The sequence below is a fragment of the Kriegella aquimaris genome (assembly GCF_900103215.1).
GTDB classification, from domain to species: Bacteria; Bacteroidota; Bacteroidia; order Flavobacteriales; family Flavobacteriaceae; genus Kriegella; species Kriegella aquimaris.
Genome location: NZ_FNGV01000002.1, coordinates 518797 through 576467, shown reverse-complemented (window position 1 = coordinate 576467; position 57671 = coordinate 518797). Strand labels below are relative to the sequence as shown.

The window sequence follows — 57671 nt, the reverse complement described above, 5'->3', positions numbered from 1 at the left end:
TCAAATCTCCCGTCAGCAAATTATCTAAAAACTCAATGGCATTGGCCTGAGCTTCCTGTTTTTCGCTCAAAAGGCCCTCGTACGCAATTTCAACATCTTTTTGCCGATATCGAAGTCCTAATAATTTAAAGATACGTTCTAACCCAGCATCTAAGCGTCGCTCTAAAAGCTCTAAAAGACTGGTACGCGCGTCACGCTCCGCTTCGGTAATCTCTTTCTGCGACTTTTTACGGTTTCGATACGAAATTATGATCTGGGTATGCATTGCCGACAATGTCTTATGATGCAGTTTACATTCCTCCAAAATAATGGCCACTACTTTATACCTATTAAATTTTAATTCGGGATGATTTCTTCTTATTTCACTTAATGCGCGTATACTCTCTAAACGTATTCCTAAATCGGGATCGTTCAAAAGCTCCAGCAAACAGCGAACCGCTTCTTGCGAATTAAAACCTTTTATAACCATTGGAACAAAGCGACATATTTCAAGGGTCGTCAAGCGATTCAATATAGTATTGGTCAGTACTGAAATCATTTTCATCCCATAATTTTGCAGTGCAGCTACGGAATTTCTACGGTACTTTTTATTCTCTAAAAAATTGAGTAAAACAGGAATAAAGTCTTCATACATACTCATCCCCGCTGCTTCTATGGCGGTTTCAACGACTTCAGTAGCGTCGTTTGAAAAATTGTCAAAGATGAACGAATAATATTCGGGCATATTGGCCATACCGATTACCAGTAAGACATTTTTTGTTTCGGCGACTTTCACATTTTTTGACCCAGAACCACATTCTTCAACCCTTTCTTGAATACGTTGCTTTAGATTATAGGCTAATTTCAGCGTCTGATTATCCCTAGCTTCCCTTGCCAGGCAAATGAGTGCGGCATCTGCGATCTTTTTATTGGAATCATCCAGATATCTATCGTAAATAAGACCACTATTTTTTCCAGCATGTAAAAAAAGGTATTCTAAGGTCGCAATGGTAAGGGCGTCATCGTGAGTGTTCAGCAATTCCGAGACATTGGTAATCATTGTTGAACTATTCAAAAAATATAGGTTACGCATAGCGGCCGCGCGTACTTTCGTAGAAGGATGCTGCAATAAATGCTGTACGTCTTCTTCAAATCGCTTGTCATTTATTTCCATCAATTTACCCAACATAAAGAGAATCTGCTCCTCGGTGCCACTTTGAAAAACCATGCGCATCCCCCGTACTGTAGATGTATTTTCAACCAATGTTTTTTGCACTTTTACCTTTTGCTCTGTCAACTCTTCCAAATTACTGCGGAAAGTTTTGTAGTACTCTTTACGAACACGAAGAATAAAAAACACCCACACCCCCACCAACAGTATTATTAAAGCGGCAATGTAGAACGAGGACAACTCTAGGCCTTGAACAATAAAAATCAACAAAAAACCTGCTACACCTGTAGCAAGGCTATCAACCACCACATCTATAAATGATTTGGTCTTATTTTTCAACTCAAAAGGAAGGGGCAGTACCATTAGTTCAGCAGCACTTTTGTGTACCGATTGTTTCAACACACCATCCATGGCCTTGATGACGACTACTGCAGAAAGTTCTGGTAGAATAAAAAAGAAAAGGCTTCCGGCAAAAATACCGATCGGCAATAGAAGCAGTGAAAAGCCAACACCCCAAATGCCCACGATCCGGTGTGTAAAGAACAACTGTATGGCCAAAGACAGTAAATTAAAAGTAGAAAACCAAAATGCAAAAAAAGAGGTCAGTTCTTCCGGATCGGGAATAGCTGCCGCTGCAAAATCGCTAAACAGATAATCGACCAACTTGGCCACCAAAACACTTACGGCAACAATACAGGCTACATAGGTAAGGTGTTTTGATTTCAAGATGAGTTGAAAAGGTCGTTCGGAAATATTCAACGTCCTTTTTTTTTCCTTGAACTTACCCAGTTTCTTGACCCGTAACTTCCATATTTTTCGAAGTAATGGAATACAGAAAAATAAAAGCAATGCACCAATAAAAATCATATGGTCATTACCAATAATGGGTGCTAGGAAAGAGGTAAGGTATCCTCCAAAAATTCCTCCCAAAATTGCTCCAGAACCAATAAAAGCGAACAAACGTTTTGCCTCTCGAATATTAAAGACCAGATTGGCCAACACCCAGAATTGTGAAGCGGTCAGCACTGCATAAATAGCCACCCAAACGTAAAAGAAATACAAAAGCCAGCCGGCTACAAAATTCAATTTCAAAAGTAGGCCCAAGACTACCAAAATAACTACGGAAGTCAATAGACTGACTTTAATTATTTTTTGAAGTGAAAACTTCATCAGGGCTTTTGAATAAAACCAAGAGCTAACAACCGCTGCAATCGCTACCAACACAAAAGCATTAGGCAGGTGTTCTACCCCCAGTTCAGAAAGAAAGAGGGCATTTACTGTCGGCTTTATAATCAGCAGCACAGCAATAATCAAAAAAATATAAGAGAGCATCAAAAGTGAAATCTTAAATTCACCTTCGCGTACATCAAATACTTTCTGTATGAGATTTTGCAACATATATCTTTTGGCGCCTAGCTATTTAAGCACCAAAGGTATATTCTTTCTTATCACCTTTTCAATCGGCCTTACTAAATTTCTAATGATTTGTTCACCATTGGGGTCGTCGACAAGCGCCACCAAGATATAACGTCGATTCTGGTCTTCGCCCCAAACGAGAACAGAGTCGGAATGATAGGTACGCCAAGAACCCGATTTTCGGAACAAACGTGCATTTGGTGCAATTTCATCTAAAGTATTGACGAATTTATGGTGCAGATCGGGATTTTCCATAATATCCAACATCTGTTTTGATCGTTTTTCATTCACCAATTTTCCATTGGCCAACAAATAATAATACCTGCATACTTGGGTAACCGAAGCCGCGTGACTTAAATTTTTCAATGGCTCCCTGTTTGTATTTCCCCCTCCACCATATCGTTTTCCGACCCAGAGTCCGCCGCCAGTCTCTTCGTCATAAAAAGCATATTTAGGGTGGGTCATCACCTCTTCAATTTTTTTATACCCTACGCGATCTATCATTCGGGTAGAAGCCTGATTATTCGATTTACTGATCATGAGGCGCATGTCTTTCTTGACTTCAATCGTTTCTTTTAATTCGCCTTTTTCAATAGCATCCATTGCAGCCAAAAGAATGGCAATTTTAGGCAAACTTGCGGCATACATCATGTAGTTCCCATTAATTCTAGCGAAACGTACACTTTCAGGGTTGCTCAAGTCTACTACCCCCACCGACATTTTCTTTTCCGTTATCAATTTTCTCCATTCTGCATTCGCCCTTAATTCACTTTCTAAATTGAGTTGTAGCGAACTATCTACAAGCTTTCGTAAAGGCCTGATTTTAGCATCATCAATTTGAATTGGCAAAGCCTGTTGAGCAGGTAAGTGTTCAAAAACAATAAATGCCAATAGAACAAATAAAACTTTAGTCTTCATACATAAACCAGGTTGATAAAATATAACCAAAGGTATTCAATTGATGAATCGCTAAATCGTTAAATTTTCGGAAGCACCGGTTGTCGAAAAAATGAACAAAATCAAGATTCCGCGAAAATTCACGCTCATGTCTATGTTAAAATATGAAAAAGATGAAGAATGCAATCGTGGGGCTAGACTACCAAATATCCTTAACTGTGCTAATCTTAAAGTCGCCGAGGGAAAGTTTGCCAACTCCAGTATTTTTAATCGACAAATCGGTGTAATTCTCGTTGGGAAAAAATTGTGCGGTCATTACATATTGCCCTTTATTAATGAAAATCTCTATGGAAGAACGGTCTAAAAACAGACGGACCTCAAATTGACCCGCTGGCAGATTGGTAATCGGCATCTGTTGTATGCCTCCAAAATTTTCTTCGAAATCGGTCTTTCCAGATAGGGAACGATCCACCAAAAATTGTTTTTTGTCTCCGTCCATAGTAAGCATCAAGCGCTCGTTCAATTTGTTCTTAAACGTAAGGTGAAAATCTCTTGCTTTCGTTGTAAATCGAATTTCAGTTTGGTTAAAATTCTCAAAGGAAATAGTTTCCTCAGCCCCCGATTCGACGATTATAGTTCTTTCTTCCGGGGTTTTTAATAGTTCATTTAAATTTTCTAAAGGATAATTGATAAGCTCATAATCTCCTTGAATTTTTCGTAGCGAAAGTTTTCGAGGTAACGTCATGGCACTCCTCCATTTTTGGGTTGGTGTTTTGTTGGCATAGTTCCAATTACTCATCCAACCTATAAAAATACGGTCGTTATCGGGCGTGTTGTTATAAGTCACGCCAGCATAGTTATCGGTGCCCCAATCGATCCATCGAGGATTTTTTTGATCTGAAGTAATAGTTTCTCCGTCAAAATCACCGACAAAATATTGTGTGCCACTACCCCCATTCGGGGCGCCAGGGTTGATGCTAATGAGCAACACCCATTTCTCTTCATTGGTTTCTTCGACGACTAATTTGAACATATCGGGACATTCCCATACACCACCGTGCGCACCTTGTTCTTTTCCAAATTCGCTGACTTTTTCCCATTGCAACAAATTATCGGAACTCCAAATTTGCAGATGGTCAACCGCGACCAAAAGCATACTCCATGCCTTGGTTTTTTCATTCCAGAAAACCTTGGGATCCCTAAAATCTTTTTCCCCCGGATTTCCTATTACGGGGTTGCCGTCATATTTCGACCATGTTTCACCATTGTCTAAACTATAAGCCACCCCCTGCGTCTCATAACGCTCTTTCCCCTCTTTTTTGGCAACAGCGTCGTGATACGTAAAAATAGCCACTAGGGGGGGCGCTTTGTCAGAACCGAGTTTCGAAGTATTATCGAAGTCGACAACGGCACTACCAGAGAAAATGTAACCGTTCGCATCAGGAAAAAGGGCAATTGATTTATGTTCCCAAACTACCAAATCTTTACTTGTGGCATGACCCCAATGCATGGGCCCCCAAACAATGTCTTCGGGGTAATATTGATAGAAAAGATGGTAAACACCTTTGTGATAAACTAGGCCATTGGGGTCGTTCATCCATTTTTCCTCAGGGGAAAAATGGAATTGAGGCCTGTATCGTTCGTTATAATACTCCATCGTATTCTTTTGAGATGTGACAGTAGGCGTTTTGTGCTGTGCTTGTTCTCTACAAGACATCAAAACTATCAAAATAAGAGCCGAATAAAGTATTTTTTTAATGTAGTTCATACCATGTTTCTAGAAATCCTATTGAGGCAACCTCCTCTAAAATAGTATCTTTGTCGATATTATCTTGAAATATGATGAGATTTATTTCGTGCTTATTTTTTTGTCTGTTTTTTTTTCTTGGTCTAAGCGCCCAAACTAAAATGGACAAAAAATTAAAGAAATTCAATAAAGAAAGTATACCCTATATATCAGCCGAGACACTACAAAGTTCAGATAATGTAATTCTGTTCGACACAAGAAGAAAAGACGAGTTCGCCGTTAGCCACCTTAATAATGCTGTTTGGGTAGGTTACAAAAATTTTGATATTGAAACAATCAAAACCAAATCCTTTGACAAAAACAGCGAAATCGTGGTCTATTGTTCTATTGGTGTGCGTTCGGAAGATATCGGGGAGCGACTGCAAAAGGCAGGCTATAAGAATGTCAAAAATTTGTATGGAGGCATTTTTGAATGGAAGAACAAAGGGTTTCCGGTGTACGACTCTAAAGGAAACGAAACCGAAAAAGTTCATGCCTTTAACAAACATTGGGGGAAATTGTTGACGAAGGGTGAAAAGATATATGACACTGAAAATCGGTAGCTAAATATTCGTGAATACATTATTTTTGAGTTTGCATCTTAACATTTTGATTTCCTTACACATCTAATTTTAAAAATGGGTCTTATACTTCAGAAACAAGATAAAAAAGACGAACAAACCGTTCATTTCAGTTTAGTAGATACCAAGAACTTGCTTCTTATTTTTACCCGGAATCCAGAATTAGGAAAATGCAAGACACGACTTGCTGCCACTGTAGGAAACCAAACGGCTCTTGACATTTACAAATTCTTATTAGACCATACGGTTGCGCTAACTACCAACCTGACTATAGAAAAACAAGTTTGGTATTCCGAAAATATTTGGAACGACGATATTTGGGACAACACCATTTTTGATAAAAAACTTCAAAAAGGAGAAAATCTTGGTGAGCGTATGGCCCATGCGTTTCAAGAAGGTTTCGAAAAGGGGTATGAAAAAATTGTCATTATTGGCAGTGACATGTACGATTTAAACCAAGAGGCCCTTGAAAATGCCTTTATAAGTATGAATAATTCTGATTTTGTATTAGGTCCAGCGACCGATGGCGGTTATTATTTGTTAGGAATGAAAAAATGGAATCCCAAACTTTTCAAAAATAAGGACTGGGGTCAAAACACCGTATTGCAAGACACCCTGAACGATTTGAAAAATGAAAAGGTTAAACTGTTAGATGTCAAAAACGATGTTGATGTATATGAAGATATCGAGCATATCGCTGCTTTCCAACCATTTCTAAAAAAAAGCGAAAAATGAGAAGAAAACAATTGAACGAGTCGGTAGCCTATCTTAAGGAAAAAGGGTTCGACAATCCCGAAATAGGTATTGTTTTGGGCACCGGACTCGGCAAATTGGCCGATGAGATTGAAAACCCTATCGAGGCACATTACAATCACATTCCGTTTTTCCCCTTGGCGACTGTCGAATTTCATGCCGGAAAGTTGATTTTCGGAAGTTTTGAAGGCAAAAAAGTAGTAGTGATGCAGGGCAGGTTCCATCTTTATGAGGGTTATGATTTTACAGACATAACGTACCCTATTTGGGTGATGCACCAACTTGGAATACAAAAACTATTTATCTCCAATGCTGCCGGTGCCATCAACCTTGACTATAAAAAAGGAGATATTATGCTCATAGAAGACCACATCAATCTTCAGGGAGGGTCACCATTAGCCTTTAAAAATGTTGCAGAATTCGGTCATCGATTTGCCGACATGAGTGAGCCTTATGATATTGAGATGCGAAAAAAAATAGAGAAAATCGCGAAAAATGAAAATATTTCATTGCAAAAGGGGGTATATGCCTCGGTCGTAGGGCCACAACTTGAAACGAAGGCAGAATATCGCATGTTAAAAATACTTGGGGCCGATGCAGTAGGCATGAGTACAGTTCCGGAAGTAATCGTTGCTAACCATCTCGACCTTCCTATTGTTGCCATATCAGTTTTGACCGACGAATGTAACCCAGATCAACTGAAGCCTGTCGATATTCAAGATATCATCAATGTAGCCAGCGCGACCGAACCAAAAATGGTGAAGTTGTTCAGAGAATTGATCCGTTCTTTATAAATGTAATTGGTCTTAAATCTGAATATACAACGTTCTGAATGCCTCCAAACACAATTAATTTTAATTGTTAATTTTTTATGACTAGTAAGGTTTTCTGATAAATACCCACTTAATTTCAGCACCTATAACTTAGTATCTCTATATTATTGATGAAAAATAGAAGTCTTAAAATCAGCATCATCATTCCCACTTTAAACGAGGCCATCTATATTTCTCGTTTATTGGTGTATCTACAAGAACATAGTTCTGCCGAAAATATTAAGGAAATTATTGTGGTTGATGGCGAAAGTTCTGATGACACCGCAGAGATTGCTTCCGATTTTGGGGCCACGGTGCTATACAGCTCAAAAGGCAGGTCAAAACAATTGAATTACGGGGCTAGACGTGCCAAAGGACAAATTCTTTATTTTTTGCACGCTGATACTTTCCCCCCAAAAAATTTTGACACCTACATTATGAATGCGGTTGCCCATCGCCAGGCGGCCGGATGTTTTCGTATGAAGTTCGACAGCACCAGTACTTTTCTCAGATTTTTCGCATCCCTGTCCGCCATCAATCATAAAATCTGTCGTGGTGGGGATCAATCTTTGTTCGTGACCAAATCTTTATTTGAAAAAATGAGGGGATTTAATGAAGCTTATCTAATTTTTGAGGATAGTGAATTTATAGGACGATTGTACTCGGAAACCAAGTTTAAAATATTACCGCAAAAAGTCATTACCTCGGCTCGTAAATACGAAAAATGCGGAACGTTACGATTGCAGTATCATTTTGGAGTTATACACTTGAAGAATATTTTGGGGGCCGGACCAGATCAGTTATATGATTATTACAGCAGTAAAATAACACTTTAAACCAGTGCATCTTCTTAGGAAGAAAACTAGGCTTTCAATTTTAAATCATAAAGACCCAAAAAATTAAAAGGCAACAGCATCCTAAAATAACGCTGTTGCCTTTTTTGTTCGATAGCCTATCTGAACAAAATATCTTATTAAAAAATTTAAATGGTGAAAAGTAATTTTATATAATCGCAATTGTCTGGCACTGTCCTATTTCCTAAAAACTATAAAATTGGGGCATAGTTTGAAGGCTTATGGATATGTTTTTAACAGGTGAAAAAATATTTCAATTATTTTATCCCTAATCAACTTTTTGACAAAAGGTAACTACCAAATTTAATCTAATTGAAACAGGTCGAACCTTAGAATGTGTAGATGGTTTGAAAAACAGTGTGGGCGGCGATCAATTTAGACATAGCATAGAACGTATAAATGAAAAGACTCCTTTAATCCTCATAATCCAGTAAAACACCTTCAGAAATCCATTTCGCAAGGGCTTGGCGGTTGTCGAGATCTAAAATACGCCGCTGCTCTTTTAACACTTCAATGGAAATCTTGAGAGGAAGGCCATGGTTGACCAAAAAAATCAAAATCACGTTCGCTACAATGTTCAAATTGGCAATTCGGACCAAATGGAATAACTATTTTTAGTTGATAGCAAAATCGAGCACGAAGGAATCCACGATGTCATTATTATCCCACGGGCGGCAATTATTAAGACCAAGCCTACCCGCAACTTTTTCTTTTACGGAAAATTCAAAGATACGGGAATTGGTGGCACCAGCCATTCTGCTTTTTGGCAATACCAAATCCTTTTTTACTAATTTGATATGATCGGGAAGCGCTGCAATTTCCCACAAATATCCCGTAGTTGAATTCTCGTCTAATTTGACGGCAAATTCAAATGGAACGGTTTCCAATACAATGGTTTTCCCGCTATCTTTTTCTGTGTATTCCACATTTAAAAAATAAAGGGTCCCCATAAAAATGAGAACCCGTGATATAATATTTGCTACCAACAGTAAATTTCATGAATCTTATTGTCAGCCTCTTTTCGATAATTGACATTATTGCTGCCCTGCCTAGCACTAGCAGCAATCATATATATGGCTAGTATACTATCCGCATCGGCATCATTAAGTTTTAGCCAACCAACACCATTCACGTGAACATAGGCGTTTTTGTTATCATTCGATACCCATACACCGGTGACTTTTTTTGAATTAAACCAAGCATTCGCCGTAAGGCCGGCCTGGGCAAAAATTCCCGCTTCTGGCGGCTCCAATGTTGGCATACCCGCCGCAAAAGTGGAATTATCACTGGTATCGGATGCCATTTCAGGGAGCATTTCCGGTTTGGGTTGACTAGTTTCTCCGACCTTGGTCGAAAAAGCTTGTTCTGGTTTTGCACTTTTCTTAGACATAATATTTATTTTTAAAGTTAAGCATATATTTGATCAATATGGCCGTTGGCGATGTGAACGCTAGGCGTAGACCCTATGTTCTTGGCAGCAATCAAAGCTGTCAACAGCATAAGGTGATTCTCTCTATTAGTATTAGCGATTTTCTTCCAACCTTCATCTTGAATAAAAGCCCAAGCGTTTAGAGGGGCACTATTAGACCATAGACCTAAAATCTTTTTACCATATATCCAAGTAGTGTCGACAATTCCTTCAACCCCCCACATGCCATAAAGCTCAAATGAACATTGGCCGTATTTAATACAGAAAAAGCCATTGTCGCCCCAACCGTTTCCCCAACTGTTCTTACAAATCCAATATCCACCGGCATCGTTATACCCAATTACCGATACGCAATGCCAACCTACCGAATTGCCTGTCACGTGTCGGTACATACCGCTTTGGTAGCTATAAAAATCTTGAAACACCTCAAAACAAGCACTTACTGGACCTTTGTTGGCAATCCACTCCTTAATATTATTCAATCCGGTCACATGCTTATAATTGGTAATCTGTACTTTTTGATTTTGCCAACCAGACCCTACATTGCAGCTCTGTTGGGAGCCAACATAGGGAAAAAAGTTCTCCTTGGCCACTCCATTGGCTTTAACATTATCATAAGCGCCTGTTGGCCACCAACCGTTACTACAACCATTGGGGTCACCTTTTAAACAATAAAACAAATGTGCCTCTGACAAATCGGTCGTATAATTGGCGTCATTTTTTGTGATTCGAACCATTGATTCGACTACGGAGAGTACCCCAAAGGCAACGCAAGAACCACAACCTCCTTGGTTTTTTATTGCAGTAACATAATTTCTGCCTCCCTTGTTTCGCCAATCGAAAGTACTGGGATTGGCTGTGGCCGTGGCGGACAATGCATTAAACTGGGCCATAACAGCCTTCTCTGAAGCTTCCTTTTCAGCTTTTGTCGGCGGACCCCCAGGAGGTACTGCCCCTAGAAGTATCGTCTGATCCTTTTCGGACAATTCCGAAATGGGATTTTCACCTGCTTCCCAACTTTCAGTAATGAGTTGGGCCTGCAACTCAGCTAATTTTACTTTTGCCATGATTATATAATTTAAAGATTAATAATGTTCAGAAAATAATCTAATCTTACAGGGGAAAGAGGGAATCAGGAAAAAAGGGAATATTGGGTATTAGCTTGGAGGAACAAAACCATAAATCTGTTCGCGTATATGGATCAGATCAAAAACGAAAGATACCAGTAGTAAATTAAAACAAAGGCGTTTGAACTTACACCTATATTGGTTATCGTTTTCTTTTTCTTTTACAAAAGAAATGGGCTACAAATATAATTCATTACAACATTGAATAGTCCTAAAAGTGTATGAATGACCACAATTTCCGTTTATATGGTAGCATACTGATTATCAACGGAATGTATTCCATTATATCACAGTGTAGTAAGTAGTAATATGCTCCTAGATGTGCACTTAGAATGTTTCCGGAAGAGAATGGTTACAAAATCACAAACGTGAATGCCTCTTTAATCAATCCTCATAATCCAGTAAAACACCTTCAGAAATCCATTTCGCAAGGGCTTGGCGGTTGTCGGGATCTAAAATACGCCGCTGGTCTTTTTTATTGCGTATGTTGCCCACCTCGATAAAGGTCATCGCAGGATGTGTCTTTTTGACCAAATAGAGCGAGGTTCTATCTTCAAAAGTACCGGAATAGGAACGATTAGGTTGGTACTTTCTATATTTTTCCTGAAAAGTCTTATGAATGCTTTCAGCTAATTTTTTACCGTTCTTGCTCTTTTCATGATGGTAAAAGAAAACATCGATATTCTGACCTTTACTTCGGCTGTCGACATGGGTAACAATCAATCGCTGGTATTTACCTCGATTCCTTCTATACAACTCATTAACAATCTGCACACGTTGTTTCAATCTAGCCACCTGATTCAAAGGGATGGTCTTGTCAGGGTAGGCTACCTCATCACGATCCATTTCTAAAATACGTTCATCACGAATACCGTCATTCTCATCACGGATAATGATATATACTGTTGCCCCATGGGACAGTAATTCTTTACCCAACCGCAGGGTAATATCATAGGCATACTCATCTTCAGAAATAGATTTACCCCCATAGATTGCCATTGCGCCGGGATCAGGACCACCATGACCGGAAACCAAATAATATACATTACCCTTAAGTCGCTCACTTTTTGAAAGCACGATTTCATGTTTCTTACCAAAAATAGGAAACGCCTTTCCCTCAATTTTCTTGATTTGGGTCGTTTGCTTTTTAATGGAAGGAACCACCTCAACGGTATCCAAATCAGCCGCTGGAATAACATACTTGCGCCCTGCATACAAATGAACACTGTCTCGCAGGTTAGTCATATTCAAAGCCACAAAGTCGTCAAACGACTCATAGGGGTCAACACCCTGTTTTCTTAAAAGTGATAGAATGCCATCACCCCGTTCGGCGGTGACCGTAATTAAAGAGTCTTGTGAAAAAGCAGAAGCGCCCGTGAGACAAGCTCCGAGAAAAAAGAATAGTATTTTATTTCGTATAAATAAATCGATCACAACAAGTTTTAATTAAAAACACCAAAAACGATGCCTAAAATTATAATCTACAGTTACAAATTTAAATAACATAACGGATTAAGGAAAGAGATATTGAAAGTTTAGTTAACCATTTGATTAACAATGAAAGAAAGCCAAAGAACTACGGGCTAAACCTAACATACTCATTCTATTGTCATCCATAGAACTAATCCTTTTACGCTATTTCATCTGTATTATTAGAAAACAGGTTTGTTTTAATTTTCAATATCCCTAGAAAATCTACCGGCTTCAAATTGGCCGAATTCTCTATCGCATCGACTTAAATCAAACTGCGACTACTATTAAATACGCCACAGCCATAAGATTCTAATAGAATATAATTACATTTATTGTCTATTCTCTGTCTACCTCAACGACATTTGAATCGATCTAACTATATTTTCTGTAAAATACTAAAATAACATTCCATTAAATTCTTCAATAGCATGAAATCAACATCAGTTTGGACCAGTTTGGTCGCAATCGCCTTTGCCATAAACATCAATGCACAAAATGCACATCCGAACACACCACCAGAAGTATCTCCAATGCCCATGAAACCTGAAATGACAGAAATATGGGAACCTGAAATTGAAGTTATTACGCCAGCAAAAAAGTTAGGGGATGCTCCATCGGATGCAATTATTTTATTCGATGGATCTAATCTTGATCAATGGACAAGTCAAAAGGATTCATCAAAAGCGGCTCCTTGGAAAATCGTGGACAACGACCATTTAGAGGTTGTGCCAGGAACGGGAGGAATCTCAACAAAAATGAAATTCGGCGATTGTCAACTACATATTGAATTTAGTGCGCCAGATGAAGTAAAAGGTCATAGTCAAGGAAGAGGCAATAGCGGCGTTTTTCTTCAGAACCGATATGAACTTCAAATACTGGATTCTTATAACAATCGCACCTATCGTAATGGGCAAGCGGCCAGTATTTACAAAGACCACGCTCCCTTGGTCAACGCCATGCGGGGACCATTAGATTGGAACAGTTACGATGTTATATATACAGCACCCCGTTTTAAAGCCGACGGTCGGTTAGACGCTCCCGCCCGAATCACAGTGCTTCACAATGGCGTTTTGGTACAGAATAACGTCTCAATAAACGGAAATACTTATTATGTCGGACTCCACACGTATCCATCAGCGCATGGTGAAGACGTTATTTCGCTTCAGGATCATGGCAACAAAACCCAGTTCAAAAATATTTGGATCCGCAATCTGTAACAAACGAGTAGCAAAAAAAGATTATAGCCTTAAAGGTTTAATTATTCAAACCCAGTTTGGTCTAAAAATACTGCCCGATGCCGAATACGATTCCTTGGGCCGCGTTGTTGGTGATACCATACCCGTAATCGATCCTAAAAATGGCGTTGAAAATGCGTTTATGAATAAATCGGAGACCGATTCCTGGATATATCCGTAAGTTCATTCGGTCACCAAAATCGCTGAAATCACCTCCCGGGTTTCGCCAAGAACCTCCATCGATAAATATGTTTCCCTGCATGGCGAACCAATTTTTATCGATCAAAGTATGTCTGTATTCCGTATTGAAAACAACAGCGCCCGTTCCCCTATCTATTGTATTTCCAACACCTCTTATATTCAAGTTGTTATCAACGGTGAAGGGAGCAAAGGGCGTTTTCATATTGCTTGCCAGACCCAAACGAAGGCGACTGGCCCAATTACCTTTAGACCCCATTCTGCGATAATAGATAAAGTCATTAAAACCAATTAAAAACTCAGGAAGATTCGTATCGGAGCTACCCACATACTGCAAATTCAACATACTTCGAAACCCGTCTAAATAGTGGTAATAATACTTTACATTATCATAATTGTAAATAAATTTGAACAAATGTTTGTCCACATTTAAAAACTGCGGTACCGAAGCACTTGTGGCCCCAGAGAGGTAAGTATAGTCTTCGGTGAACAGACTAAAACCAAGTTCTATTCTATTCTCAAAATTGAACTCATACAACCCCATTACCTCAAAACCCTTGTTGTTATATTTATAATTAGCTGTAGTATCATCAAAAAAAACAGGCTCCTCTGTGGTGAGGTTCTTATAATTCACCGCCAACCCTGTTTTGTTATTGATAAGATAGGGTGCCCTTAAGTTTATTCCTAAGGAATTATATGTATCATATTGGTAAAATCCGCCTAAAATCATATTCCTGCCCAAAAGATTAAACTCTTGGAGTCCAATTCTGAAAGCAAAATCATCATTGCTGGATGCATAAATATTGGCAAAGGGAATAATGGTAAAATTTTCTTCAATGGTAAAAACAACATTATACTCCCCATTTTCCCCTGTAAAAACTTGGAAATCGGCATGGGCAATGGAAGGTAAACGTTTTAAACGCTCTACATCTTTTAAAAGAATTACAGAATCGAGCGGTACACCTTTTTTAACTTGGACAATCTTTTTTACGAAGGTAGATTTGGTTTTTTTTGCACCAATAATCCGTACATCGGTCACGTTATTCTGTTGTGCGGACCCAACAAAAATTAATAAAAAAAAGATTACGAATAGATGTCTTCCAATCATAGTAAATGAAGAGTTAACATAGCCATTCACTATTAACAAAAATGAATGGGAAAACAAGGTCGTAAATTCTATTTACTTCCGTATTTCTCATAGAATTCAGCTATTACGCCCTGTGCTGGTTTATTTTGGGGAGTAAACCTATTATCCTCGCCACCCCCAGCTTCTTTGTGCCGTATGAACCATTTCCACACATAGCCGCCCGCGAACCAATCTTCCCCCCAAAACTCTTCAAAAATAGCTTTAGTGGCATTCACTTGCGCCTCTAAATTGACCGGGTTTTCATGCCTATCGACCAACCAAGGTTTCCATGCGGTCTTATCGGTGCTTCTGTACCCGTACTCGGTAAACAAAACAGGTTTGTTCTTGGCCTTTGAAAGCTCTTTTATTACTGTTTTGTGCCGTTGCCAACCTTCGCGGCATTGTGCTACAGTCGGAGTTATTTCCTCACAGAGCGGAAAATAAGCGTCAATGCCAATATAATCGAGGTCTTCCCAGAACGAGGTTCTAGTATATTCATCCCAATTGGCGGCATAGGTCAGTTTGCCTTTGTAGATTTCTTTAACTTTTTGAATGAGGCCCTTCCAGAATTCAGGCCTGTTTTTTACGAATTGTTCCAGTTCGGTACCGATACAAAATATATCGGTATCCGTTTCTTGGGCCAATTGGGCATAATTAAGTATGAATTTTTCATAGGAACTTTCCAGAGCCTTCCAGTCTTCTTCCGTGGTCATGGCTAGTGTTCCTGTGAAGGTGCCGCGCCAAATCCATATCTGAGGTTTTAGCATGACCTTGACCCCATTTTCGTGTAGTAAATTTATATATTGTTGTGCGCCGTGCTTGGTCTCCCCAAACCATTGGCGTTCCGTATCAAAAATAATTTCAGGTGAATTGATTTCGCGAATAAAGCCGAAGGGCATCACGGCAGCGTGATTGGCATAAATATTCAATACCTCTTGAACATGTTCTTGTGCTACTTCCTCGCGAGATGCTACAAAACTTACACCATTAATTTTCTCTTGGACTTGGCTCGAACAGGAAAACTGGAGAAAGCACAACAAAAGAAGTCCTAATTTTTTCATTCACATTTCATTACGAGTCCTAAAATACGGTATTTCTCGTAACCGGCTTAGAAAATGGCACGAAGTCCGAGATTAAAAGTCTGCCCAAGCCCCGTATTGTTGCCCCGTACAAAATCAGTATACAATACCTCTAAATTCAAGGCATTGGTCAGCTGATATTTTGCGCCACCGCCAACGGCTGTATAATCTTGACCAAAGTTATTACCTAAATCCAATCGTTGTGAATGTTGTGCTAGCGCTAAAACAGTAAACTTGGAACTGGGAAAGTAACTCAGAAAAACTCCTGGTGTCAAACTCAGGCTATTATTCGCAAAACTTCCTTCAATCGTGTCGTCATTGGTATCTCTTACCGATTTCTTGCCAAAATGAAATTCAGAATTAAGCTCTGAGAACAACTGCCATTTATTCCCTGGAAATGTATAGTCATAAAAAAACCGGTTCTGCCAGGTATATCCTTTTTGATCTAGAAAAACTCCATTTATGGTTTCTTGATCGACCAAAGGAATAAAAAATGAACTCTGAATACTGAAATTACTTGCCGAGGCAAACGGCACAAACTTTACCGATGGGGCAATAGATGTCAAGCCCGAACGAGCTGTACCATCTTCCCCATCAAATTTAAAAACATCCAAGGCGCTTCTATCGCCGATAACATTAGAACGCAATTCAAAAATAGCACCTACATTCCATCTTTTATTTTCCCCGACACCGGTATAAGCTTCCAATGTTGAAGTAAAAAATGTTTGCCGAGGTTGTTTGCCATCTGCAAAAGTACTTTTTGTCTCCGTGTAGAGATTGTTAAACCATTTAACATCCCATTGTCCTTTTCCCATCAATTTTGATGGGGTATATTGCTGGATATTGCTAGTCTGTTGTGGGTCATTTTGTGAGCCATCTTGTGCAAAATTGACCAATGACATTAATAACAACCCCGCAAGAAATAGGATTCTTTTACTTGAATTCATACTGTTTATTTAAAGTTTAGTTTAGGCTATTTTATGGCGTTCAAGGTCCAATCGTAAGGGTAATAAGATACTTTGGCATTTTCTGGAAGTTTTTCCGTTCGATAATGATTGATAAAATCTGCCACGCTTTTTCCGTTTTTAGTAAAATCATCTTTATACCATTCAAATATTTGAGAGATTTTCACTTTGTTCTTTTCCACTCGAATAAAATCAGGATTGTTGAGTGCCTTTTTGGTCTGGGATTCTAACTGCGAATCTAAAGTGGTAGGGTTATAGGCAGTATTGATTATTGGCGGACAACCCAACCCGGCACAAACCAAAACAAAATGGAATCGAGGCTCAGAAGGGAAATTGCCTCGTAACAATTTGTTCTCGATATCGTTGAGGGTAATATTAGTTCCTCCAATCTCGTGTTTTGACTTATCAAAAAAGCCACCCACATCCAATGGTGAATTTATCGGATAATTTTCCACAACTCCCTTTATAACAAGTAAATTATAGCCATTGACCCAAAAAGCCTGATAGGCTCTTGAATTTTCCTTGGAAACCGAAATGTTCTTAGCCATATCGAGCAATTCATCCAATCCTGACGCATCACTTTTAATAGCCTTATAGTCCACCCTACCTTCTTTTACAAACTTTTTAAGAAAAGTATCTGTCTTCTCAAAGAATTCTGTAGTGGTTTGGGAATAGCCAAGGGAAAGGACTAAAAAAAACATCACTGCTAAAATCATTTGTTTTTTTATCATCGTATTGGTTTGTTTGTGGTGCGCAATAAGTCGCATATCGTTTTATTAGCTTACAAATACACCATTTTCCCATTTGTTATACCAAAGAACAATCATAAGTATCACATAGTTATAACGAAAATATCTTTTTTCGCTTCTCCGTTCAGCAAAATAGCCCGACCATTTGCAGTCGGGCTCATATTGCACCATGGCATTAAATATTGTTTCGGGGATTTTATAACTTCTAATTTACGGAAGAAGATGCCGTATCAAACGAAAACGTCACACCTGTACTAAAATAACCGGAGTTCCCAATATTTCTACCATCTAACAATGTACCATACCCGGCACTCAAACCAATACCCTTGGTTATGGGAACATATCCGGAAATACCCAACCGAGTATAATCGACCCTGGTCTCAGGGAAGTTATTCGCAAAGCCTGTACCCATAATATCAACACCATCAGAGGAAGATGCCTGATAGTCCATCCACAATTCAACATAAAATTTGGAAGCGGCATACCCCAGCTTTCCAACAGCCAAAAAGGCGTTAGGAACATCAAAATCGGCACCACCATTCGTTCCCAGATTATCGCTTGCTTTGCCCCTAAAACTATAGCCAGCAATCAACGTAGAAAAGAATCCTCCATTGAGTTGCAAATGCCCTCCGATATGTAAATCAGTCGAAAAGGCACCATTACCTATTGAAAGAATACCATTGGGCTCATAACCGGAAGGGATGGCAAAACCCAAAGCTGTAATGCCATCAATTCTTCCGCTTGAGAAATCAGCACGAAACGGACGATACTTTGCAGTAAGACAGACATCTTGAAAATCGGATTGCTTCGTTTCACCATTGACTGGATCAGGATTACCATAGCCCTTTGTAGCAATATAAGGAACGTTTAACACCAGTGTTAAATCATCGAGCAGACCATATTTGGCATAAACACCAAAAATATCCTGTGAAATTTCATTGTGTACAGGTACTGGGCCTGTTTTTTCCTTACCTACGTAAAACTCATCGTATGCACCGACCCTAGTGTAAGATGTGGTTACCGCAAGGTGTCCCTTCTGGTTGTAATATCCATCGACCAAACCTTGGGCTTGTACAATCGACCCGGTCATTAATACCCCTAAAAAAATCAGTAAAGTTTTTTTTGTTTTCATTTTCTTATTTTAATTGTTCCGTATAATCGGTCGAAAAGAAAAGATTTAGATTACATTGTAGTAGTGCGGCGCAATTTTTTTAGAACCAGAAAGGTTTTTACTTTACAACATCCAAGAAAAAATCAAACCGCTCTAATCATCGCACCAAAAGGGCATCGGCCAAAACTTAACCCTATTATGACGCATAATTTTATACGATAAGATTCACTTCAATTTAAATTCTTTCTAAATTGAACATGAAAATTAAGTTTGCAGCAAAAGCTGCGACACAACGTTCAGCAATTGATAGATATGGAACATATAGTTATAATTGGAAACGGCATCGCAGGAATCACTGCAGCACGACATATTAGAAAACTTTCCGATAAAAAAATCACCATAGTTTCGAATGAAACCGATTTTTTCTTCTCCCGAACGGCGCTGATGTACGTCTACATGGGCCATATGAAGTTTGAACACATACAACCTTATGAAAATTGGTTCTGGAAAAAAAATAGAATCGACCTTGTCAAGGGCTACGTAACCAATGTAGATCACACCAATAAGAATCTCATTTTTACGGAAGGTGAAAAAATAGGTTACGATAAGTTGATTATCGCCACGGGCTCTAAACCCAATAAATTTGGTTGGCCTGGTCAAGACCTAAAAGGGGTACAGGGGTTGTACTCTAAACAAGATCTTGACTTACTGGAAAAGAACGCGCCGAATAACAAAGTATGTAAGAGGGCTGTCATTGTTGGAGGCGGATTAATAGGAATCGAAATGGCCGAGATGCTGCGTAGTCGCAATATTCCCGTCACTTTTTTGGTGCGTGAAACAAGTTTTTGGAACGGCGTATTACCCGACGGTGAATCGCAAATGCTCAATGAGCACATCTTGGAACATCATATCGACTTACGGCTTGAAACAAATTTAAAAGAAATTTTATCCGACGAGAATGGCCATGCCAAAGCGGTTATTACAGATACTGGCGATACTATTGAATGCAACGTGGTAGGCCTTACGCCAGGTGTTTCACCAAATATTGATTTTTTAAAGGAATCGGGCATCGAATTAGGCCGCGGGGTTAAGGTGAATCGCTACTTAGAAACGAACATCAAAGATATTTATGCTATCGGAGATTGCGCCGAACAGCACGAATCCATTGGTAACCGAAGGCCCATTGAAGCTGTTTGGTACACTGGGCGCATGATGGGCGAAGCCTTGGCGCAGACCATTTGCGGCAATCGAATGCAATACAATCCGGGGCATTGGTTCAACTCGGCAAAATTCTTGGATATCGAATACCAAACCTACGGATGGGTATTCAGTTCCCAAGGCAAAAAAAAATATGAAGCCCATTTTCATTGGCGACACCCCGAAGAAAAAATATGTGTGACAATCGCTTATCAAAAAGATGACCGAAAATTTTTGGGCATCAACACCTTTGGCATACGCCTAAGACACGAAATTTTTGACCGATGGCTGACCGAAGAACGTTCTATTGATTATGTAATGGAACATTTAAAAGATGCCAATTTCGACCCCGAATTCTTTGCCGATTACGAAAATGATATAATTTCAAAATACAATTCAGATTTCGCAACCGACATCACACCTAGGAAAAAGAGCTGGAAGCGAATCTTGAATTTATAAGACCGTAAATACCTTTCCAAATCAACAGAAATTTAAAATAAGATTGAACACCAAACAACGACTACCAAAATAAACAGAAACAATGAGTACATCGAGCAACAATATGGCCCTCACTGGTGAACCCCCAAAAGCATTGAACGTCCAACAAAAATTGGCTACGCTTTTAGGCATGTCGGGCCTTGGTATTTTGGTATTGGCCTTGTTTAATATAGATTTCCCCAATAAAGGACTGTGGTTGACAATTTCACTTGTCGCGATTTCTTTCGGGGTCATCTGGTTTTCTTGGGCCTCCTATGCACACAAACACAAGGGTATCAAAAACGATGGCGTTTGGTTTAAATCTATATCAAGTCACGGTCTATGGGGTTGGCTTTCAGGTATTGCCTTGACCGGTTTCTATATCGTACTTTATTTTTATCCACAGTATCTCGGACTGGTAAAAGACGGGGACAACCAGGGTGTTATCGCTTTGTTCGACCCCTTGAGCAAATTATTGAGCGGCAACCCTGCCAGTCAATGGTTTGTTTACGGTACACTATATACCGTCGCCATACTAGCTTTTGGCATCAAATTTATATGGAAATATCGCCATAACACCTATGAAAAAATTCGCACGATAAGTGTGATGTTCTTTCAGACTGCATTTGCTTTCTTGATTCCTGAAATCATGGCAAGGCTCAATGGAGACCTTCCTTATTACGATTTTAAAAATATCTGGCCCCTTAATTATTATAATTTTGAAAAATATCGCATAACCGCATTCATAGATGCAGGTGATATCGGGCTTGCCATGCTTATTTTCGGTATTCTATCCATTTTCGTCATCACACCTATTCTTACCTATAAATTTGGGAAACGATGGTACTGTTCATGGGTATGTGGTTGCGGTGGTTTGGCAGAGACTGCCGGCGATTCGTTCAGGCACCTCAGCGACAAACGTCTATTCGCTTGGAACGTTGAGCGATGGGTAATTCATAGTGTTGTAGTTTTTGTCACTTTGATGACCACGGCCGTGGTTTATTCTTATCTCGGAAATGACAGTAGTAAATACTGGTTGACCAAAAGCACCTTTCTCATTGGGGTAGCCTCTATTTTAACAGCCGTTTTTGCTTGGGTAATGATATACAAAAGGGAACAACTCCAAAAAGATGCCCAATATGGCGCCATTGGATACTTCGTCATAATTGCGGCCCTCCTTGGATTCCATTTTTTTAGTGGTGATGGCAACATCTTCCTTTTCAAGGCTGAAACACTTCGAAAAACGTATGCTTTTCTTATCGGGGCTGTTTTTTCAGGGGTTATTGGGGTTGGCCTGTATCCTATTTTCGGTAACCGGGTCTGGTGCCGATTCGGGTGTCCTATGGCTGCAATTTTAGGTTTCCAACAAAAATTGTTCTCCAAATTTAGAATCACTACGAATGGCGGACAGTGTATTTCATGTGGCAATTGCTCTACCTATTGTGAACAGGGCATCGATGTGCGTGCCTATGCACAAAAAGGCGAGAATATTGTGAGGTCCAGCTGTGTGGGTTGTGGTATTTGTTCAGCAGTTTGCCCCCGTGGAGTCTTAAAATTGGAAAACGGACCGTTAGAAGGGCGCATTAACCCAACGGAAGTTCTTTTGGGAAATGATGTGGACTTGATGGATTTGGTCAACAAGAAATAAATGTCGACCATGTGGTACAAAATAAGTGTCTTGTCTTTTATGATTATGCTTTTCTCAAACCCGCCTGAAAAGCAGAACATTTATCATAAAGATTTTTACACAAACGGAAAGCTTAAATCAGAAGGCTGGATACTTAATGGCATCAAAATCGACTATTGGAAATTCTACCATAGCAACGGAAACCTTTCCGAACAGGGGCACTACAAAAAAGGTCAGAGGGAAAAATATTGGTATTTTTACGACCAAAACAGCATACTGACAAAGGAAGGACATTATTTAAACGGTAAAATGACCGATTGGTGGCTCTTTTATGATATCAAAGGAAATATAAATCATAAATGCCAATTGAACATGGGGGTCAAAAACGGTTATTGTCTAAAATATACCGATGAGGTATTGACTTCTGCAGAAAAATATAAAAATGGCAAGAAAATTAAAGAGTGGTTTAATTTTGTCAGCTTTAAAAGTGAAAATAAACTCTCCGATTTACGCTAATGACCAATATTAAAGTTATCATCCCCGCATTTAATGAGGCCGATTCCATCGCCAAAGTCATTAAAGAAATTCCTGAGATTGTTTCTGAGATCATTGTTGTAAATAATAATTCATCTGACAATACCGCCAAAAATTCAACAAATGCAGGTGCTACCGTACTTTCAGAACCCCGAAAAGGTTATGGGTACGCCTGTCTTTGCGGAATGGATTATGTTGCCAAACAATCCGATCGACCCGATATTATCGTATTTATTGACGGAGACTATTCTGATTACCCTGAAGAACTCTCAAAAGTGGTCGCCCCGATTCTCGAAAAAGACATCGATTTTGTAATTGGTGCGCGAATAAAGAGACTAAGGGAAGACGGAAGCATGACGCCGCAACAGATATTTGGCAATAAATTGGCCACTTTTTTGATGAAAATGTTTTTTCGGGCAACATATAGCGACCTCGGTCCGTTTAGGGCTATAAAGTATGACAAATTATTACTGCTTCAAATGGAGGACAAAACCTACGGTTGGACAGTGGAAATGCAACTAAAGGCCCTAAAAAAGAAGTTGACATATACCGAAGTACCAGTACGTTACAAGAAAAGAATTGGTGTTTCAAAAGTATCAGGTACTGTAAAAGGTAGTATCTTTGCGGGCGTAAAAATATTGGCTTGGATATTTAAATACAGCATAAAATAATATGGGATTAACAATTGCTTATTTCATCATTGCCATCTATAGTCTAGCTTTGCTGTTGATTTTCTTTTACAGCTTGGCACAATTGAATTTGCTGGTCAACTATTTAGGATACAAAAAAAGAAATCAAGTAGCCCCAAAATTCAATCTTCTAGACGCAAAAGAAATTCCCTTTGTCACCATACAACTGCCCATCTATAATGAAGAATATGTTATGGAACGGCTGTTGGAGAACATTGCCAAAATCGAATACCCCAAAAGCAAGTTAGAAATTCAGGTTTTAGACGATTCTACCGATGATTCAGTAGAAGAAACAGCGGAACGTATTGTAGCTTTACAACAAACGGGACTGGATATACAGCACATTCGTCGTGAAAACCGGGAAGGTTTTAAGGCAGGAGCCCTCAAAGAAGGCCTCAAAATTGCCAAAGGAGATTTTATCGCGATATTCGATGCCGATTTTCTTCCATCAAGTGATTGGTTAAAAAAGACGGTTATTTATTTCAAGGATAAGGAAATTGGTGTGGTTCAGACCCGCTGGGGACACATCAACCGTGATTATTCGACCTTGACACGTATTCAGGCCTTTGCCCTAGATGCCCATTTCACCTTGGAACAAGTAGGAAGAAATGCCAAAGGACACTTTATCAATTTTAATGGTACGGCAGGTATTTGGCGCAAAGATTGCATATTGGATGCAGGGAATTGGGAAGGTGACACCCTTACCGAAGATTTGGATCTGAGTTATCGCGCACAGTTGAAAAACTGGAAATTCAAATATTTGGAAGACGTGGAAACGCCCGCAGAGCTCCCCGTAGTAATCAGTGCGGCGCGTTCGCAACAGTTTCGTTGGAACAAGGGTGGCGCTGAAAACTTTCGAAAAACAGTTTTGCACGTGATTACCGCTAAAAACATATCATTTAAGACCAAATTTCACGGAGTCATGCACTTGTTGAACAGCTCGATGTTCTTATGTGTATTCATTGTGGCCCTATTGAGTATTCCCGCCATGTATATAAAAGCTTTATATCCACAATTTGATTGGGTGTTCTCGGTCTTAAGCTTCTTTGTATTAAGCACGGTTATTCTCTTTGTTTGTTATTGGTTTACCTATAAAAGTATTCAGGGTAGTGGTTTCGATAATTTTGTCGACTATATAAAACTCTTTTTCACCTTTTTCTCGGTAGCCCTTGGTTTTTCGCTACATAATTCCATCGCCGTTTTAGAGGGCCATATGGGCAAGCGTAGTGAATTTGTCAGAACGCCAAAATTCAATCTCAAAAACTTGACCGACACTTGGAAAGACAATAAATATCTTGCCAAGAAATTGTCTCCCAATATGATTTTGGAATTCGCGTTAATGGTCTATTTTCTCTTTGGTATGTACAGCGCTATTCCACTAAATGATTTCGGACTCTTTCCGTTTCACTTTATGTTGTTCTTGGGCTTTGGCTTTGTTTTTACCAAATCGTTGACCGCACGGGCATAAGGTTTTTTTAGACATTAAATTACCCTGAAGTTAAACTAGGTTAAGACCTCACATTGTGGTGGCACAACTCTTTTCCCATACAACAAAGCCCTGAAAATAAGTAAGTAAGCATTATTAAAATGTTATAAACTTTCGTATTTGTGGCTCCTCCCTTTTGTAAAGGGAGGTGTCCTGATCACTATGTGTCAGGACGGAGGGTTAGCCCCATAACAACCAATTTCTGCTTACTCCAAAAAATTCCTTGAAATACCTTAAATTCGTCCAGAACAGATTTTATACGAATGCCCAACCAAATCGCCAGATATCTTAAACTACATAAAACGTCAATAATCTTGGCGTTGGTGTGCTTGGGCCTTTACTATACTTTTGCCTACCATCTTGAGCGAACCGATTTTATAAAACTTCTAACCCTTTTTGCCGCTTTATTTTTCCTTTTTTTTAAACTGATTCAATTTGAAAAATGGAACTTTAAGTTCTTGGTGATTTGCGGCGTGGCTTTTCGCGTGGTTTTTTTACTGACCGAGCCCAATCTTTCTCAAGACTACTATCGGTTTATCTGGGACGGGCAGCTAATTCTAAATGGCATCAACCCCTATCTTTTTACGCCTGACACACTAATGGGCCAACCTGATTTTGTTTTGGCTAATGCTCAAGAACTACACAATGGCATGGGTGCACTCAGTGCTCGACACTTTAGCAACTACCCTCCTTTCAATCAATATATTTTTGCTATAACCGCATTTTTTGGAGGAAAAAGCATCTTAGGTTCCGTCATCGCCATGAGAACCATTATCATTCTCGCCGATATCGGAATTTTCTATTTCGGAAGAAAACTGCTTAAAAAAATCAACCGTTCGCCCCATGTAATTTTTTGGTATTTCCTGAACCCGCTTATTATTGTTGAGCTAACCGGAAACCTCCATTTTGAAGGGGTAATGCTTTTCTTTTTTATCTGGGCACTTTATTTGTTATCGGTAAAAAAATGGGTTCTCGCAGCGGTTCCCTACGCGCTGTCAATATGTGTTAAATTGGTACCTCTGATTTTTTTACCCCTGTTCTTAACTTATTTTAAGAGAAAGCAGAGTTTATTGTTTTATACACTTATCGGAGTGATATCATTGATTTTGACGCTTCCATTCTTTGCCCCTGAATTCCTAAATAACTATTCGGAGACTGTTGGCCTCTGGTTTTCGAATTTCGAGTTCAATGCCGGCTTTTACAATGCACTTAAAAAAATTGCCATTCAATTTGATGCCAAACCTTGGGAACTAATTAAATCGTATGGCAAGATTACCGCCTTTGGGCTTATTATTGTCACGCTACTTTTTACATTTCTGGCGAAAAACCAGAAACTATCGAATTTGATTGCTAACATGCTTTGGATCTTGACGATTTATTATTTTATTTCAGCCACGGTACACCCTTGGTACGTCATATTTTTGGTCCTGCTTTGCATTTTTACCGACTACCGTTTTGCCATAATCTGGTCGGCAGCAATCGTTCTTAGTTATTTTGCCTATGCCCAAATCGATTTCAAGGAACATATGGGACTGCTCGCCGTTGAATATATTTCGGTATATGGATTTTTGATTTACGAAATCTTCAGTCGAAAAGGGAAAAACCCGAAATTTTTAAAAAACTAAAGCCAAAAACTTCTCTTTTCAATTTAATTTGTACATTTGAGCCGCAATGAAAACAAAAGCACATATTAATTCTACGCCTTGGATGTCTTTTCCGACCCGTCCTTTTGTTCCTGTTCGCCGTCGCCCGTAAGGGTGAACATTTAGTATGGGAATAGGTGAGTCCATTCCTGCAGAATCCAACAAATATTTTTCATTCTATTTTTTAAACCATTACGCAATGGAAATAAGCATTGCCAACGAATCACATTTTAAGTACGCGAAGATAATATCCGATACGATTACGGAATCTGCGCAGGTACGAGGCACAGGAATTGCTAAACGAACTCCCGAGTACATTCAAAAGAGACTATCTAACGGTAATGCCGTTATCGCTTTAGATGGCGAGAAGTTTGCCGGTTTCTGCTATATTGAAGTGTGGGGCAACAAAAATTTTGTAGCCAACTCAGGGCTTATCGTACATCCTGATTACCGAAACCAAGGGTTGGCAAAAAAAATTAAGAGCAAGGTATTCGAACTATCTAGAAGCAAGTTCCCCGATGCCAAAATATTTGGTATCACCACGGGTCTTGCCGTGATGAAGATGAACTATGAACTAGGCTACAAACCTGTTACTTTTTCCGAACTTACCGATGACCCCGAATTTTGGAAAGGTTGTCAAACCTGCAAGAATTTCGACATCTTGACCCGTACCGAGCGAAAAATGTGCCTGTGCACAGGTATGCTTTACGATTCGGCCACCAAAAAAAAGGTGGAAGAAAGAAAAGTAAACAGCAAGGCCTTTCAACGATTAAAAAGTATCAAGGAAAGTTTGTTCCTCAAAAAGAAAACAAAATAAATAGAATATCACCTCCCTCCTTGCAAAAGAAGGAAGTTTGCAAATCGAATAGTAAATTAAAAATTCTCGCTCATGCGGGAAGGAAAGAACCTAAATTATGAAATTAGTTTTAGCCTATAGTGGCGGATTGGACACCTCATATTGTGCCAAATACCTATCAGAAGAAAAAGGATTCGAAGTACATGCCGTAAGTGTAAATACAGGAGGATTCTCAGAAGAAGAAATTGCCGAAATCAAAGAAAAAGCCTTACAATTGGGCGCCACTTCGTATACCTCGATTGATGCCATACAGTACTTCTACGACAAGGTAGTGAAATACTTGATTTTCGGTAACGTACTAAAAAACAACACCTACCCCCTATCGGTAAGTGCCGAGCGAATCGTTCAGGCCATCGAAATCGTAAACTACGCAAAAAAAATAGGAGCCTCGCATATCGCGCATGGCAGTACAGGTGCCGGTAACGACCAAGTTCGATTTGATATGATTTTTCAAATCATCGCGCCTGAAATCGAAATCATAACTCCCATAAGGGATAATAAACTATCGCGGGAGGCTGAAATCGAATACCTTAAAACGAAAGGTGTTGATTATTCTTGGGAAAAAGCCAAATATTCTATCAACCGCGGACTTTGGGGAACCTCCGTTGGCGGTGAAGAGACGTTGACTTCCGAAAAGCCCTTGCCAGCTTCAGCTTATCCAAGCCAGTTACAAGAGAATAATTCGAAGGAAATAAAATTGACTTTTGAAAAAGGAGAACTCATTGCAATCGACGGTAAAAAAGATAGCCCGGTAAACAATATCGTAAAATTGGATGCCTTGGCCTCAAAATATGCTATTGGTCGTGACATTCATGTAGGTGACACCATCATTGGCATAAAGGGCAGGGTCGGTTTTGAAGCTCCAGCCTCGCTGATTATCATAAAGGCACACCACTTGCTGGAAAAACACACCTTGAGCAAATGGCAACAATATCAAAAAGAGCAACAAGGCAATTTCTATGGCATGCTGTTACACGAAGGCAATTATTTGGATGAGGTAATGCGTAACATAGAAGCATTTTTGACCGACACCCAAAAGAATGTTTCAGGCGATGTTTTTGTAGGTCTACACCCTTATAGATTTGAACTTAATGGTATTTCATCGAAACACGATTTGATGAATGCTTCCTTTGGAAGTTATGGTGAAATAAATAAGGGTTGGACAGCCGATGACGCCAAAGGTTTTATTAAAATACTTTCCAATTCAGGAAAAATATACAACCATGTAAACCACAACAATGATTAAAGCCGGAATAATTGGTGGTTCAGGATACACAGGCGGGGAGTTGATTCGAATTCTTTTGCACCACCCTCAAGCCGAAATCGATTTTGTGTACAGTACGACAAGGGCCGGAAAAAAAGTGACCACGGCGCACCCTGACTTATTGGGTCAGAGCGAGATAGAGTTTACAGGTAGCATCAATCCTGATGTTGATGTAGTCTTTCTTTGTCTGGGTCATGGTAATTCTACGAAGTTTTTGAATGAAAATGATTTTTCAAAAGCCACCAAAATAATTGACCTGAGTAACGATTTCCGATTAAAGGAGGATGCAGTCTGCAACGGCAGAACATTCGTCTATGGGCTGCCTGAACTTCGAAAATCGGAAATACAAAATGCGGATAATATAGCGAACCCCGGTTGTTTTGCCACAACCATACAGTTGGCATTGCTGCCGTTGGCCAAAGCTGGAAAATTAGACAACCCCATTCACGTCAATGCCATTACCGGAAGTACAGGGGCGGGCGTTAGTCCGTCAGCTACCTCGCATTTCAGTTGGCGAAATAACAATGTATCGTGGTATAAACCTTTCACCCACCAACATTTGGGTGAAATTGGTGAAAGCTTGGGGTCATTACAACAAAATGTGGGTGAACTTTTCTTTCTACCCAACCGAGGTAATTTTCCTAGAGGCATACTGGCAACGGCATATACCCATTATGAAGGAAGTGAAGCCGACGCCATTTCATTGTATAAAGATTTTTATGCCGATGCCGCGTTTACACATGTGGCCGACGAGCCTATCAATCTAAAACAAGTGGTAAATACCAATCAGTGCCATGTTCATTTACATAAACATAATGACACCCTACTCATTACCTCGGCTGCCGACAACCTATTGAAAGGTGCCTCGGGCCAGGCCGTTCAGAATATGAATTTGATGTTCGGATTCGAAGAAAGTGCCGGACTACGATTAAAAGCCGGAGTTTTTTAAGAATCCGTTGAAATTGAACAGAAAAAGCTCCTCCCTTTAATGAATGGGAGGTGTCCGATAGCGGAGGACGAAGGGTTTGATACCCAAATACATATAAATTTGAAAAGTTCCCATATTGACAGAAATAGTATATAAATAGCCTAAAAAAATGAAAATAGCCATCATAGGAACCGGAAATCTGGGACTCTCCATTGCCAAAGGTATTTTGAATACCAGTGGGGCCACTACGATGTACCTGACCAAACGAAATACAGCGGACATTAAAGAATACGAGAAATATGGTAACGTCACTGTAACCTCCGATAACCGGGAAGCAGTGCAAAATTCCGATATTTTGATTTTCGCCGTTCAACCCGGGCATATTGAAAAGTTGCTGAACGATTTGAAAGATCTACTTACCGAAAAGCATGTGGTCATTTCTGTTATTACCGGTTTCGGTATTAATAAAATGGAGAATATTCTAGGCGAGGATGTATTCATCATACGAAGTATGCCCAATACAGCGATTTCTGTTGGAAAATCGATGACCTGTATCTGTAGCAACGAAAAAGGTAAAAAGAAAGTCCAGCTCGCCAAAGCCATTTTTGACCGTATGGGCCACACTATGGAAATTCCTGAGGAACAAATGCAGGGGGCTACTGTCATTTGTGCTAGTGGCATCGCCTTTTGGATGCGTTTAATACGTGCCACGACCCAAGGAGCCATACAATTAGGCTTTGATGCCAAAGAAGCGCAAGAACTCGCTATGCACACCTGTGAAGGCGCTGCTGGCTTACTAATCGAATCAGGGAATCACCCCGAAGAGGAAATCGATCGTGTGACCACCCCTATGGGATGCACCATTCAAGGGCTAAATGAAATGGAACACCAAGGTTTGAGCTCTTCCCTTATACGTGGGATCGTAGCCTCGTTCGATAAGATAAGTGAGTTTAAAGACAAAAATTAGCAACTGATGTCCAACAATAACGAAACGATTTCCGTCTCAGCGGAAATAAAACAAAAAGCAACAATGAAACCATTTGATGTATACCCATTATATGATGTTACTCCCGTTTCCGCAAAAGGAATCGTGGTCACCGATGACCAAGGCAAAGAGTATCTCGATTTTTATGGTGGTCATGCCGTAATTTCCATCGGACATTCGCATCCACATTACATAAAACAACTAAAAGATCAATTGGATCGCATTGGGTTTTACAGTAATTCAATACAGAATCCGTTGCAAGTGGAATTGGCGGAAAAACTGGGTCAACTTTCCGATTGTGAAGACTACAACCTTTTTCTGTGCAATTCAGGGGCCGAAGCCAATGAAAATGCATTGAAACTAGCATCATTCCAGACGGGGAAATCGCGGGTAATCGCATTTAAAAATGGTTTTCACGGCAGAACATCGGCAGCAGTCGCCGTCACTGATAACGCGAACATCAACGCGCCTATCAACAAACAACAAAAGGTTACCTTTTTGTCGTTCAATGATGAGGAAGCTTTTCAAAACGAAATTGAAAAAGGGGATGTTTGTGCCGTTATCATAGAGACCATTCAAGGTGTCGGCGGATTAGACGAACCTTCAACCGCATTCTACCAAAGGGTTGCGGAGCAATGTAAAGCCCACGGGGTACTCCTTATTGCAGATGAAGTACAATGCGGATTTGGTCGAAGTGGAAAATTCTTTGCGTTCCAACATCATGGCATCAAACCCGATATCATCACCATTGCCAAAGGTATGGGCAACGGCTTTCCGGTAGGGGGCGTTTTGATTCATGAAAGCATAAAAGCCGTTTACGGTATGTTAGGAACTACGTTTGGTGGCAACCATTTGGCTTGTGCGGCTACAATAGCAGTTTTGGAAGTGATAGAAAAAGAACAGCTTCTCGAAAACGCCACAAAATTAGGCGAACGATTTAAAAAGAGGGCCGCCGAAATTCCCCAAGTAAAACGTGTAAAGGGTAGGGGTTTGATGCTCGGACTTGAATTTGATTTTGAAGTGGCCGATTTAAGAAAACGTTTAATTCATAATCAGCATATTTTTACGGGAGGGGCAAAGGACAAAAAAGTGCTCCGGTTTTTACCGGCACTTAATATTACCGAAGCCCATTTAGATACTTTCTTCGAAGCTTTACAAAAAGAATTGTCATGAGTTTATTTTTAAATATTGCACAACGAAATGCCGTACTCCAGACCATGGCACAATTGGTAGACGCAGAAAGAACGGCAATTTTAGCGGCCAATAAAAAAGATATGGACGCTTACAATGGTGAAGATATTGCCATGCGTGATCGGTTGGTCGTAAACGACACCAAAATTGAAGGTATGATCGAATCATTATTTCACTTGGCCAAGCAAGAAGACCCATTGGGGGTGGAGCGGTTTCAATTTACCCATGAGAACGGTATGAGGGTGAGTAATAAAACGGCACCCTTTGGCACTGTTTTGATTATTTACGAATCTCGCCCCGATGTTACCATCGAAGCAGCCGGGATTGCCTTTAAATCTGGGAACAAAATATTACTAAAGGGAGGTAAAGAATCGCTACAGAGCAATTTGGCCTTAGTGAAATTATGGCACCGGGCCCTATCGGAAAACCAGATATCCAACGACTGGGTTACCTATTTACAATTTGATAGAAAACAGACACAAGCCTATTTGGAAAAACCTGATCAAAAAATCGATTTAATAGTTCCGCGAGGCGGAGAAAGGTTGATTGCTTTTGTAAAGCAACACGCTACCTGTCCGGTAATCGTAAGCGGCCGCGGTAATAATTTTGTCTTTGTTGATAAAGACGCCGATCAAGAAATGGCGTTAGATATCATCATCAACGGCAAGACAACCAAAATATCGGCATGTAATGCTTTGGATAAGGTTTTAATCGACGACAACCTTCCTGATAAAGAAAAATTCACACGACAACTCATTTCCAAATTAAAGGAAAGTGATGTTGAAATTTTGGTAGATTCGGGAGTTTCTGGTTTTGAAGGCACTTCCGAAATTACCGATGAGGCGGTTTGGTTCGAGGAATTTCTAGACTACAAAATCGTTTTGGGGGGAGTAAAAGATCTCGAGGAAACCGTAGCCAAAATAAATCGTTATGGAGGAGGGCATTCCGCATCCATTATTACAAATAACGAAGAAATCGCCGATTCCTTTATGAATAATGTCGATACTGCCGCGGTATATCACAACGCATCGACGCGCTTTACCGATGGAGGTCAATTTGGTTTGGGAGGAGAACTCGCCATAAGTACTGATAAATTACATCAAAGAGGGCCAATCGGCCTACAGCATCTAGTGACCAATAAATGGTATGTGAAAGGGAACGGACAAATAAGATAATCCCAAAAAAGCTGTTCCGGCCGATTTCTGATCTGCAAGGTTTCAAAAATAGCAGGTCAAAACAATAAAAAAATGCAAAAAAAGAAAATACTCTTAAAAATTGGATCCAATACACTGACCAAGGAAACAGATCAGATTTCTAGAGGAAAGATAGAGGATATCGGCCGACAAATTGCCGCCCTTAAAGAGAACTATGAAATTATAATCGTTAGTTCCGGAGCCATTGCAGCTGCCAAACAGTTTGTAAAATTGGAGCATAATGGTGCCGAAATCAATATGAAACAGGCGCTGGCCGCCATAGGTCAACCGCATTTGATGCGAATTTATCAAGAAAATTTCAGGGAACTTGGCCTATTCACCTCGCAATGTCTTCTTTCGTATTCCGATTTTGAAAATCCTATTGCCAAGGCAAACATCAAGAACACGATCAACGTTTTGGTGGCCAATAACGTAATACCCATCATCAACGAAAATGACACCGTCGCTGCCGACGAAATTCAATTTGGAGACAACGATAAACTAGCGGCCCTTACTGCGGCTTTGTTAGAGGTTGATCTTCTTGTCGTAGCCACGAACACCGATGGTATTTACACTAAGGTTTCCATAGAAAATGATGACCCAAAGACGATAGCTACAGTTACGGGGCTCGAAAGTTTGTTACAGGAAATCAGCAGTTCCAAATCATCGCACGGTACCGGCGGAATGCAATCGAAAATAGAAGCTGCTACCATTGCCCAAAAAGCAGGAATCGAAACCTGGATCGTCAATGGATTAAAGGATAATTTTCTAGTCAATGCCCTCAATGATATTGGCAACCACACCAGAATAAAAAAATAGCCGACAAATAATTTACATTTTTTAAGCATGAAACATTACTTCGCCATTAACGATATAGATTCCCTTCCAGAATGGGTCGAGGAAGCCAGAGCCATAAAAACCGAACCAAGACAATTTGAATCGCTAGGCAAGGGAAAAACCATTGGTTTATTATTTTTTAATAACAGTTTGCGCACCCGATTGAGCACCCAAAAAGCTGCCATGAATTTAGGCATGGAAGTTATTGTAATGAATTTTGGAAGCGAGGGTTGGGCTCTCGAATATGAAGATGGTACCATTATGGACCAAGGCACCTCTGAACATATAAAAGAGGCTGCACAAGTAATCTCCCAATATTGTGATGTCATAGCCATCAGGGCTTTTGCATCGTTGGCAGACAAAGAAAAAGACGAAGCTGAATTGGTACTCAACGGTTTTAAAAAATATGCCTCCGTACCCGTTGTTAATATGGAAAGTTCAGTAGGCCACCCATTGCAGGCTTTGGCCGATGCCATTACCCTGAGTGAACAAAATACAAAATCAAAACCTAAAGTAGTTCTTTCTTGGGCTCCACACCCAAAGGCTTTACCACATGCCGTAGCCAATTCTTTTGTAGAAATGATGCAACGTCAAAATGCCGATTTTGTAATCACACATCCCGAAGGTTACGATCTAGACAAAAGAATAACCAAAGATGTTCAAATCGAATATGATCAAAATAAAGCATTAGAAAATGCCGATTTTGTCTACGTGAAAAACTGGAGTAGCTACTCCGATTACGGACAAGTCTTAAATCAAGATGCAAAATGGATGATGACCAAATCGAAATTGGGTCATGCCAAATTCATGCACTGCCTGCCGGTACGTAGAAATGTAGTTGTGGAAGATGCCGTGCTCGACAGTGCACAATCATTGGTTATCGAACAGGCAAACAATCGAACTTACGCCGCTCAAGTAGTCTTAAAGAAGATTTTGTCGGATGCAGATAAACTTTAAAACATACTCTCGATTTACAAAAACAAACAGAAGTAAATGTCACAAGAACTAAAGGATAAAGTTTGTATCGTTACCGGAGCCACGGGCGGGATGGGAAAAGCCATATCCGAGATGTTTGCAGCAGCCGGGGCCAAACTGATTCTTTCGGGCAAATCCAGTGAAAAAGGAAATGCTTTAGAAAAGCAATTAAAAAATTCAATTTTCATTCAAGGCGATATTAGTATGGCTGAGACCAATGAAAAATTGGTGACTGCCGCTATGGATAATTTTGGAAAACTCGACATCCTTTCAATCAATGCCGGTATTTTAGGTCTGGGGAATGTGGTCGATCTTCCTGTTTCGTCGTGGCAATATACCATGGATACCAATCTTAGTTCTATTTTCTATTTATCGAAATACGCCATTCCGCATCTTTTAAAGAGTGCTGATGCCAACATTTTGATCAATGCCTCGATAGCGGCATTTAAGAGTTTCCCGAACCACCCTGCCTATTGCGCCTCAAAAGCAGGTTCTGTGGCCCTAATGAAACAGCTAGCAGTCGAATATGCCCCAAAAATACGGGTAAACGCACTTTGTCCTGGTCCCGTAGACACGCCACTATTGCACGATTCGGCAAAAGCATTCGAAAATCCGGAAAATGCCATTGAAAATGCAAAACAAACGACGCTTTTAAAGCGTTTGGGCACCCCTGATGATATTGCGAAATTGGCACTGTTTATGGTCTCTAAAGATTCTTCATGGATTACGGGGAGTACTATAAATATCGACGGAGGTATTCTAAATGCATGATTATATGACGATTGAAAATGACACGAAACTAAATTTAGCTTGAAATGAAACCAAAACTATCCATCGTAAAAATTGGCGGAAATGTCATAGAAAACAAGACGGAACTTTCGAAGTTTCTCGCTGTTTTTTCCAAAATCGAGGGTCAAAAAGTACTGGTTCACGGTGGAGGGAAACTGGCCACCGAGTTGGGTAAAAAATTAGGTATCGAGTCGCAACTCGTAGGCGGAAGACGCATTACCGATGCACAAAGCCTAGACCTCATAACCATGGTTTACGGGGGCTTGGTCAATAAAAAGATTGTCGCAGAACTTCAAGCCAACAACTGTAATGCTATTGGTCTCTCGGGAGCCGATGCAAATACGATACAGGCCCATAAAAGACCTGTAAAAGATGTTGATTTTGGTTATGTCGGCGATGTTGATTCAGTGAATGCAATAACCATAAGTCGTTTGTTGGAAGCCAATTTAACACCGGTATTTTGTGCCATAACCCACGACCAAAACGGACAATTATTCAACACGAACGCAGATACCATTGCTTCTGAAATTGCCATAGGTATGAGCGAATTTTATGAAACAACACTCAACTATTGTTTCGAAAAGAAAGGGGTTTTAAAAGATGTAAACGATGAGGATTCGGTTATAAAACACATCAATACCACATCCTATAAAACACTGTTGACACAGAAAGTAATCGCCGATGGCATGCTGCCGAAACTTGAGAATTGCTTTAACGCCCTAAATAGAAATGTACATCAGGTCTGTATCGGCAATATTTCGATGTTAGCACCAGAATCTAACTTATTCACCACAATAACCTTATAATGGAACAGCTCGTACTTACAGAAAAGGCCATCGATTTATTGAAGACCTTAATTTCCATTCAATCCTTTTCCTCTGAAGAAGAAAAAACTGCCGATGCCATTGAAAATTGGTTCAAATCGTTTGACATACCTTTTAAACGGGAGAAAAACAATATCTACGCTTTCAATAAGTATTACGACGAAAATAAGCCAACGTTGCTACTTAATTCACATCACGATACCGTTAAACCGAATACGGCCTATACCAAGGATCCTTTTCACCCACATATCGAAGATGGAAAATTATTTGGCCTTGGCAGCAATGATGCGGGCGGACCATTAGTATCGCTTATCGCAACTTTTACCCATTTTTATGATGCGAAAAACTTAAACCACAACATTATCATCGTGGCTTCGGCCGAGGAAGAAAGCTCAGGCCCCAATGGTCTGAACAGCATGCTCGCGATACTTCCTGAAATCGATGTCGCCATCGTAGGTGAACCAACATTAATGAAATTGGCAATTGCCGAAAAAGGACTGGTGGTTTTTGAAGCGGCCGTAAAAGGTACACCTTCCCATGCAGCGCATCCGAATGACAATAACGCGATATACAATACGATCGGAGTTTTGGATTGGTTCAAAAATTACAAATTCAAAAAGGTTTCCGAGGTATTGGGCGAAGTAAAGTTGACGGTCACTCAAATCAACGGCGGAGAACAGCACAATGTGGTTCCCGCCCAAGTAAACCTAGTAATCGATGTTCGGGTCAACGATAAATACACCAACAAAGAAATTCGTGATATCTTGCAAAAGGAAGCACCTTGCGAATTGAAACCGCGCTCGTTACGCCTTAATTCATCGGCCATCGACAAGAATCATCCTTTGGTGCAATCGGGCATCGCCTTGGGAAGGGAAACTTATGGTTCGCCAACGCTTTCCGATCAAGCGGCCCTGAGCTGTCAATCGCTAAAATTAGGACCTGGCGATAGTACCCGTTCGCACTCCGCCAACGAATTTATATATGTAAACGAAATCGAAGAGGGTATTGATTTGTATATTAAAATTTTGAAGGGATTTTTACAATAAATAATTAACAGTATGCAATGAACAATTGGTAATTGTGCATTGATAAATGTAAACCAAAATTTATGAAACTCTGGGACAAAGGCTTTAGCACCGATAAAAAAATAGACCATTTTACAGTAGGCAATGATCGTGAATTGGATTTGCTATTGGCAAAATACGATGTCATTGCTTCTAAGGCCCATGCCAAAATGTTGGGTAAAATCGGCTTGCTTACCGATACCGAAACGGAAGCTTTGGTCGCTGAACTAGACAACATCGGTACATCCATTGAAGAAGGAACTTTCACCATAGAAGATTCTTTTGAGGATATGCATTCCAAGATTGAATTTCTACTAACGGAGAAGTTGGGCGATACCGGAAAAAAAATACATACGGCCCGGTCACGTAACGATCAAGTTTTGGTCGCTATGCACTTGTATCTCAAAGAAGAATTGATGCAAATAAAGTCCCTAACGAAAGAGTTGTTTGATCTGTTGCTAGCTTTGGCGGAAAAGCACAAAGAAGTATTGCTGCCCGGTTACACCCACTTACAGATTGCGATGCCTTCATCGTTCGGACTGTGGTTCTCGGCCTATGCAGAAAGTTTGATAGATGACCTCTATTTTGTCGATGCAGCGCTTAAGGTTGCTGATCAAAATCCGTTAGGAAGTGCTGCGGGGTACGGTAGTTCTTTTCCTATCGACAGAAGTTTTACGACCCGAGAAATGGGTTTTGAGACCACCAAATACAATGTAGTGGCGGCCCAAATGGGGCGTGGCAAAGTAGAAAAAGCTGCTGCCTTTGGTATGAGCAGCCTAGCCGCGACCCTATCTAAAATGGCCATGGACATCTGTCTGTATATGAGCCAAAATTTTGATTTCGTTTCTTTTCCCGATGAATTGACTACGGGAAGTAGTATTATGCCGCACAAAAAGAATCCCGATGTTTTTGAATTGGTACGGGGCAAATGCAATAAACTTCAGAGCATTCCCAACCAATTGACGCTAATCATCAATAACCTACCTAGCGGGTATCACCGTGATTTACAATTGGTCAAAGAAGTGATTGTGCCTGCCATACAAGACATGAAGGCATGTCTCGAAATTTTGACTTTTAGTTTAGCCGAAATTCGCGTCAACCCAACTATTTTGGAAGATCCCAAATACGATTATCTTTTTAGTGTAGATACCCTGAACGAATTGGTCTTATCGGGGATGCCGTTTCGCGATGCCTATAAAAAAATGGGACAAGAAATTCAACAAGGTACGTTTAGCCCCAAACGTGATATTTCACATTCACATGAGGGCAGTCTGGGCAATTTATGTTTGGATGAGATTCGGGAGAAGATGGAAAATATTCGAGATTAAAGAAATAAAGGGTATGATATAAATTTCCCTTAATCTATATCGCTGTAGTTTTGTCTATTTTATTGGAGTTGTAACGGGTTATTTTAGTAATCCTTTACACATTTCTTAGTTTTAACCTTTTTAGGTTTTCCCATCATACTAGAATATGACAAGACTCTTTGCTTTTATTTTAATACTCTTAGCTAGTTCTAATTTTAGCCAAGCTCAAGAGCAGATAACCCATTTATTTCCTGAGGTGGGGGATATCGGTTCATCCCCTTCACAATTTATTGAGTATAATAATCTTCTGATTTTTAGTGCTTGGACCAAAGATTATGGGACTGAATTATGGATTACTAACGGTATTGAGCCCCCTTATTTATTAAAGGATATTAATCCCGGAGGCAATTTCGGAATTTCAACTGATTTCAAAGATGGAGCAGTATTCTTGAATGGACTTTTGTACTTTGTTGCCTTTACCAATATCTCAGGCTACCAAATTTGGTCTACAGATGGCACGGAGAATGGCACCTTTCAGATTACCAATCTAGTAGATACACGTATCTACGACATAACCTTAGTTGGGAACGAAATTTACTTTTTGAACCACCAAAGCGAATCTGTAGAAGTATGGAAAAGTGATGGTACTGACCTAGGAACCATTTTAATACAAGATAACGTACCTAAACTAGGACCAAGATCTGTTTATGAAGGTACTGTCAATAGCCTCTTCTTCTTTACCTTCAAAATGCAAAATCAATTTCTAACTTGGAGAAGTGACGGCACAGAAGACGGCACTTTTACGGCAATACCGAAATTAGACCCGTATATTATCAATTCAAATTATCAGTCCACACCCCCTGAGTTTGTTCCGTACAAAAACGAATTATACGTTGTTGCCAAAAGTGATTTGTTTGATGGAAATCCTAAAACAACCGGGATTTTAAAAACAGATGGATTAGTTGATGGCGTACAGCCCATAAAAAACATGTTTGAAGGTTATGTAGATTTTTCAGATGTCATAGAGATCAATAACAAACTCTATTTTTCCTTTTTTAGTACGTACGCGAATAATTTAACTATTTGGGAATCGGACGGGACCGAAGCAGGCACAATTAAAATCTATGACGAAACCGTACCTCTTAATTATACTCCTTCTACTCTAAATTCAGATGGCCCCAACCTTATTTTTCTTGCACCTAACAATTCAGAAAACTACACCTTAGCGGCACTTGACACTCAAGACTATCATGTTACAGGTATAACGGAAATACCGAACAATTCTAATCCAACTAATTCGCGAGGGGAAAATCCTACTATACTAGCTAAGGTCAATGATAATATGTTTCATATACAATTTCATCTCAATGGGGAAGTTTATCGAGAAGCATGGATTACGGATCTTACCGCAGAAAACACTAGAAATATAGAAATGCTTAATGGTGTGGCCCCAATTAAAAATTTTCAAGAATATTATTATTTTACACATGAATCTAATAGTTCGGGCGAAGAACTATGGCGTACAAATCTTTCTTTCGACTCTCATGCGCTTTTTGCTAACATATGCACTTATAAATCTACCCTGTTAGATCCAAAATATGAAAAAGTAGGTAACAAGATTTTTTATGATTATGGAGATGTTTGGGCTTATGACCACAATAGCAACACAAATACACTTTTAAATAAATTAGGGGAATCAAACCCTAGAAATTTCACGGCTATGGGCAACGATTTATACTATTTCGGGAATACCATTTCAGGAACAAAAGTATTTCGAGCCGACGGCACCTTCGAAGGCACAATAGCCATGAACCATCTAGATTCAAACATTAAAACCCTAATTAAACCCGGTATCATAACCTTTAATGATAACATCTATTACTTTGTATCTTCAAAAGATACCGACCTAAGTCAATATCAAAACCACTTGGCAAAATATAACGGTAATGAGTTTGAGTTAGTCAAAGCAATTGGCCCGCCCACTATAAACCATGGTGGAACTTACGGTCCACAAAAAATAGTCACCTCCGAGAACTACCTATATTTTACAGTGAAACCTAGTTGGAATATAGTTGAGCTATGGCGAGGTGATGGCACGGATGCCGGTACCGTAAAAATAAAAGCTTTTGAAGAAATTAACGATCTTACCACCGTAGGTGACAATGTATTTTTATCTGTGAATGGCCTGCATGATTTATGGTTTAGTGATGGTACACCCGAGGGCACGAAAGAAATTACTAGTGTGCCATTTATTCAGCAGTCTAATTACAACAATACCGGTATGGTGGCCCTTAAGGACAAACTTGTTTTTGTGGCATCTACGTTTAAATCTGGAACAGAAATCTGGGTTTCTGATGGCACTGCCGAGGGTACCTATCAGATAAAAGACATCTATGAAGGTGAACAAAATGGCGCGGATTCTAACTTAGGTGTTTTTGACCATACGATACTTAATGATATTATCTATTTTTCTGCAAATGACGGCATACACGGTAATGAACTGTGGCGTACCGATGGCACCACTGAAGGCACATACCTCGTTAAAGACATTAATGACGACAAATATTCATACCCTTCTTACTTTACAAATGATAGTGAACGCGTCTATTTTTCAGCATTTACATCTCAAAATGGGCAAGAACTATGGACATCTGATGGCACGGATTTTGGCACTTATCAATTATTCGATTTAAAAGAGGGCGTATTTAGTTCAGACCCTACTTCTATAAATTTTATAGAAGACTACGTTTATTTCCATGCAGTGACCGATACAGAAGGAAAACAATTATGGAGATATGATAAGAAAGGTGATATTAATGCTGATGGTATAATTAATATTCTCGACCGGTGCCAAGATACCCCTCCCGGAACCTTAGTTAATTCGAACGGGTGTTCATTATCAAGCTTTCCAGTAGATAATTTTGCTATTCTAACAACAAGTGCTACCTGCGTTTCTAAAAATAATGGCAGTATTGAGATAACCGCCAAAGAACTGCTTGATTACAGCGTTACTCTTACTGGAGAAAACCTTAGCCAAACAAAAGAATTTAACAAAACCATTTTATTTTCCGATCTTGCCGCTGGCGCGTATGACCTATGTATAAGTGTTTATGCTGGGAACTACTCGGAGACTTGCTTCGTATTACAAATTACCGAACCAGAAGCGCTTAGCGTCTCCTCTAAAATAAATTCATTAGACAATACCATCAATTTAAATCTATCAGGGTCTAAAGACTATTTTATCTCTTTGAATGATGAAGTGTACCATACCTCAAATAATGAAATAACCTTAGCTCTTTCTGCAAACAGCAACAAACTTTCAGTTGTTACCGATAAAACATGTCAAGGCACTTTTGAAAAAAATATTATTTTATCACCAACGCCTCTAATCTATCCGAACCCAATAAACGACGGAGACCTACATATCACCATAGGTGAAACAGAAACAGATTACCTAACCCTTTCGCTGTATACATTAAATGGTAAAATGATTATGAGAGAACCCTCTAAGGTCGACAATAAAGAAGTGATTTTTAATGTAGATGGGTTAAAAAAGGGCATATACCTACTAACTCTAAAGGCAAGGCAATCAGTAATCGTGCATAAACTAATCAAGAATTAAAAGTGGTCTACCTAAATATTAAAAGAGAACTCCTAAAAAGACAAAACCGATACGAATATCGGTCTTAAGGCTGCTAACTCAAATAAAATTGTAATTTGAACACCACAAAAATGGTCTTTTTATTGACCAATTCGGTTACCAAATGCTTATGATAAGGTTACTATAAAAGTTCTTTGAACAATTATTGTTGAATTCATTGGTTTGATTTTCAACTCCTATTTTATCATTCCAAGATTAATCACCTCCTGCTCGGTCAAATAGCGCCAGTGCCCTCGGGGCAAGTCCTTTTTAGTCAAGCTGGCATACACCACCCTATCCATCTTAACGACTTCATATTCCAAGGCTTTAAAAATACGACGTACAATATCGTTTCGTGTGCTTAGAATTTCCATACCTACTTGGTTTTTTGGTGCATTATCAACGAAACTGACATCAGCAACCTTAACAACTTTATCATCTACCAAAACACCTTCTTGTATTTTTTTTAAATCGGCGCTTCGCAAGGGCTTGTTCAGTTCGATATGATAGATTTTTCGCAATCCGTTTTTAGGGCTATTCAATCGCTTGGTGAGTTCCCCATCATTTGTAAATAGTAAGAGTCCCGTTGTATCTTTATTCAACTTCCCCACAGGGTTCAATGTTGATTTTGATGCCTTTGAAATCAACCCCACGGCACTTCTCCTACCATGTTCATCTCGAGTAGTAGTCACAAAATCTTTTGGTTTGTTGAGCAGCACGTATTCCTTCTTTTCTGGATTTAACAGACGTCCATCGAACCTGACCTCATCGGCCAATTTTACTTTATAGCCCATTTCGGTAATAGGCTTACCGTTTACTGTTATATTTCCTGCGGTGATATATATATCGGCATCTCTACGAGAACAAACGCCAGAATTGGCTACATACTTGTTCAATCGAATCAACCCTGAATCTTTTTGTACTTTGGGAGCAGATTGTTGCGAATCACTTTTCTTTTTTATGGGGGCATTCCCTCTGGCATAACTCTTCTTTCGAAATGTTCCACCCTGTCTTCCTGATGCCCTCTTATCTCCACCCTTCGAATCTGACCTATTCATATTAATACTTTTTCGCAAAGATACGTATCGCCATCGTATAACCTATTGACTTAAGCATTTATATGGCTGAACAACCAATTCCTACGACACACATAGTAATGTTTCAGCCATAAGGGATTACAAACCTTTGAACGGAGAAATATAAATTCGTCAAGAACGTAAAAACCTTCTATTTCGGCTCGTCAACTGTAATGAAGGTGAGTATATACTTCAATAAACGCTCTTTCTGACAGTAAGTAGTTGCCTATAAAATGCGATTGAGCACTAAATCAACATTAATCAATAATATACTGAAGACACCGACCACGATGATCAGTTTTAAGATGTTATGAAGGCCGACATAATGCATTTTCGTCTTGGCCTTCCATAACATAACCAAAAAGAAAATTAATAGAAAAATACCTCCGATAAAATAAAGGTACATATAGCCTACATCGAAATAATTAATCAATAGCAGTGACGGTAACAAAGTCAATAGAATCAATACACTGATACAGCGCTTCGAGAATCGCACACCGTATAAAACAGGAATGGTTTTGTAATTTTGGGCCAAATCTCCCGCAATATTCTCTAGGTCCTTAATCATTTCTCGCACCAAAATCAATAAAAAAAGAAACATGGCATGTACGAAAATAACCGTAGCGAAATTCTTGTAGTAAACAAATACAGCAAAAAATGGGGCAATAGCTAAAATTGCCGACACAAAATTGCCGATGAAAGCTATTCTTTTTAGCTTATGGGAATACAACCAAATTCCAAATATATATATTGAAAAAAACAATACAGCCCTAAAGGAAACATAGCTCGCCGCAAAGGCAGCCAAAAAATTTAGTACAAAATACGTTGAGAGCTTAAAGCGCTGGCTCACCAACCTATCCAACATGCTTTTTGTGGGTTTATTGATCAGATCTTTCTCCGCATCATAAAAATTATTAATGATATACCCCCCGGCGATAACCAAGGCCGATGCGAGCACGATAGCAAATAAATTGAAATCAAAAATGACTTTTCGCAATGGAAGGTCAGGAGCCAAAATATAAATTGACGCCAAGTATTGCGCCACAACGACCATTAAAATATTGTACCCCCGAACCACAGAAAACAGACTCAAGAACTTTAAAAGCAAGAGTTTGTTTTTTCTACTGAACATTATAGGAATATGGATACTGACTAAAAGTTATATACGACTTCTAAATTGTAATCTTTCAATGCTTTTTTTGCCTTGTCGATATCTTCGGTAAAACCTAAAATATAACCGCCGCCGCCAGATCCACAAAGTTTTAGGTAGTAGTCATTTGATTCGATACCATGTTTCCAAAGTTGATGGAACTTTACCGGAATCATAGGTTTGAAATTATCCAAGACCACATGTGATAGCTGTTTTAAGTTACCAAAAAGTGACTTGACATTACCGTTTACAAAATCTTCAACACAGGCATCGGTGTGTTTGATGAACTGGTTTTTCAACATATTACGAAAACCTTCATGTTTCATTTTCTCCATGAACAATTGTACCATGGGTGCCGTTTCGCCAGTAGAACCACTGTCTAATAAAAAGACGGCTCCTTTGCCTTCACTGTTTTGTGAAGGTATGCTGGTAGATTCAATATTGTTTTTGGAATTTATAAGAATCGGTAAACTTAAATAACTGTTCAAAGGATCAAGCCCTGAAGATTTTCCATGAAAGAAAGACTCCATTTTCCCGAAAATCAATTTTAGTTTCAAAAGCTTTTCGCGGGTAAGATTTTCTAAAATGGTGATTTTATCTTCCGCATATTTATCATAAATCGCGGCGACCAAAGCCCCACTGCTTCCTACCCCATAACCTTGGGGAATGGAACTATCAAAGTACATTCCACCTTCAACATCATCACGCAGCGTTTCAAAATCAAAAGCGACCAGTTTGGGGTTCTCATCATGTATCTTTTCTAGATAAGTCACAAACTTGCGTAAGTGCCCATTGGATTCAATGGCAGTTTTAGACGGATTCTCATCTGTCTTTAAAGCTCCTTTGAAAAAATTATAGGGAATGGATAATCCTTTAGAATCTTTGATGATGCCGTATTCTCCAAAAAGGAGAATTTTAGAATAAAACAGGGGTCCTTTCATGATTTATAGTTGATTCGGGAAATTGGTATAACGCTGGTTTGACACTATTATGACAAATAAGTTACATTTTTTTTGCCCCAAATCCAATTTTGTCGCAAAGATACTGCTGGTTTTCACAATATGCAACTAGTTCGTTTTTAATAAATTGAAGCGTTATGTCCCGTTCAGATTCAGGGTACAGCACATGTACGTTAGCCCCGGCATCTAAGGTAAAACAGACATGGGTTTTATTTGCCTCACGGAAAGCCCATATTTTATTGATGATTTCCAATGTATTGGGCTTCATCAAAATAAAATAAGGGTGACTTGTCATCATCATGGCGTGCAGTGTAAGCGCCTCACTTTCGACAATAGCAATAAATCGTTCCAAATTCCCGTCTGCGAATACTTGTTGCAGTTCCGAAAGGTTTTTATGGGCTTGCTCGAAGCGCTGCCCTGCAAAAGGATGGTTATGCATCAGGTCATGACCAACCGTACTGCTGACTTGTTTTTGTCCCTTATCAACTAAAAGAATGGTATCTTGATAGTTCTCAAAAACCTTGTGCACCTTATAGGGATACTTGATTCCAAACAAATCAGAACTTCCTTCCGTATCATCGTGATTTCCCCACTGAACGATAGGCCCTTCAATACTGCGGCAAGCACTGCCTGATCCCAATCGCGCCAAAAAAGAAGCCTTTTGGTTGAAAAAGTCGATTTTCATTTTTGGATTCAATTCTCGTTCAACCTCCATCAGGCAAAGCGCCAATGCCGACATTCCCGATGCCGAAGAAGCAATACCACTGCTGTGAGGAAATGAATTCGAGGTCTCTATTGTAAAATGATAATCTCTTAAAAAAGGAAGGTATTTTTCTACCCTTGAGAAAAAGGTTTTTATTTTGGGTTCAAAATCCTTTTTAGGCTTTCCCTCAAAAACGAGTTCGAAAGAAAAATGACCCTTACTTTGTGCAAGCTTGGTATAGACAACCGAAGTAGTCGTAGCAGCATTATCCAAGGTAAAACTAATCGAAGGGTTGGCAGGAATCTGATTTTTCTTCTTGCCCCAGTATTTGACCAACGCAATATTGCTTGGTGCTCTCCAAGCTATCTCCCCACTCGTTACCTTCTGAGAATACCCCGAAGGAATAAAGTCTTTTTCTGTCATCGTCAACATAATTTGGGCAAAGATAGTTTTTAAGCGCTTTTGCCTCTGCGGTAATTAAAATAAATCGCTACTTTAGACACACACTCGTTACATTTTGAAAAAAAAGCTATTCTATATCAGCATTGCCGTCATCGTTTGTTTGGTGATTGGGTTTCTGTCAAGTTTTGCAGTACATGGCGCAGTAAATGACTGGTATGCAGCTCTTAATAAACCCAGTTATAACCCGCCTAACTGGATTTTTGCCCCCGTATGGATAACTTTATACGTCATGATGGGAGTTGCCGCCGGGATTGTTTGGGCGAGAGGTTTTTACCATATTTGGGTTAAAACGGCCTTATACCATTTTGGCTTCCAATTACTGCTTAATGCCGCGTGGAGTATCGTATTCTTTGGCTTTGAAGCACCTTTTTTGGCCTTGCTGGTCATTATCATGTTGCTGATTCTTATTCTTCTTACGATACGCTGGTTCAAGGTAATAAACAACACAGCAGCTTATCTGTTAGTCCCCTATTTTTTCTGGGTTTGTTTTGCAATGGTGCTCAACTACAAAATTTGGGCATTGAATTAAATCAATTGCTTTAATCAGAAAGAGAAAAGCACCCTTTGCTTTACGCATAGTATTCTGATACTATGTTTCCCAATGTTCTGCAACTATTTCTAGACCATGGTCTGAGACCATTTCAACGATTTCTTGCTTTGCGTTCTTATCAATCGGCAAATCTGTTTCTATCCCCACATAACCGGCGTTCTTTGCGTTCTTTGGCGTCTTCAAAAAATCGTTCAAATTTAAATGGGCACTGCCCCATATTGGGGAAATAAATTTTAATACCATCAGCTACGTTTCTTTCTTACACCGGTATGGTCCATGCCTTGTGCTCTTTCCAAAGCAATCATTTTTTTTGGGCGGAAATTTAATATCAAGGCTCTTCTTTGACTTGTGGTACTGTTCCCCTTACTGAAATGCAATGTAAATCCGTCATGAAAAGTACAACCTCCAATCTCTAAGGGTACTGCTACAGCGTTCGATGTCTCCACATTACAATACAGTGCACCTCCGTTAGGCAAATTTCGGTGTTCTAAAACCTTTTGGTCTGTTACAGGTAAAAACCACATACAGCCATTCTCTTCATATACTTTGTCAAGAGCTATCCAACAACTCACGGCTCTCTTGTCGGGCAAATTGATCCAATAAGCTGCATCTTGATGCCAAGGTGTCGGTGTATTCGTATGGGGAGCTTTGTTAATCAACATATCAAAGTCGAGTTCCATATCATCTCCCAAAATATTCTTTACCAAATTCAGCGCTTTTTTGTACGCACTATGTGTCAACAATTGTTTCTCAATCAAACTGGGACGCATAATCTGCGTAATTCGCTCGACCCTATTTTCATCGGTGCCGCCAGCCAGATCGCTTCTTAAATGCAATGTTCTTTGCTTGTCACTTAATAAAGCATCGTAAATCGATCTAAGTTCCTTGGCCTCATCAGAAGAAAGAAAAGCTTCGAGTTTTGTATACCCTTGTTCGCAAAACTGTTTTTTTAATTCGTTCATAACCCAATTATAACTTTTAAAGCTACAAAGTTGAAAATAATCAATACACTTGTCTACTAAAATTAAACTACCTTACTTTTTTGTACAAAATGAACAAAACCAATCGGATAGTTTACTACTTGCCCGACTACGGTATAACCCGTGGTCTCGATTTCGGTTACTACCGCTACACCTCTGTACAGCCCAAACTGGAAACACATGTGCACCAGAATAGTACTGAACTGTGTTTTTGTATCAAAGGAAAGCAACATTATTTAGTTGACGACAAACTATATCAATTGAGCGGGAACGATATTCTCATAGTGCCCTCGAATACAAATCATGGCACCGGGGATTTTCCGGAGGATAAAGGAGAACTTTTTTGGCTTCAAATTAATTTAGACAACAGTAGTGAGGCCCTTTGCAACTTGACTTACGATCAATCCAACATTTTAATGAAGCAACTCTTAAAAACCACGGGAGTGATAATCAAAGGAGCCCTGCACGTTAAGGTATATCTAGAAAAGTTAATGGGGCAATTGGATGACTTCACTACGGTCATGAACCAGATTAAAGCAAATCACCTTGTTCTTCAAATTTTGCTTACTACAATTGAGTTGAGTGAGAAAAGTCAATCTACTTTTAGAAGTAAAAGATTTGCCCTCATAGATGAGTACATTTATAAGAATATGCATCGAATAATTTATGTGGATGAGCTTGCGGCAATCCTTAAGATTTCAACCGGGTATTTTAAGACTTGGTTTCGAACAAAGGCAGGTATTACCCCGAAAGAATATGTCAACCGAATTAAAATAGAACATTCTAAAGCCCTGCTCTTAAATAGACCTACCATAACGGAAGTGGCTTTTGAATTGGGTTTTAGTTCATCGCAATACTTTGCTACAACGTTCAAAAAGTACACGGGTCTAACTCCAAAATCTTATATAGGATCAAGACACTAAGATTTGCAATAGAAATTGTATTCTATATCGAAGTACGTCGTGGGACATGGACAGCCATTTCTCCAGCCCCCTAAACTTGAGACATTTCTAAAAGCTTGGTCATCGTTCGATAGTTTCTAGTGGTCGCCGCCACTTTTAATTTTCTTTCGAAAAAATTATTGTCGCATTTGGCCTTGCCGTAGCCCTTGTCACAACATAAATAAACACAATTATCAGTGATGCTGAATTTCTCGTTGGCGAAAGTCTCTTGCATTAATGCTTCGACCAAATCACTTCTAGGAACTTCCCCCAAAAGTACAAAGTAAATTCTATTGGCCTCAAGGTCTTCAGCATTGTCAAAAGGATTGTTTTCAAGGATTTCTTGAATTTCTTCCTTTGATTTTACCAAAATGGGGACATCAAAATCATATGTATTGCGTATCGCAGTGGCAATCATTTTTTCTAAAACACCGAGGGTCTTTTCATTGCTCTTCAAAACAACATTACCACTTTGAATATAGGTCACTACATCTTCAAAGCCAATCTGCGTCAACAATTGACGCAAATCGTCCATTTTTATTTTCTTCCTACCACCTACGTTTATGCCTCGCAATAATGTGATATATGACTTCATCATTTGAGTTCTTCCCGATTTAAAATTAAAAATAAGGGTATCTATCAAGTTGACCTAAAATTCCTTTGATTTCGCTTTATCCTTTCTTAAATAACATTCGTTTTTATACTTTCAACATATGGACCCCTTTGAAATCAAATATAATGGAGCTCTACGCAATCTTACTTTATTTATGTCTCTTCATTTCTTGTAAAAGTGAAAATGATAGTGAACAAAAAGAATCGATAGATGAATATGAACTGGTTTGGGAAGACGAGTTTGAATATTCAGGGAAACTTGACACGACCAAATGGGGTCATGAATATGGATTTCAACGAAACAAAGAACTACAATTTTATACCGATAACATAAAAAATGTACGGGTCGAAAACGGATTTCTAATCCTAGAGGCCCACAAGGAAAAAATTAAAAACCCTTTATTCAAAAATGTAGAATCAGAAAAATGGCAAGAGAACCAAGAATTCGCAAATTACAGTTCAGCAAGTATAACCACTGAAAACTTGGCGAATTGGACTTATGGTAAAATTGAAGTTAAGGCAAAACTGCCAAAAGGCGTTGGTGTTTGGCCCGCCATTTGGATGTTGGGCAAAAACTGTAAAGATATTGGCTGGCCAGAATGTGGTGAAATTGATATCATGGAACATGTGGGCTTTAATAAAGATTCCATCTTTGGTACGGTTCATACCAAAGCTTTTAATCATACCATAGGAACGGAAGTGGGAAAACCAGTTTTCATAGCAAATCCCTATGTTGATTTTCACACGTATGCCATTGAATGGACCTCTGAAAATATTGATTTTATTGTCGATGGCAAAGTTTACCATAATTTTCAAAACACAAACAAAACGACGGACGAATGGCCATTTGACCAACCGTTTCACCTAAAATTGAACATAGCCATCGGCGGGTCATGGGGAGGTCAGCAAGGTATCGATGATTACATTTTTCCACAGCAAATGGTTGTAGACTACGTACGGGTATATCAAAAAAAATAGTAGAATTCTTTGCGCTAATTATTTAACGCTCTTCAGCTATGGCCTTGGCAGCAATATAGCCTCCGGTCCAGGCATTTTGAAAATTGAAGCCACCCGTAATGGCATCCACATTAATCACCTCTCCCGCAAAATATAGACCTGGCAGTATTTTACTTTCGTAAGTCTTAAAATTGACTTCCTTTAAATCGACACCCCCTGCGGTAACAAATTCTTCCTTGAAGGTACTTTTACCGTCGACCTTGAACTTACAGTCGGTTAACTGGCCCGCCAATTGCTGTAGTTTCTCTTTAGGTACATCGGCCCATTTCATATCTGAAGGAATACCGGAAGCCCGAACCAGATTGGTCCATAATCGCCTAGGCAGGTCAACCGCCTTGGTTCTTAAAATAGTTTTTTTCCGTTCTATCTCCTTTATCTCCAATAAGAGATCAAAAACTCCATTTTCATGATAATCCGGCAACCAATTCACCTTAATGAAAAATTGATAATTGCATTCGTTCAGTATGTTTGCCCCCCAGGCAGACAACTTCAATACTGCGGGTCCGCTCATACCCCAATGTGTTACCAAAAGAGGACCTTCAGACGTGAGAATAGGTTTTTCTGTAGCCAGTTCGCTTTTTAGTTTTACCGTAACTTTAGTATTGTTCCGAGGTTTTGCCAAAACATCGATTTTGGCATTGGCACTTATTCCTGGTATCCCATTAATTCGTTCGTCATCGATATTAAACGTAAACAATGAGGGTACAGGAGATACGATGGTATGCCCCAACTTTTTCAATAAGCCCCATATTTTGGGACTACTACCTGTAGCAATTAATACTTTCTTGGCTTGATAGGTACTTTTAATCGAGGTTATCTGCCACGTCTTTATTCCATTTTCAGAACAAACAGGTTCGATATTGGTCACAGCACTATGACGCATTACCTTAATACCCAGGCGATCTGCTTCGCTCAGAAAAAAATCTATTATGGTTTGTGAGGAATTGGAAACAGGAAACATTCTACCATCTTCCTCAATTTTTAGAGGAATGCCCTTCTCTTCAAAAAAGGCAACGGTATCGCCACTAAAATGGGTGTGAAATGGCCCTAATAGTTCTTTTTCGCCACGGGGATAGTTTTTGGCCAATTCATGGGGGTTAAACTCGGCATGTGTAACATTGCACCTTCCACCACCCGAAACTTTTACCTTTAAAAGCACTTCCTTTCCCTTTTCGAAAATGACAATTTTCAACTTAGGATTGGCCTCGGCAGCATGAACAGCTGCATAAAATCCTGCTGCGCCACCGCCAATGATAGCAACGTCGAACATCAATGTACCCTTTCCGGAAAATTGGTGATAATACCATCAACGCCGAAGCTTTTCATCAAAGCGATATCATCAGCTTCGTTTACCGTCCACGGATATATCTTAAAACCTTCAGCTTTCATTTGAGCTACATTCTCGGCGGTTAACCCCTTAAAAGCGGGGTTTATGGCCACTGCATTAAGTTCTTTCCCTATAGAAACAGCCTCTAGCGGATTTTTGCCAATAAGTATGGCAATCGGAATTTTACCATCAACCTTTCTCATGGTTTTAAGTTCATCCCATTTAAAACTTGAAATCACAAAACCATCAAGGTTCCATCCTTTCGAGGTGCAATATTCTTGTACAATTTGGTTCGTCGGCTCTGCTGTGTTCGCACCTTTCAATTCTATATTAAGCATAATCTTTCCATCAATAACGTCAAGCACTTGCTGCAAAGTTGGAATCTTATGTCCGCCTTCTAATGTTAATTTCTGCAAGCCTTCCCAATCATAAGCCTCTATCTTCCCCGTTCCATCTGTTAAACGATCTACTTCACCATCATGAAAGACTACGATTTCACCGCTCTGGATTTTAAATACATCGATTTCTACCATGTCTGCACCCAAATCCATTGCCTTTTGAATCGAGGCCAAGGTATTTTCTGTTTCGTGGCCCATAGCGCCCCGATGGCCTATGATTAGCGGATTATTTTTTTCCATACAGCTTGATAGTGTTACTATTGAAATGGCAATGAGAAATAACCTTTTAGTCATATATAATTTTTTAAACGGAATGATTGCGCAGCGTAGCTGCTTTTCATAGAAGCCCTTTACTTCTATGGAAGCCAAATATACTAAAATACAGTTTTGAAATTTGGTCCAATACTCAAATTTCCACAAGAGATTTGTCCCACTTTCGGAAGACACCATGATTTGATCGATAAAGGTTGCTGTGCATTTTGCATAAAACACGGCATGAACGGAGGTCATTGAATAACCCAAAGTAACATTTGCGCCTTCGAAAATGGATAAGAATAGCGAGGTGATACCTTTATAGCTTTTTCAAATATAGAACCGAATCGCCCGTGAACGGAGCTACAAGAGCCCTAAAACTACCGCCTTTTAAAGTTTCTGTACCAATTATGGTACGATTCAATATCGGAATGAACCATTCTACCACATACTCCGCTTCAGTCTCTCTCAAATCTAATGTGGCAGTACCCTCGGGAAGGTATACCACGTACTCCTGGCCAGGATTGGCAAGACAGAACCTCGTAGAACTGAGTTCGTTTTGTGGTGTCATTTTTGCCAAATCGACACGGTTGGCCAACTGGAGAATGTAGCCCATATTCTTTCGCAAAGGTTCATAATCGGGGTGATCTGCGTCGTTTTTTGTCATTCCGCCTATGTAAAATATGTCGGGACTTCTCTTTCTATCATAGTTTCCGGCCAATGGTTCCCACGAATCCATAAAAATAGGGTTATGACCGCGGACAAAGGATTTCCAGGCCCAGCTGTAAGTGCCCCAGTGGCCTCCCAAATGATCGGTATCAAGAATAACCACTTTCTTACCAGAATTCGCTGGAGGGTCATTCTTATAATCTTCAACGAAATTGGTACCCTTGTACATCCATGAAATTGGCTCTGGAGTGGGTGATATCCAATCGGCGGGACTCTCCCATAAATCAGAATTAAACATTGGCGGACTTACAACAACCGAATGTGTCATCCCTACAGGGTGCTGTTTGGGCATTGATTTTTCTATTTCTTTTACCAAATTCACCATATGGTATTGCCATTTTTTTGTTCCACCTTCATTTAATATCTCATATAGCACATTATCAAGATCGTTTACGGTTTCAATTACTTTTTTGACGTAGGCTTCTTGATGTTTGAGTACATCGCCATTGTTCATCGAATGCAGTGTACCCATGGCTTCATCGTCAAAACCATTGTTCCTTACTGATTTTCCTACGCCATTTATATTATTGATTGGATTGAGCGGATGATAATCCCATGGATCACTACCGGGTGTATCTAACCTGTTCTGGCTCCAACCTTGAAAAAGCATTACAGAAACATAAATGCCCATATCCCCTGCTTCTTTTATGCGAGTGCGAAGGCGTTCGAAATATTTTTCGTTCCATTGCGATACATCATAACGCTCTTTTCCTTTATTCTTCACCGTTTTGTAGGGCAATGGTGAAAAAACGACATCATCAGTCGTCCAAGAAGCTTTTCTGGCGTGTTCCCATGTCCACTGACGCATAAAATTGTGATTGTTGCCCTTCATCATTTTTAAATAGCCCTCATAATCGAAAAGAGGGGCATTCGGCATTCTACTTTCTTGAAAATTTGCCCAGGTATGCGAGCCTGTTAAATAAATAGCTTTACCCGAATTATCGGTAAAATAGCGTCCGTTTTCAGGATGTACACGTAATGGGCCATCACTGGTCTGCGCCTGCATATGAAGCCCTATTAAAACCACAGTTAGTGCCAGTAGAATATTTTTCATAGTTATTTGAAAATTTTTTAATGATTGTAAATTAAGTATTGCAGAAAAATCCTCTTGCATGAAGTACGACAAAAAGGAAATGTGCTTACAATTTAAATATAAAAGACTCCAAAGGCGCAATATCGACTCTAAATTGGCCTATGCCGTTTTGCACTTTTAAGGCATGTCCACTCCCATACAGCGTATCGGTCATTTGATGTTCTCCATCTTTCAACTTCCACTTTTCAATAATCTCGGAAGGCAGCTGTAAATTAAAACCGAATCGGTCATTTGCATCAAAGTTGGCAATGACGATTAATTTTTCATTTGCACACCAACGCACATAAGATAACACATGATGATTGTAGTACTCGGTATGTTCCCTATTGTAAAAATGAATATCTTGATACTCGCCCATTAGGGCTTCACTGTTAATGGTGAAATTCAGTAAGCGGCTATAAAAATCACGGAGTTCTTTCTCATTTTCCGCCAATTGGCCTCCGTCAAATTTTTTATCATTTAACCATCTTTGATGATGGGGCACACCAATATAGTCGAATATCGATGTTCTGCTCGGGGATCCAAAGCCTGCCTTCTCAGCGGCTGGTTCTCCTACTTCTTGTCCGAAATAAATCATCGTCGGTGACGTACTAATTGTAGCGGAAACTACCATCGCCGGTTTTCCTTTTTGAGCATCGCCGGCAAATTCAGGACTTGCAATACGCTGTTCATCATGATTTTCTAAAAAGTGCAGCATATGGTGTTCAATGTCATGCAACCCTTCTTGTACTTTTGGAATGTGGTCCGTCCACCCATGACCTTGCATAATATGTTTCAGCGAATCATAGAGCTCTACCTTATCATATAAATAATCCATTTTTCCCCTATGGATAAAATCACGGTACAAATCAGGATTATACACCTCTGCTAATAAGAATGCACTCGGATTTTTTATTTTGATATTGGAGTTCATATAGCTCCAGAATTCAACAGGAACCATCTCGGCCATATCAAAACGAAAGCCATCAACGCCCATATTTATCCAATACAATGCAATATCCTTGAATTTGACCCAAGAATTCGGCACATCTTTTTCTGACCAGAATTTGTAATGTTCTTCATAGTTCTTATCCTCAAAGCCTGCTGGAAGTAAATCAAAATCGCATGTACCATCTGGGCGCACGCCATAATTCACCTTTACGGTCTCATACCAATCATTAACATCTGGTTGTGGCGAACGGGAACCATTTCCCGTCCATTTGGCCGGAAATTCATCAAACTTACCATCTGCCATTGGGTGATTTTCACCTCCCAAAGGTTGATAGCCATTTTGCCATTCAGGAACTTTGAAAGCAGTATTCGGAACATAATAAAAGTTATTGTCGCGTTTGTACTCCACATTCGTGTCATCAGAAGCACCAAACGCCTCAAAACCTTCGGGCGTCGTATTGCCCTCATAATTTCTAGCTACGTGGTTGGGTACAATATCGATGAGCAACTTTAGACCTGCCTTATGGGTGCGCTCAATCAGCGCTTTGAACTCCACTAATCTGTTTTCAGGATTTTCGGCCAAATCAGGATTCACATTGTAGTAGTCTTTTACGGCATACGGAGAGCCGGCACGACCTTTAACCACATCGGGATCATCGTTAGAAATTCCGTAATTCGTATAATCTGCAATCAATGCGTGATGGGGAACCCCAGTATACCAAATGTAGGTTACCCCAAGGTCTTTGATGGCTTGTAACGCCTGATCGGTAAAATCATTGAATTTACCAACGCCGTTCTCTTGCAAAGTGCCCCAGGGTTTATTCGTGGTATTTGTATTGCCAAAAAGTCGGGTAAAGACATGGTAGACCACCTCTTTCCGTACTTTCTCATTTCCCTTTACTTTCATACCCTGTGTTAGATTCTTTCTTATTTACCCACCCAGTTAACCATTCTTCCACAACGTACAACCATATATACTTTCAAAAAAAATCAAAAAGTCTATTTAATTTTTACTGTGACTGTTTTAGATGGGGTGATTGCAACGCGCTCACTGTTAACTAGAACTGCAACATCATCATCGCCCTCCAATTCAAATTTAACTTCTGAAGCATTGATCGTCACTTTTAATATACAATGCCTAAAATTGACTTTAAAGGAATAGGCCTTCCACTGTTCAGGAATTCGAGGGGTAAAGGAGAGTTTATCATCTATGACACGCATACCTCCAAAACCTTCGACAATACTCATCCATGTACCGGCCATTGAGGTGATATGCAGTCCTTCTTCAACTTCTTTATTGTAATCATCAAGATCCAATCGTGACGTACGCAAATAAAATTGGTAAGCCTGTTCCATACGGTTCAACTTGGCAGCTAGTATGCAATGAACACAAGGGGATAAAGAAGATTCATGCACCGTAAAGGGTTCGTAGAAATCGAAATGTCGTTGATGTTCCTCGTTTGTAAAATCGCTTTCAAAGACATAAAACCCCTGAAGCGTGTCCGCTTGTTTGATATAGGGAGAACGCAAAATACGATCCCAGCTCCATTTCTGGTTAATAGGACGTTGCGATTTTGGTAAATCGGCGACGGTAATCAATTCTTTGTCTAAAAAACCATCTTGTTGAAGATAAATATCCTCTTCCTCCGAAAACGGAAAATACATATTATCAGCTACATTTTTCCAAGCATCCGTTTCTGCATCTGTCAATTTGGTTACCCCGACAATTCGATCATAATCTTCCTTAAAACCTTCCTTAACTTTTTGCAGCTCTTCCAGCGTATAATTTATGCACCACCTACTTAGATAATTGGTATAGAAATTATTGTTGACGTTATTCTCATATTCATTAGGGCCCGTTACACCCAAAATCACATACTTGTTCTTTTGCTTTGAAAAAGTAGCGCGTTGTTGCCAAAAACGGGAAATACCGATGAGCACTTCCAATCCCATTTCAGGAATGTAACTGTAATCGCCCGTAAAGCGATAGTAATTATATATCGCAAAAGCGATAGCACCATTTCTATGTATTTCCTCAAAAGTAATCTCCCACTCATTATGGCACTCCTCGCCGTTCATCGTAACCATGGGATACAATGCGGCCCCGTTTGAAAAACCAAGTTTTGCTGCATTCTCGATAGCCTTCTCTAAATGGTTGTACCTATATTTTAATAATTTTCTGGCTACCTGTTGATCTTTGGTGGCCATATAAAATGGGAGGCAATAGGCTTCCGTATCCCAATAC

52 protein-coding genes (2 of these 52 only partly in view) are annotated in these 57671 nt (G+C 39.6%); 27 read left to right on the top strand and 25 right to left on the bottom strand.

Annotation, left to right across the window (positions count from 1 at the left end; all coding sequences use genetic code 11):
- The 3 genes from BLS33_RS07555 to BLS33_RS07545 all read right to left on the bottom strand — a co-directional run.
- Nucleotides 1-2548 carry the 5' portion of an Npt1/Npt2 family nucleotide transporter gene (locus BLS33_RS07555; RefSeq protein WP_089886911.1) on the bottom strand. It extends 278 nt beyond the left edge of the window, so 2548 of the gene's 2826 nt are visible here — the first part of the coding sequence; its start codon is at nucleotides 2546-2548; its stop codon lies off the left edge, out of view.
- An 18-nt stretch (nucleotides 2549-2566) separates the two neighbouring features.
- The gene (locus tag BLS33_RS07550) at nucleotides 2567-3484 is read right to left on the bottom strand and encodes a serine hydrolase (RefSeq protein WP_089886909.1); all 918 of its coding nucleotides are present in this window, start codon (nucleotides 3482-3484) and stop codon (nucleotides 2567-2569) included.
- Nucleotides 3485-3662: 178 nt separating this feature from the next.
- Complete coding sequence (locus tag BLS33_RS07545; protein ID WP_089886907.1) at nucleotides 3663-5231, bottom strand: glycoside hydrolase family 32 protein; 1569 nt, start codon at nucleotides 5229-5231, stop codon at nucleotides 3663-3665.
- A 140-nt stretch (nucleotides 5232-5371) separates the two neighbouring features.
- Here BLS33_RS07545 and BLS33_RS07540 point away from each other — a divergent pair, with 140 nt between their 5' ends.
- From BLS33_RS07540 to BLS33_RS07525, 4 genes are all read left to right on the top strand, one after another.
- Nucleotides 5372-5812 (top strand): rhodanese-like domain-containing protein, encoded by a 441-nt coding sequence (locus BLS33_RS07540; protein WP_245731320.1) that lies wholly within the window; start codon nucleotides 5372-5374, stop codon nucleotides 5810-5812.
- A 75-nt stretch (nucleotides 5813-5887) separates the two neighbouring features.
- On the top strand, nucleotides 5888-6565 hold the full coding sequence (locus BLS33_RS07535; RefSeq protein ID WP_089886902.1) for a TIGR04282 family arsenosugar biosynthesis glycosyltransferase: 678 nt from the start codon (nucleotides 5888-5890) through the stop codon (nucleotides 6563-6565).
- The gene (locus BLS33_RS07530) at nucleotides 6562-7377 is read left to right on the top strand and encodes a purine-nucleoside phosphorylase (RefSeq protein ID WP_089886900.1); all 816 of its coding nucleotides are present in this window, start codon (nucleotides 6562-6564) and stop codon (nucleotides 7375-7377) included. The genes BLS33_RS07535 and BLS33_RS07530 overlap by 4 nt, the downstream gene beginning before the upstream one ends.
- Before the next feature lie 149 nt (nucleotides 7378-7526).
- Nucleotides 7527-8231, top strand: coding sequence for a TIGR04283 family arsenosugar biosynthesis glycosyltransferase (locus BLS33_RS07525; protein WP_089886898.1), 705 nt, complete (start codon nucleotides 7527-7529; stop codon nucleotides 8229-8231).
- 431 nt (nucleotides 8232-8662) lie between these two features.
- Here BLS33_RS07525 and BLS33_RS25045 read toward each other — a convergent pair whose 3' ends face one another.
- The 5 genes from BLS33_RS25045 to BLS33_RS07500 all read right to left on the bottom strand — a co-directional run bounded on the left by BLS33_RS25045 (nucleotide 8663) and on the right by BLS33_RS07500 (nucleotide 12239).
- Nucleotides 8663-8848 carry a hypothetical protein gene (locus BLS33_RS25045; protein ID WP_089886895.1) on the bottom strand — a complete coding sequence of 62 codons (186 nt, stop codon included), beginning with the start codon at nucleotides 8846-8848 and terminating at the stop codon, nucleotides 8663-8665.
- A gap of 15 nt (nucleotides 8849-8863) precedes the next feature.
- Complete coding sequence (locus BLS33_RS07515) at nucleotides 8864-9175, bottom strand: protease inhibitor I42 family protein (protein ID WP_176801350.1); 312 nt, start codon at nucleotides 9173-9175, stop codon at nucleotides 8864-8866.
- Between the two features lie 53 nt (nucleotides 9176-9228).
- Entirely contained in the window at nucleotides 9229-9639 is a 411-nt protein-coding gene (locus tag BLS33_RS07510; RefSeq protein ID WP_089886889.1) for a hypothetical protein, read from the bottom strand.
- A 17-nt stretch (nucleotides 9640-9656) separates the two neighbouring features.
- Nucleotides 9657-10745 (bottom strand): C1 family peptidase, encoded by a 1089-nt coding sequence (locus BLS33_RS07505; RefSeq protein ID WP_089886886.1) that lies wholly within the window; start codon nucleotides 10743-10745, stop codon nucleotides 9657-9659.
- Nucleotides 10746-11189: 444 nt separating this feature from the next.
- Nucleotides 11190-12239: an N-acetylmuramoyl-L-alanine amidase family protein gene (locus tag BLS33_RS07500; RefSeq protein WP_317039841.1), complete on the bottom strand. Its 1050-nt coding sequence runs from the start codon at nucleotides 12237-12239 to the stop codon at nucleotides 11190-11192.
- A gap of 467 nt (nucleotides 12240-12706) precedes the next feature.
- Between BLS33_RS07500 and BLS33_RS07495 the strand changes: the two genes are divergently transcribed.
- Entirely contained in the window at nucleotides 12707-13495 is a 789-nt protein-coding gene (locus tag BLS33_RS07495; protein ID WP_089886884.1) for a 3-keto-disaccharide hydrolase, read from the top strand.
- A gap of 61 nt (nucleotides 13496-13556) precedes the next feature.
- Here the strand turns inward: BLS33_RS07495 and BLS33_RS07490 are convergent, their stop codons facing one another.
- The 5 genes from BLS33_RS07490 to BLS33_RS07470 all read right to left on the bottom strand — a co-directional run bounded on the left by BLS33_RS07490 (nucleotide 13557) and on the right by BLS33_RS07470 (nucleotide 18762).
- Nucleotides 13557-14819, bottom strand: a complete 1263-nt coding sequence (locus BLS33_RS07490) for a BamA/TamA family outer membrane protein (RefSeq protein WP_089886882.1) — start codon at nucleotides 14817-14819, stop codon at nucleotides 13557-13559.
- 68 nt (nucleotides 14820-14887) lie between these two features.
- Entirely contained in the window at nucleotides 14888-15898 is a 1011-nt protein-coding gene (locus BLS33_RS07485) for a glycoside hydrolase family 113 (RefSeq protein WP_089886879.1), read from the bottom strand.
- 47 nt (nucleotides 15899-15945) lie between these two features.
- Nucleotides 15946-16863, bottom strand: a complete 918-nt coding sequence (locus BLS33_RS07480; protein WP_218129543.1) for a hypothetical protein — start codon at nucleotides 16861-16863, stop codon at nucleotides 15946-15948.
- Between the two features lie 26 nt (nucleotides 16864-16889).
- Nucleotides 16890-17612, bottom strand: coding sequence for a DUF547 domain-containing protein (locus BLS33_RS07475; RefSeq protein ID WP_089887158.1), 723 nt, complete (start codon nucleotides 17610-17612; stop codon nucleotides 16890-16892).
- A 223-nt stretch (nucleotides 17613-17835) separates the two neighbouring features.
- Entirely contained in the window at nucleotides 17836-18762 is a 927-nt protein-coding gene (locus BLS33_RS07470; protein WP_089886874.1) for a hypothetical protein, read from the bottom strand.
- A 291-nt stretch (nucleotides 18763-19053) separates the two neighbouring features.
- Between BLS33_RS07470 and BLS33_RS07465 the strand changes: the two genes are divergently transcribed.
- The 19 genes from BLS33_RS07465 to BLS33_RS07375 all read left to right on the top strand — a co-directional run bounded on the left by BLS33_RS07465 (nucleotide 19054) and on the right by BLS33_RS07375 (nucleotide 42229).
- The gene (locus tag BLS33_RS07465) at nucleotides 19054-20397 is read left to right on the top strand and encodes an NAD(P)/FAD-dependent oxidoreductase (protein WP_089886872.1); all 1344 of its coding nucleotides are present in this window, start codon (nucleotides 19054-19056) and stop codon (nucleotides 20395-20397) included.
- An 82-nt stretch (nucleotides 20398-20479) separates the two neighbouring features.
- Nucleotides 20480-22063 (top strand): 4Fe-4S binding protein, encoded by a 1584-nt coding sequence (locus tag BLS33_RS07460; RefSeq protein ID WP_089886870.1) that lies wholly within the window; start codon nucleotides 20480-20482, stop codon nucleotides 22061-22063.
- A 9-nt stretch (nucleotides 22064-22072) separates the two neighbouring features.
- Entirely contained in the window at nucleotides 22073-22558 is a 486-nt protein-coding gene (locus BLS33_RS07455) for a toxin-antitoxin system YwqK family antitoxin (RefSeq protein ID WP_089887156.1), read from the top strand.
- Nucleotides 22558-23247 (top strand): glycosyltransferase family 2 protein, encoded by a 690-nt coding sequence (locus BLS33_RS07450; RefSeq protein WP_089886867.1) that lies wholly within the window; start codon nucleotides 22558-22560, stop codon nucleotides 23245-23247. The genes BLS33_RS07455 and BLS33_RS07450 overlap by 1 nt, the downstream gene beginning before the upstream one ends.
- 1 nt (nucleotide 23248) lies before the next feature.
- Nucleotides 23249-24733 carry a cellulose synthase family protein gene (locus BLS33_RS07445; protein ID WP_089886865.1) on the top strand — a complete coding sequence of 495 codons (1485 nt, stop codon included), beginning with the start codon at nucleotides 23249-23251 and terminating at the stop codon, nucleotides 24731-24733.
- 281 nt (nucleotides 24734-25014) lie between these two features.
- Complete coding sequence (mptB, locus tag BLS33_RS07440; protein ID WP_089886863.1) at nucleotides 25015-26376, top strand: polyprenol phosphomannose-dependent alpha 1,6 mannosyltransferase MptB; 1362 nt, start codon at nucleotides 25015-25017, stop codon at nucleotides 26374-26376.
- A gap of 217 nt (nucleotides 26377-26593) precedes the next feature.
- The gene (locus BLS33_RS07435; protein ID WP_089887154.1) at nucleotides 26594-27211 is read left to right on the top strand and encodes a GNAT family N-acetyltransferase; all 618 of its coding nucleotides are present in this window, start codon (nucleotides 26594-26596) and stop codon (nucleotides 27209-27211) included.
- Nucleotides 27212-27305: 94 nt separating this feature from the next.
- Nucleotides 27306-28496, top strand: a complete 1191-nt coding sequence (gene argG / locus BLS33_RS07430; protein WP_089886862.1) for an argininosuccinate synthase — start codon at nucleotides 27306-27308, stop codon at nucleotides 28494-28496.
- On the top strand, nucleotides 28489-29463 hold the full coding sequence (argC, locus tag BLS33_RS07425) for an N-acetyl-gamma-glutamyl-phosphate reductase (RefSeq protein ID WP_089886860.1): 975 nt from the start codon (nucleotides 28489-28491) through the stop codon (nucleotides 29461-29463). Before argG ends, argC begins: the two co-directional genes overlap by 8 nt.
- A gap of 148 nt (nucleotides 29464-29611) precedes the next feature.
- Complete coding sequence (proC, locus tag BLS33_RS07420) at nucleotides 29612-30409, top strand: pyrroline-5-carboxylate reductase (protein WP_089886858.1); 798 nt, start codon at nucleotides 29612-29614, stop codon at nucleotides 30407-30409.
- 63 nt (nucleotides 30410-30472) lie between these two features.
- Nucleotides 30473-31600 carry an aspartate aminotransferase family protein gene (locus BLS33_RS07415; protein ID WP_089887151.1) on the top strand — a complete coding sequence of 376 codons (1128 nt, stop codon included), beginning with the start codon at nucleotides 30473-30475 and terminating at the stop codon, nucleotides 31598-31600.
- Entirely contained in the window at nucleotides 31597-32793 is a 1197-nt protein-coding gene (locus BLS33_RS07410; protein WP_089886856.1) for a glutamate-5-semialdehyde dehydrogenase, read from the top strand. The genes BLS33_RS07415 and BLS33_RS07410 overlap by 4 nt, the downstream gene beginning before the upstream one ends.
- Nucleotides 32794-32865: 72 nt before the next feature.
- Nucleotides 32866-33630: a glutamate 5-kinase gene (gene proB, locus BLS33_RS07405; protein WP_089886854.1), complete on the top strand. Its 765-nt coding sequence runs from the start codon at nucleotides 32866-32868 to the stop codon at nucleotides 33628-33630.
- A gap of 27 nt (nucleotides 33631-33657) precedes the next feature.
- Nucleotides 33658-34605 (top strand): N-acetylornithine carbamoyltransferase, encoded by a 948-nt coding sequence (locus tag BLS33_RS07400; protein ID WP_089886853.1) that lies wholly within the window; start codon nucleotides 33658-33660, stop codon nucleotides 34603-34605.
- A 36-nt stretch (nucleotides 34606-34641) separates the two neighbouring features.
- Nucleotides 34642-35394 carry an SDR family NAD(P)-dependent oxidoreductase gene (locus BLS33_RS07395; protein WP_089886851.1) on the top strand — a complete coding sequence of 251 codons (753 nt, stop codon included), beginning with the start codon at nucleotides 34642-34644 and terminating at the stop codon, nucleotides 35392-35394.
- Between the two features lie 44 nt (nucleotides 35395-35438).
- The gene (argB, locus tag BLS33_RS07390; protein WP_089886849.1) at nucleotides 35439-36218 is read left to right on the top strand and encodes an acetylglutamate kinase; all 780 of its coding nucleotides are present in this window, start codon (nucleotides 35439-35441) and stop codon (nucleotides 36216-36218) included.
- Entirely contained in the window at nucleotides 36218-37282 is a 1065-nt protein-coding gene (locus BLS33_RS07385) for a M20 family metallo-hydrolase (RefSeq protein ID WP_089886847.1), read from the top strand. Before argB ends, BLS33_RS07385 begins: the two co-directional genes overlap by 1 nt.
- Before the next feature lie 62 nt (nucleotides 37283-37344).
- Nucleotides 37345-38628, top strand: a complete 1284-nt coding sequence (gene argH, locus BLS33_RS07380) for an argininosuccinate lyase (protein WP_089886844.1) — start codon at nucleotides 37345-37347, stop codon at nucleotides 38626-38628.
- A gap of 145 nt (nucleotides 38629-38773) precedes the next feature.
- A complete protein-coding gene (locus BLS33_RS07375; RefSeq protein ID WP_089886841.1) occupies nucleotides 38774-42229 on the top strand; it encodes an ELWxxDGT repeat protein in 3456 nt (1151 codons plus the stop codon).
- Nucleotides 42230-42444: 215 nt separating this feature from the next.
- Here BLS33_RS07375 and BLS33_RS07370 read toward each other — a convergent pair whose 3' ends face one another.
- The 4 genes from BLS33_RS07370 to BLS33_RS07355 all read right to left on the bottom strand — a co-directional run bounded on the left by BLS33_RS07370 (nucleotide 42445) and on the right by BLS33_RS07355 (nucleotide 46558).
- Nucleotides 42445-43305 (bottom strand): pseudouridine synthase, encoded by an 861-nt coding sequence (locus BLS33_RS07370; protein WP_089886839.1) that lies wholly within the window; start codon nucleotides 43303-43305, stop codon nucleotides 42445-42447.
- A 244-nt stretch (nucleotides 43306-43549) separates the two neighbouring features.
- Nucleotides 43550-44455: a geranylgeranylglycerol-phosphate geranylgeranyltransferase gene (locus BLS33_RS07365; RefSeq protein WP_089886837.1), complete on the bottom strand. Its 906-nt coding sequence runs from the start codon at nucleotides 44453-44455 to the stop codon at nucleotides 43550-43552.
- 20 nt (nucleotides 44456-44475) lie between these two features.
- On the bottom strand, nucleotides 44476-45414 hold the full coding sequence (locus BLS33_RS07360) for a mevalonate kinase family protein (protein WP_089886834.1): 939 nt from the start codon (nucleotides 45412-45414) through the stop codon (nucleotides 44476-44478).
- A gap of 61 nt (nucleotides 45415-45475) precedes the next feature.
- The gene (locus tag BLS33_RS07355) at nucleotides 45476-46558 is read right to left on the bottom strand and encodes a diphosphomevalonate decarboxylase (RefSeq protein WP_089886830.1); all 1083 of its coding nucleotides are present in this window, start codon (nucleotides 46556-46558) and stop codon (nucleotides 45476-45478) included.
- A gap of 94 nt (nucleotides 46559-46652) precedes the next feature.
- Here BLS33_RS07355 and BLS33_RS07350 point away from each other — a divergent pair, with 94 nt between their 5' ends.
- Nucleotides 46653-47126 carry a TspO/MBR family protein gene (locus tag BLS33_RS07350; RefSeq protein ID WP_089886828.1) on the top strand — a complete coding sequence of 158 codons (474 nt, stop codon included), beginning with the start codon at nucleotides 46653-46655 and terminating at the stop codon, nucleotides 47124-47126.
- Nucleotides 47127-47186: 60 nt separating this feature from the next.
- On the opposite strand, the gene BLS33_RS07345 is transcribed toward BLS33_RS07350, so the two are convergent.
- Nucleotides 47187-47390: a hypothetical protein gene (locus BLS33_RS07345; protein ID WP_089886826.1), complete on the bottom strand. Its 204-nt coding sequence runs from the start codon at nucleotides 47388-47390 to the stop codon at nucleotides 47187-47189.
- Entirely contained in the window at nucleotides 47390-48109 is a 720-nt protein-coding gene (locus tag BLS33_RS07340; protein WP_089886824.1) for a phytanoyl-CoA dioxygenase family protein, read from the bottom strand. The genes BLS33_RS07345 and BLS33_RS07340 overlap by 1 nt, the downstream gene beginning before the upstream one ends.
- A gap of 89 nt (nucleotides 48110-48198) precedes the next feature.
- Here BLS33_RS07340 and BLS33_RS07335 point away from each other — a divergent pair, with 89 nt between their 5' ends.
- Nucleotides 48199-49050: an AraC family transcriptional regulator gene (locus BLS33_RS07335; protein WP_089886823.1), complete on the top strand. Its 852-nt coding sequence runs from the start codon at nucleotides 48199-48201 to the stop codon at nucleotides 49048-49050.
- Between the two features lie 70 nt (nucleotides 49051-49120).
- Here the strand turns inward: BLS33_RS07335 and BLS33_RS07330 are convergent, their stop codons facing one another.
- Entirely contained in the window at nucleotides 49121-49666 is a 546-nt protein-coding gene (locus BLS33_RS07330; RefSeq protein ID WP_245731317.1) for a DUF1697 domain-containing protein, read from the bottom strand.
- 140 nt (nucleotides 49667-49806) lie between these two features.
- Here BLS33_RS07330 and BLS33_RS07325 point away from each other — a divergent pair, with 140 nt between their 5' ends.
- A complete protein-coding gene (locus tag BLS33_RS07325) occupies nucleotides 49807-50658 on the top strand; it encodes a glycoside hydrolase family 16 protein (RefSeq protein ID WP_089886821.1) in 852 nt (283 codons plus the stop codon).
- A 22-nt stretch (nucleotides 50659-50680) separates the two neighbouring features.
- Here the strand turns inward: BLS33_RS07325 and BLS33_RS07320 are convergent, their stop codons facing one another.
- The 5 genes from BLS33_RS07320 to BLS33_RS07300 form a co-directional block, all read right to left on the bottom strand.
- The gene (locus BLS33_RS07320; RefSeq protein ID WP_089886820.1) at nucleotides 50681-51967 is read right to left on the bottom strand and encodes a BaiN/RdsA family NAD(P)/FAD-dependent oxidoreductase; all 1287 of its coding nucleotides are present in this window, start codon (nucleotides 51965-51967) and stop codon (nucleotides 50681-50683) included.
- Nucleotides 51967-52716 carry a glycerophosphodiester phosphodiesterase gene (locus tag BLS33_RS07315; RefSeq protein ID WP_245731315.1) on the bottom strand — a complete coding sequence of 250 codons (750 nt, stop codon included), beginning with the start codon at nucleotides 52714-52716 and terminating at the stop codon, nucleotides 51967-51969. Before BLS33_RS07315 ends, BLS33_RS07320 begins: the two co-directional genes overlap by 1 nt.
- Before the next feature lie 277 nt (nucleotides 52717-52993).
- Nucleotides 52994-54457, bottom strand: coding sequence for a hypothetical protein (locus tag BLS33_RS07310; protein WP_143017584.1), 1464 nt, complete (start codon nucleotides 54455-54457; stop codon nucleotides 52994-52996).
- Between the two features lie 85 nt (nucleotides 54458-54542).
- Entirely contained in the window at nucleotides 54543-56333 is a 1791-nt protein-coding gene (locus BLS33_RS07305; protein ID WP_089886818.1) for an alpha-amylase family protein, read from the bottom strand.
- Between the two features lie 92 nt (nucleotides 56334-56425).
- Nucleotides 56426-57671, bottom strand: partial view of a glycoside hydrolase family 65 protein gene (locus BLS33_RS07300; RefSeq protein ID WP_089886817.1) — the 3' portion only. The gene runs 1070 nt beyond the window's last position; only the last 1246 of its 2316 coding nucleotides appear in the window; the start codon falls outside the window, past its right edge; its stop codon occupies nucleotides 56426-56428.

Excerpts from the sequence above, each read along its gene's own strand:
- BLS33_RS07335 (WP_089886823.1), top strand. The coding sequence starts at position 48,199 with ATGAACAAAACCAATCGGATAGTTTACTACTTGCCCGACTACGGTATA.
- BLS33_RS07510 (WP_089886889.1), bottom strand. The coding sequence starts at position 9,639 with ATGTCTAAGAAAAGTGCAAAACCAGAACAAGCTTTTTCGACCAAGGTC.
- BLS33_RS07355 (WP_089886830.1), bottom strand. The coding sequence starts at position 46,558 with ATGACAGAAAAAGACTTTATTCCTTCGGGGTATTCTCAGAAGGTAACG.
- BLS33_RS07370 (WP_089886839.1), bottom strand. The coding sequence starts at position 43,305 with ATGAATAGGTCAGATTCGAAGGGTGGAGATAAGAGGGCATCAGGAAGA.
- BLS33_RS07340 (WP_089886824.1), bottom strand. The coding sequence starts at position 48,109 with ATGAACGAATTAAAAAAACAGTTTTGCGAACAAGGGTATACAAAACTC.
- BLS33_RS07400 (WP_089886853.1), top strand. The coding sequence starts at position 33,658 with ATGAAACATTACTTCGCCATTAACGATATAGATTCCCTTCCAGAATGG.
- BLS33_RS07395 (WP_089886851.1), top strand. The coding sequence starts at position 34,642 with ATGTCACAAGAACTAAAGGATAAAGTTTGTATCGTTACCGGAGCCACG.
- BLS33_RS07495 (WP_089886884.1), top strand. The coding sequence starts at position 12,707 with ATGAAATCAACATCAGTTTGGACCAGTTTGGTCGCAATCGCCTTTGCC.
- argC (WP_089886860.1), top strand. The coding sequence starts at position 28,489 with ATGATTAAAGCCGGAATAATTGGTGGTTCAGGATACACAGGCGGGGAG.
- BLS33_RS07410 (WP_089886856.1), top strand. The coding sequence starts at position 31,597 with ATGAGTTTATTTTTAAATATTGCACAACGAAATGCCGTACTCCAGACC.
- argB (WP_089886849.1), top strand. The coding sequence starts at position 35,439 with ATGAAACCAAAACTATCCATCGTAAAAATTGGCGGAAATGTCATAGAA.
- proC (WP_089886858.1), top strand. The coding sequence starts at position 29,612 with ATGAAAATAGCCATCATAGGAACCGGAAATCTGGGACTCTCCATTGCC.
- BLS33_RS07325 (WP_089886821.1), top strand. The coding sequence starts at position 49,807 with ATGGAGCTCTACGCAATCTTACTTTATTTATGTCTCTTCATTTCTTGT.
- BLS33_RS07365 (WP_089886837.1), bottom strand. The coding sequence starts at position 44,455 with ATGTTCAGTAGAAAAAACAAACTCTTGCTTTTAAAGTTCTTGAGTCTG.
- BLS33_RS07360 (WP_089886834.1), bottom strand. The coding sequence starts at position 45,414 with ATGAAAGGACCCCTGTTTTATTCTAAAATTCTCCTTTTTGGAGAATAC.
- BLS33_RS07305 (WP_089886818.1), bottom strand. The coding sequence starts at position 56,333 with ATGAAAGTAAAGGGAAATGAGAAAGTACGGAAAGAGGTGGTCTACCAT.
- BLS33_RS07455 (WP_089887156.1), top strand. The coding sequence starts at position 22,073 with ATGTGGTACAAAATAAGTGTCTTGTCTTTTATGATTATGCTTTTCTCA.
- BLS33_RS07485 (WP_089886879.1), bottom strand. The coding sequence starts at position 15,898 with ATGAAAAAATTAGGACTTCTTTTGTTGTGCTTTCTCCAGTTTTCCTGT.
- BLS33_RS07480 (WP_218129543.1), bottom strand. The coding sequence starts at position 16,863 with ATGAATTCAAGTAAAAGAATCCTATTTCTTGCGGGGTTGTTATTAATG.
- BLS33_RS07505 (WP_089886886.1), bottom strand. The coding sequence starts at position 10,745 with ATGGCAAAAGTAAAATTAGCTGAGTTGCAGGCCCAACTCATTACTGAA.
- BLS33_RS07320 (WP_089886820.1), bottom strand. The coding sequence starts at position 51,967 with ATGTTCGACGTTGCTATCATTGGCGGTGGCGCAGCAGGATTTTATGCA.
- BLS33_RS07415 (WP_089887151.1), top strand. The coding sequence starts at position 30,473 with ATGAAACCATTTGATGTATACCCATTATATGATGTTACTCCCGTTTCC.
- BLS33_RS07375 (WP_089886841.1), top strand. The coding sequence starts at position 38,774 with ATGACAAGACTCTTTGCTTTTATTTTAATACTCTTAGCTAGTTCTAAT.
- BLS33_RS07330 (WP_245731317.1), bottom strand. The coding sequence starts at position 49,666 with ATGATGAAGTCATATATCACATTATTGCGAGGCATAAACGTAGGTGGT.
- BLS33_RS07460 (WP_089886870.1), top strand. The coding sequence starts at position 20,480 with ATGAGTACATCGAGCAACAATATGGCCCTCACTGGTGAACCCCCAAAA.
- BLS33_RS07450 (WP_089886867.1), top strand. The coding sequence starts at position 22,558 with ATGACCAATATTAAAGTTATCATCCCCGCATTTAATGAGGCCGATTCC.
- BLS33_RS07535 (WP_089886902.1), top strand. The coding sequence starts at position 5,888 with ATGGGTCTTATACTTCAGAAACAAGATAAAAAAGACGAACAAACCGTT.
- BLS33_RS07310 (WP_143017584.1), bottom strand. The coding sequence starts at position 54,457 with ATGAAAAATATTCTACTGGCACTAACTGTGGTTTTAATAGGGCTTCAT.
- BLS33_RS07465 (WP_089886872.1), top strand. The coding sequence starts at position 19,054 with ATGGAACATATAGTTATAATTGGAAACGGCATCGCAGGAATCACTGCA.
- BLS33_RS07490 (WP_089886882.1), bottom strand. The coding sequence starts at position 14,819 with ATGATTGGAAGACATCTATTCGTAATCTTTTTTTTATTAATTTTTGTT.
- proB (WP_089886854.1), top strand. The coding sequence starts at position 32,866 with ATGCAAAAAAAGAAAATACTCTTAAAAATTGGATCCAATACACTGACC.
- BLS33_RS07525 (WP_089886898.1), top strand. The coding sequence starts at position 7,527 with ATGAAAAATAGAAGTCTTAAAATCAGCATCATCATTCCCACTTTAAAC.
- BLS33_RS07545 (WP_089886907.1), bottom strand. The coding sequence starts at position 5,231 with ATGAACTACATTAAAAAAATACTTTATTCGGCTCTTATTTTGATAGTT.
- BLS33_RS07435 (WP_089887154.1), top strand. The coding sequence starts at position 26,594 with ATGGAAATAAGCATTGCCAACGAATCACATTTTAAGTACGCGAAGATA.
- BLS33_RS07345 (WP_089886826.1), bottom strand. The coding sequence starts at position 47,390 with ATGGTATTAAAATTTATTTCCCCAATATGGGGCAGTGCCCATTTAAAT.
- BLS33_RS07540 (WP_245731320.1), top strand. The coding sequence starts at position 5,372 with ATGGACAAAAAATTAAAGAAATTCAATAAAGAAAGTATACCCTATATA.
- BLS33_RS07385 (WP_089886847.1), top strand. The coding sequence starts at position 36,218 with ATGGAACAGCTCGTACTTACAGAAAAGGCCATCGATTTATTGAAGACC.
- mptB (WP_089886863.1), top strand. The coding sequence starts at position 25,015 with ATGCCCAACCAAATCGCCAGATATCTTAAACTACATAAAACGTCAATA.
- BLS33_RS07315 (WP_245731315.1), bottom strand. The coding sequence starts at position 52,716 with ATGACTAAAAGGTTATTTCTCATTGCCATTTCAATAGTAACACTATCA.
- BLS33_RS07530 (WP_089886900.1), top strand. The coding sequence starts at position 6,562 with ATGAGAAGAAAACAATTGAACGAGTCGGTAGCCTATCTTAAGGAAAAA.
- BLS33_RS07475 (WP_089887158.1), bottom strand. The coding sequence starts at position 17,612 with ATGATAAAAAAACAAATGATTTTAGCAGTGATGTTTTTTTTAGTCCTT.
- BLS33_RS07550 (WP_089886909.1), bottom strand. The coding sequence starts at position 3,484 with ATGAAGACTAAAGTTTTATTTGTTCTATTGGCATTTATTGTTTTTGAA.
- argH (WP_089886844.1), top strand. The coding sequence starts at position 37,345 with ATGAAACTCTGGGACAAAGGCTTTAGCACCGATAAAAAAATAGACCAT.
- BLS33_RS07470 (WP_089886874.1), bottom strand. The coding sequence starts at position 18,762 with ATGAAAACAAAAAAAACTTTACTGATTTTTTTAGGGGTATTAATGACC.
- BLS33_RS07445 (WP_089886865.1), top strand. The coding sequence starts at position 23,249 with ATGGGATTAACAATTGCTTATTTCATCATTGCCATCTATAGTCTAGCT.